Origin of the sequence: Pseudoxanthomonas spadix BD-a59 (genome assembly GCF_000233915.3) — a bacterium.
Lineage (GTDB): Bacteria > Pseudomonadota > Gammaproteobacteria > Xanthomonadales > Xanthomonadaceae > Pseudoxanthomonas_A > Pseudoxanthomonas_A spadix.
Genome location: NC_016147.2, coordinates 2611957 through 2668149 on the forward strand (window position 1 = coordinate 2611957; position 56193 = coordinate 2668149).

The window sequence follows — 56193 nt, forward strand, 5'->3', positions numbered from 1 at the left end:
CCGATGGTTGCCGGGCCAGGACCCCTGCAGATGACGCGAAACCGGCCACGATCAGCAACAACAACGGGGCAAAACGCATCTTTGCAGGCATTAGGGGGAACCGGGCCGTAAAATGGCGGGCAACAGACAGCCAGCAGCTTAGCGCAAGCCCCGAAAAATGACGTTGTGGGTCCTCGGACTGAACCACCAGACCGCGCCGGTCAGCCTGCGCGAACGGGTGGCCTTTGTCGGCGAAGCGCTGCCGCAGGCGCTTGGCGCCCTGCGTGCCCTGCCGCAGGTGAGCGAAGCGGCGCTGCTGTCCACCTGCAACCGCACCGAGCTGTATGCGGTGGCCGAGGACGCCGCCCCGCTGGTGCAGTGGCTGGCCACCCATGGCGAAGGCCTGGACACCTATCTGTATCGCCACCGCGATGCCGAAGCCGTACGCCACCTGTTCCGCGTGGCGACGGGGCTGGATTCGATGGTGCTGGGCGAACCGCAGATCCTGGGCCAGGTGAAGGATGCCTGGGTGCTGGCGCGCCGGCACCAGGCGCTGGGCAACCGGCTAGACCGGTTGTTCCAGCAGGCCTTCGCCGTGGCCAAGCGTGTCCGCACCGATACCCGCGTAGGCGCCAACCCGGTCTCGGTGGCGTCCACCGCGGTGCGGCTGGCGCAGAATGCGTTCGCCCGGCTGAGTGACTCGACCGTGCTGCTGGTTGGCGCCGGCGAGACCATCGAGCTGGCCGCCCGCCACCTGAGCCAGGCCAAGGTCCGGCGCCTGCTGGTGGCCAACCGCACCCTGAGCCATGCCCAGGCACTGGCCAGCCGCCACGGCGGGGTGGCCCTGCCGTTGACCGAACTGGACCGCCACCTGGCCGAGGCCGATGTGGTGTTCTCGGCCACCGCCGCGCGCGAACCGGTCATCGCCCGTGCCCAGGTCGCCCAGGCCCTCAAGCGCCGCCGGCACAAGCCGATGATGCTGTTCGACCTGGCCGTGCCGCGCGACATCGAGGCCAGCGTGGCCGAGCTGGACGACGCCTACCTGTACACGGTCGACGACCTGGAGCGGGCAGTGGAGGACAACCGCCGCAGCCGGCGCGAAGCGGCCGACGAGGCCGAGGCCCTCATCGACCTGCAGGTCGCCCGTTTCGTGGACGTCCTGCAGGCCGGCAGCCGCCAGGAGCCGCTCAAGCGCCTGCGTGCCTATGGCGATGCCGCCCGCCAGGAGGTGCTGGGCAAGGCCCAGGCCCAGCTGACCAACGGTCGCGACCCGGCCCAGGTGCTGGAATTCCTGGCCCACACCCTGACCAACCGGCTGCTGCATCCGCCCACCTCCGCACTGCGCGAGGCAGCCCTGTCCGGCGACACCGAGCTCACCCGCGCGGCGGACCGGATGTTTCCGGCCAGGGCGCCCTACTCCCATCCCAAGCTGCCCGATGACGCCGACCCTGCGCCGTAAGCTGGAGGCGCTGGCCGAGCGTCGCGAAGAACTCCAACGCCTGCTTGCCGATCCATCGGTGGTGGCCGACAACACCCGCTTCCGCGAGCTGTCGCGCGAATTTTCCCAGCTCGAGCCGGTGGCCAACGCCATGGCCGAGGAAGGCCGCGCCCGCGCCGACCTGGCTGCCGCCCAGGCCATGCGCGAGGACCCGGAGCTGCGCGAACTGGCCGAGGAGGAGGTCACCGCCGCGCAGGCGCGCCTGGCCGAACTGGACCAGGCGCTGTCGCTGCTGCTGATCCCGCGCGATCGGCGCGATGAGGGCAACCTGTTCCTGGAAGTGCGCGCCGGCACCGGCGGCGACGAGGCCGCACTGTTCGCCGGCGACCTGTTCCGCATGTACGCCCGCTACGCCGAGCGCCAGGGCTGGAAGGTCGAGGTCGAATCCGATTCGCCCGGCGAGCACGGCGGCTACAAGGAAGTGGTCGCGCGCGTGGTCGGGCGCGGCGCGTATTCGAAGCTGAAGTTCGAATCGGGCACACACCGGGTGCAGCGCGTGCCGGCGACCGAATCGCAGGGCCGCATCCACACCTCGGCCGCGACCGTGGCAATCATCCCCGAGACCGACGAGGTCGAGGAGATCGTGATCAATCCGGCCGACCTGAAGGTCGACACCTTCCGCTCCTCCGGCGCCGGTGGCCAGCACGTCAACAAGACCGACTCGGCCATCCGCATCACCCACCTGCCGACCGGCACCGTGGTCGAATGCCAGACCGAGCGCAGCCAGCACGCCAACCGCGACAAGGCGATGAAGCGGCTCAAGGCGCAGCTGCTCGATGCCGAGCGCAGCAGGCAGGCCGCGGCCGAGGCGCAGACGCGCAAGCTGCAGGTCGGCAGCGGCGACCGCAGCCAGCGCATCCGCACCTACAACTTCCCGCAGGGCCGCATCACCGACCACCGCGTCGACGGCCTGACCCTGTACGACCTGCCCAACATCCTCGAAGGCGGCATGGACGAGTTGATCGGCCGGCTGATGCACGAGCACCAGGTCGACGAACTGGCGCGCCTGGCCGAGGGTTGATCCACCACGTTTCACCCGGTGCGTTGAAGCCTCACGGCCCAGCGCTTAGGCTGGCCGACATGAGCCATGCCGACACCCTGATTCCCCTGCGCCTGTGCGTGCTGACCGTCTCCGATACCCGCACCCTGGCCAATGACGGTTCCGGTGACTATCTGGTCCAGGCCGCCACCGCCGCCGGCCATCTGATCCACGAACGCCTGCTGGTCCGCGACGACATCTACGCGATGCGCGCGATCGTCTCGCGCTGGATCGCCGATGGCGCGGTGGACGGCATCCTGGTCACCGGCGGCACCGGCTTTACCGGGCGCGACTCCACGCCCGAGGCGCTGCTGCCGCTGCTGGACAAGCAGATGCCCGGCTTCGGCGAGTTGTTCCGCGCGCTCAGCGTCGATGAGATCGGCACCTCGGCCCTGCAGTCGCGCGCCTTCGCCGGGCTGGCCAACCAGACCTTCATCTTTTGCCTGCCCGGTTCGACCTCGGCCTGCCGCACCGGCTGGGACAAGATCATCGCCGCCCAGCTCGACGCCCGCACCGGCCCGTGCAACCTGGCCACCTTGTGGCCACGGCTGAAGGCCTAGCCGCAGCGTGGCGCTGGACACCACCCTGCGCCTGCTGGCGCGCACCAGTGGCCGCAGCGCCGCCGACCTGGCCGCTGCGATTCCGCGCGTCGGTGCAGCCACCGTGCGCGCCTGGATGGCCGGGGAAAAACTCCCCGGCCGCGAACAGCTCATCGCCCTGGCCCGCGCCCTGGGGATCCCCGCCGGCGCGCTGCTGTCCGAACTGGCCACCCAGCTGGACCCGGCCCGCACCCGCGGCGAGTCGGACCTGCTCAGCGCCTATCGCGGCCTGAGCCCGCGCCAGCAGGGGGCGCTGATCGAAGTCGCGCGCGGCATGGCCGCTACCCGCCAGCGACGCCGCCGCCCTGCTTCCAAGGAACCCAGGTGAGCAAGAAACTCAAGCGCAAGGACTATGAAGCCCAGCTGGAACCGCTGCAGCTGCAGCTGCTGTCGATGGCGCGCTGGCTGGCCTGCACCGGCAAGCGCGTGGTGGTGATCTTCGAGGGCCGCGACACCGCCGGCAAGGGCGGCAGCATCGACGCGATCCGCCGCCACATCAACCCACGCCAGTGCAGGGTGCTGGCCCTGCCCAAGCCCAGCGACCACGAAGCCACCCAGTGGTATTTCCAGCGCTACGTGCCGCACCTGCCCGCGGCCGGCGAACTGCTGCTGATGGACCGCAGCTGGTACAACCGCGCCGGGGTGGAGAAGGTCATGGGCTACTGCACGCCCGAACAGTACGCCGCCTTCCTGCAGCAGGCGCCGATCTTCGAGCAGCTGCTGGTGGATGACGGCATCCTGCTGTTCAAGTACTGGCTGACGGTGGACCAGAAGCAGCAGGAAGCGCGTTTCGCCGAGCGCCTGGCCGATCCGCTCAAACGCTGGAAGCTTTCGCCGGTGGACCTGCAGGCGCGCGAGAAATACGCCGAATACACCCAGGCCCGCGAAGTGATGCTGGCCGCCACCCACAGCCACTACGCGCCGTGGACACTGGTGGACTTCAACGACCAAAGGCGCGGCCGCCTGACCCTGATCCGCGACCTGCTCTTGCGTCTGCCCGACACCGCCGTGTCCGAGTCGACGCTGACGCTGAAGAAGCTCGGGCACCCACCCTTGCATGAGGAATTCGGGCTGCTGCGGCCGATCCCTGACGGTTCCGAGGCCGACTGAAGCGCGGGCGCGCGGCCGGCGCTGAACAAGCCGGGGGCACACGCCGCGTCATCCGTGCGTCGCCTAGGCGACGCTGAAGCCCGCTTCCACCGGCGCCAGCCACCGCTCGCGCCTGATCCGCTCGACCCGCGCATTCGGTGGCCCGTGCTGCAACCATTGGGCCAGCGTGTCGATGGCCGCCGCCTCGCCGTGCACGATCACCTCCACCCGGCCGTCCTCGAGATTGCGGGCGATCCCATCCAGCCCCAGCGCCTGCGCCTGTTGCCGCGTGCCGGCGCGAAAAGACACGCCCTGCACCCGGCCGCTGACCAGAAAGCGCGCGGCCGTCTTCATGGCAACCGGCCGTCCCTGGCGCCGTCGACCACCTGTTCGATGTCGTGGGCGGTCACCGGGCCAACGAAGCGCCCGGCGATCCTGCCCTGCCGATCCAGCAGATAGGTCGTCGGCAGCCCGGTGGGAGCCTCGAACGCCTTGGGCGGGTCGTCCACATCCACCTGCGCGATCGGGTAACTCACCGGATGGGCGGCGAGGAAGGCCTTCAGCTCGGCCGGGCTGATGTCGTCGTAGGCCAGGCCGAGCACGCCCAGGTCGGCGCGACGCTGGTCCAGCTGCGACAGCTCGGGCATCTCGGCCAGGCACGGATGGCACCAGGTCGCCCAGAAATTCACCACCAGCCAGCTGCCGCGGTGGGCGACCGCGTCGAAGGTGCCACCGTCCACCGTGGCCAGCTTCAGCGCCACCGGGGCCTTGGCATCGGGTGCAGCCGGCATCGGCACAGGTTCTGACCGGTTCGTCGCCGTGGCCGCCGGGGTCTGCGACATCGCCGCGGCGCCGTCCGAACCCGCGCAGGCCGCCAGCAGGCCCGCGCCGCCCAGCAGCGCGATGCAGCTCAACGCACGCCGGGGCGATGGCATGTTCAAGGCAGGGATTCCGGCAAGGGCGCAAAGACCTCGCCGGCGCGGTGGCGCAGCAGCTCGCGCACCGGCAGGCGCAGGCGGTCCAGCGCCTGCCGCGCGGCTACCCCCAGCGCATCGTCCTGGCAGGGCAGGTGGGCTTCGGCGATGGGAATGCGCAGCTGGCAGGTCTCGTAAAGCTCGGCCAGCGAGGTGTTGCCCAGGTCGCGGGCGAGGATCCACTCGCCGCTGTCGGTACAGCGCAGCAGGTTGATGCGCGAAAGCCTGTCCAGGAATTCCTGGACCAGCGAGTCGGTCAGCATCGGCTCCAGTTCCAGGATCCGGTCGTCACTGAGGCCGCGGCCGTGCGCGCGCGCCTGATGGAAACGGCCCAGCAGCCGCAACAGGCCATAGAGCTCAAAGCCCGGCGGCAATCGCATCGACTCGGGCTGATACCGGAATGCCGACATCGAGGCGGCCAGCGACGCGCCCAGCAGCATCGAAGTCCAGCTCAGGTAGATCCACAGCATCAGGATCGGCGCCACCGCGACCGCGCCATACACCCGCGTGTACGAGCCGAAGCTACCCAGGTACACGCCCATGCCCCACTTGATCGCCTCCAGCCCCACAGTGGCCAGCAGCGCGCCGGAAAACGCATAGCGCCAGTGGATCGAGCGATGCGGCACCACCCGGTAGATCACCGTGATCGCGCACAGCTCGATCAGCACCGGTGCCAGCGACAGCGCCAGCGAGGCGACCTGGCGGACTTCGGCGGTCTTGAACAACGGCAGCGCGAAGACCTTGGCGGTGATCGCCAGCGAGGCCGCCGACAGCAGCGCGCCCAGGGTCAGCACCGCCCAGTACACGATGAAACGCCCGAACCGCGGGCGCGAACTGGGCACGCGCCAGATCCGGTTGAACGCACCTTCCACGCTGTTGAGCGTGATCAGCAGCGAGATCACCAGCGCGATCACCCCAGCGGCGGTCAAATCGCGCGCGCTCCTGGAAAATTCGAGCAGATAGCCCTGTGCCGCGCGCGCGGCGCTGGGCACGAAGTTGGAGAAGATGTAGTCGCTCAGCGAATCGCTCCACTGGTTGAACCCAGGGAACGCCGACAACACCCCGAACACCACCATCGCCAGCGGCACCAGCGCGAACATCGTGGTGTAGGCCAGGGCCGCGGCGGTCTGGAACAGGCGGTCGTCCCAGAAACGCTTGAGCAGGAACTGCGCGAACGCCGCCACCCGCGCGCGGTCGCGCACATGTTCGTGCCAGCGCTGGAAGGTGGTGGCCAGTGACATCGACGCAAGGGTAACCCAAGCGTCACGGGGCGACAGGCCTGCGTCCAGGCCCGATACTGGCGCCCTTGCACCTGCCGGACGATGTTGCCGATGCCCGAAATCCTGGTCCTCTACTACAGCCGCGGCGGTTCGGTGGCCAGGCTGGCGCGACAGATTGCGCGCGGCATCGGCGAAGTGGACGGCATGTCCGCGCGGCTGCGCAGCGTGCCGCCGGTGGCTGCGGTCACCGAGCGCAGCGCACCGCCGGTGCCCGAGGACGGCGCGCCGTATGTGGATACCCGGGACCTGGCCGAGTGCGTCGGCCTGGCGCTCGGCAGCCCGACCCGCTTTGGCAACATGGCCGCGCCGATGAAGTTCTTCATCGATTCGCTCGGCGCCGAATGGGCCAGCGGCACCCTGGCGGGCAAGCCGGCGGCGGTGTTCACGTCCACCGCCACCCAGCACGGCGGCCAGGAAGCCACGCTGCTGTCCATGCACGTGCCATTGCTGCACCACGGCTGCCTGATCGTGGGCATTCCCTATACCGAGCCGCTGCTCAGCACCACCCGCACTGGCGGTACGCCCTACGGCGCCAGCCACGTGGCCGGCGGCCAGGACGATCCGCAGCCCAGCGACGAGGAAGCGGCCCTGGCCCGCGCCCTGGGCCGGCGCCTGGCCGATCTGGCCCGGCGCCTGGTGGCCACGCCATGAGCGCCGCGCGCACGCCCCGACTGCTGCTGGCGATCACCTTGCTGGCGCTGTCGGCGCTGTTTGCCTGGTGGTTTCGCGATGATCGCCATTACCTGGCCACGCTGGTGGTGTTCACCCTGCCGCCGCTGGTGCTGGCCATCGGCGCGCGGCTGGGCTCGCCGCTGGCGGCGTTCTGGTCCGGCGTGCTGGCGCTGGGCTGGTTCAGCCATGGCGTGATGACGGCCTGGTCGCATCCACAGGACCGGCGATATGGCTGGCTCGAGCTGGTCCTGGCCCTGGTGGTGGTGTTCGCTTCCAACTGGGACGGCCTGCGCGCGCGCCTGGGCCGCAAGGCCAGGGCTGGGGATGCGGCCGGCACGCAGGTAACATCGGCGCCCGACGATCCGGCGCCCTGATGGACTTTCCGTGAACACCCAAGCCGCACCCATGGAAGACCTGCTGGTGGTCACCACCGGCGGCACCATCGACAAGATCTACTTCGACGACAAGTCCGACTACCAGGTCGGCGAGCCGCAGATCGGCGGCATCCTCAAGGCGCTGGGCGTGGCGTTTGGCTTCACCGTGATCCCGCTCATCCGCAAGGACTCGCTGCACATCACCGATGCCGACCGCGCGCTGCTGCGCGCGACCATCGCCGCCCAGCCGACCCGGCACGTGCTGATCACCCACGGCACCGACTCGATGGTCCAGACCGCGCAGGCGCTGGCCTCGCTGCAGGACCGCACCATCGTGCTGACCGGTGCGCTCAACCCGGCCGGGTTTCGCGGCTCGGATGCCGAGTTCAACATCGGCTGTGCGGTCGGCGCGGTGCAGACGGCGCCCAACGGCGTGTGGATCGCGATGAATGGCCGTATCTGGGACCCGCGCAAGGTGCGCAAGAACGTGGCCGCCAACCGTTTCGAAGCGGCCTGATCCGGCCTTGGAATCTCACGCAAGGCCCCGCGCGAGCGGGGCGTTTTCATTGCACGACTTCCCAGCCAAAAGCAAACGACCGGCCAGGCGTCCTGCCTGACCGGTCGTGCACCCCGTTCATCCATGAGGCAAGGCGGGCGTTGCGTGCCCGGCGCATCCAGCGCGACCTTGCGCAGGTGCCTGGCTCAGAAGGTGATGCTCCAGCTGTTGATATAGCCGGTGTCGCCGCCGGCGTTGTCGTTGACCCGCAGCGCCCAGGCGCCGTTGAGCGCCTCGCTGGACAGGTTCAGCGTGTAGGTCTTGACGATGTTGTCGGCACTGCCGCCGGCGCGGTTGCTGAGCACGTAGACGCTGCCATCGGGCGCGATCAGATCGACCTTGAGATCGCCGATGTAGGTGTGCACGATGTTGACCGCCACCGGCACGCTGCTGCCTGCGTTGCCGCTGCGGCCGGACACGTTGATGGTGCTGCTGACCGTGGCGTTGTCGCCGATGGTCACGTCGGTGGTGTTGCTGTAGGTCTGGCTGGTGCCGCCACCGGTGCTGTAGCTGCCGGTCAGGCTCAGGCCGGCGAAGGTCGAATACGCCTTCAGGCGCACGTAGTAGGTCCCGGCCACCGGACTGGCGATGGTGCAGGTTTCGGCATTGCCCGACGTGTACGGACGGCAGTCGTAGGAGGTGTCGGTCGGCGCGCTGCCGGCCTTGACATACAGGTCTGCATCGCCGGTGCCGCCGGAGGTGGCGATCACCAGGTTGGAGGCGCCGGCCGGCACCGCGATGGTGAAGTTGAGCGAGGTGCCGGTCGCCGCACCCAGCCCGGTCTTGGGCACCCCGTTGGTCAGCACCGTGCTGTCGCCCCCGCTTGAGGCCACCGTGACCGAGGCGGTCTTGGTATTGGTGGCCCCGGCGTTGTCGGTCACCGTCAGCGAGACGGTGTAGGTGCCGGCGGCGCTGTAGGTCTTGGACGGGTTGGCCGCGGTCGAGGTGGTGCCATCGCCGAAGCTCCAGCTGCGCGAGGCGATCGAACCATCGCTGTCGGTGGAGGTGTCGGTGAAGGCCACCGTCAGCCCGTTGATGCTGGAGCTGAAGTTGGCCACCGGCGCGACATTGGCGCCCCCTCCGCCGCCGGCCGCGTCCACTGCCGCGCGCGCCTGCAGGATGCCGGCGCCGATCGGCTGCGAAGGTGTGGACGGGAAGGCGCGTGCGCTGCTCTTGAGGGTCGACTCGACCTGCGCCGGGGTCAGCGGCGTGGCGGCCACCGACTGCATCAACGCCACCACTGCAGCCACGTGCGGGGTGGCCATCGAGGTGCCGCTGTAGGACGCGTAGCTTTCCGAACCCGGAGTGGTGGTGCCGGAATTGAGCGTGGACAGGATGCCCGAGCCCGGCGCGGCCAGGTCCACCAGCGATCCATAGTTGGAATAGCTGGCGCGCGCGCCGGTGCTGGTGGTGGCGCCGACCGCGACCACGTTGTTGCAGTTGGCCGGGCTGGCGTTGGAGACGTTGGTGTTGTCATTGCCCGCGGCGATCACCAGGGTCGTGCCGCGCGAGACCGCACCGTTGATCGCCGCCTGGGTCGTGCTGCCGCAGGCGCCGCTGCCACCCAGGCTCAGGTTGATCGCCTCGGCCGGATTGGCGTTGGCCGGCACGCCGCTGACCGCGCCCCCGGAGGCCCAGATGATCGCATCGGCGATGTCCGAGTCGTAGCCGCCACACTTGCCCAGCACGCGCACCGGCACGACCTTGGCGCCATAGGCGATGCCGGCCACGCCCTTGCTGTTGTTGGTGACCGCGGCGACGGTGCCGGCCACGTGGGTGCCATGCCAGCTGGAGTCCGAGGCGCCGATGCCGCTGCCGCATTCGTTGGCCGCATATGCATCGCCCGGGTCGGATGCATCGGCATCGCGTCCGTTGCCATCGTTGGACACGAATGTATCGACGATGAAGTCGTAGCCCGGCAGCACGTTGGCGTTGAGGTCCGAGTGCGAGGTGATGCCGGTATCGAGCACGGCCACCACCGTGCCGCTGCCGTTGGTCACATCCCATGCGGTGGTTGCGTACATGCCACCTGCCCCGGTCCCCAGGTCCCACTGCTGGGAGAAATTGGTGTCGTTGGGCGTCAGGTAGGCACGATTGAGCTTGTCGACCTCGACATAGTCCACGTTGGGGTCGGCCGCGATCTGGCGCATCAGGATCTCGGCTTCCACCCGGTCCAGCTTGCGGTCGGCCACCACCACATCCGAGCCGACCGCGGTGCGGCGCAACCGCTGCACGCCCAGCGCGCGTCCCTGCGCGCTGGGCACCACGCGCGCCGCAGAGGCCAGGGACTGGCTCAGCGCCGTGGCGTTGGCGTGCGGCGCGCTGTTGTCCAGGTACTTCACGATGAAACGGTCGAAGCTGTGCTGCTCGGGAGATTGCAGACCGCTCAGGTCCACGCGCCCTGCGGCCATGGCCGGGGCTGCACTCAGCGCGGACAACGCGACCACCGTGGCGGCGGCCAGCGAATGCAGGCGCAAACGACGCTTGGAAACATCGGACATCTCGACTTCACCTCTGGATGGTGTGACCCCGCTTCATGCGGGAAGACCCGGGGATCGCCCACGACATGGCGTCGGGGGACGGTTTGGTTGTTGTGCGGCTGCGATCTCCGGGGGATGCGGTCCGGCGTTGCACCGAACCTGACCAGAACTTAACCGAACGAATCAAAGCCCGGACACGGTCCCATGTCAGTTTGTGACCAAGGACGTCACAAGATTCCAGATTAGTGACGAACATCACCAATGGTGCCGCATTCGGGCTGGTCGCCGCGGCGCACGAGCCCAGCTCACCCATTTTTATCCCGCAGTCCCCCGAGTGCCATCGCCGCAAGGACCCCCCCTGTCAGGTCACCCACACGCGTTTCAGACACTCCGAGGAGCAGACAAGCGCCCTGCAGCAATCCGGGCGAAACAGGAATGCCCGGCCTTGAAGCCGGGCGGGAGCCATCCACGCCACGCGCTGGAAGCCAGCGCCGGCGGCCTCAAGCGTCCAGGCGCACCAGCCAGTCGTGGCGATCAGGCAGACGGCCGTACTGGATGTCGGTCAGCTCCTTGCGCAGGGCCATGGTCACCTCGCCCACAGGCGCGTCCAGGTCGCCGACCGCGAAGCCCTCGCCCTTCAGCTGGCCGATCGGGGTGACCACCGCCGCAGTGCCGCAGGCGAAGGCCTCGGCGATCTGGCCCGAGGCCACCCCGGCCTTCCATTCCTCGATGGCGATCCTGCGTTCCTGCACCTGCATGCCGCGGTCGCGGGCCAGTTGCAGGATGCTCTCGCGGGTGATGCCTTCCAGGATGCTGCCCGACAGCGCCGGGGTCACCAGGGTGCCGTCCTGGTAAACCAGGAACACGTTCATGCCGCCCAGCTCCTCGATGTATTTGCCTTCGACCGGGTCCAGGAACAGCACCTGCGAGCAGCCGTGCTCGGCAGCAATCTGCTGGGGCAGCAGCGAGGCGGCGTAGTTGCCACCGCACTTGGCCGCACCGGTACCGCCCTTGGCTGCGCGCGCATAGTCGGTGGACAGCCAGATCGACACCGGCGCCACGCCCTTGGCAAAGTACGGGCCGGCCGGGCTGGCGATCACGTAGTACGAGGCCTTCTGCGCCGCGCGCACGCCCAGGAAGGCCTCATCGGCAATCATGAACGGGCGCAAGTACAGGCTGGTCTCCGGCGCCGAGGGCACCCAGGGGCCATCCACGGCGATCAGCTGGCGCAGCGATTCGACGAACAGCGCCACCGGCAGCTCCGGCAGCGCCAGGCGCCTGGCCGAACGCTGCAGGCGCGCGCCATTGGCTTGGGGGCGGAAGGTCCAGATCGAGCCATCCTCGTGGCGGTAGGCCTTGATCCCTTCGAAGACCTCCTGGCCGTAGTGCAGGACGGCCGCGGCCGGGTCCAGCTGCAGCGGGCCATAGGGCCGGACCTGGGCGTCGTGCCAGCCATGGTCGCGGTCCCAGGTGATGGCCACCATGTGGTCGGTGAAGCGCGTGCCGAACCCCGGCGCGGAGAGGATCTGTTCGCGTTCGGCGCTGCTGCGGGGATTGCCGGAGGGCTGGACGGTGAAAACCAAGGACGAGGAGGACATGGGCCGCATACCTGCATGAATGACAAAACCCGGCAAGGATAGCGCCCAGCGGCGTGCGGTTCACCCAGTTCGACCGCGGCGTAGCGCGCGCCTGTGCGCACGTGGCGCATCGGCGGGGCCTGCAGCTTTCAGAGCATGCCCGTTTCCAGACGCGCCGCTTCGGACATCATGCGCGGGCTCCATGGCGGATCGAACACCAGCTCGACGTCGGCCTGGGCGATGGTGGGGATCATCTCCAGCTTGCTGCGCACGTCATCGACCAGGATCTCGCCCATGCCGCAGCCCGGCGCGGTCAGTGTCATCTTCACCCCCACCCGGCGCTGGCCGTCGTCGCGGTGGTCCATGTCCACCTCGTACACCAGGCCCAGATCGACGATGTTGAACGGGATCTCCGGATCGAAGCAGGTGCGCAGCTGTTGCCAGACCAGCTCCTCGACCTGTGCATCGCTGGCGTTCTCGTCCAGCGCCAGCGGCTCGGCCGGCTCCTTGCCCAGGGCATCGGCATCCTTGCCCGCGATCCGGAACAGGTTGCCTTCCACGAACACGGTGTAGCTGCCGCCCAGGGCCTGGGTGATGTAGCCGTAAGTGCCGGCCGGCAGGTTCACGCTGACACCGGCGGGCACCATGACGGCGGCGCAATCACGCTCGAACTGGACCGGTTCGCTGCTGCTTGAGTACATGGGCAAGAGATGGGGACGCGCGGAGGCAAGGCAAGCGCGCATTCTACCGGGCCCACCGGCCCGCCGCCGCCCATGCAGCGCCCCACAGCGTTGCAGTGGGCGCTGCGACATGACCTGGGCACCAATGCGCCCGGCCTGGGGCGGTATCCTTGTCCGATTGTCCCCCGTTTGCCGCCGATGCCCGCGACCTCCCCCCGATTCCCCCCCCTCAGCGCGCTGTCCCTGTTCGTCCTGCTGGGCCTGCTGCAGTCCCTGATCTGGATCGGGCTGGCCTTTTATCTGGGCTCGCAGTGCGCGTGGATGGCGCTGGTGCTGGGGGTGACGGCGGCACTGTCGCTGCGCCTGGGCGGCATGGCCCGCGGCACCGCCCGCATGCTGTGGGCCGTGGCGTTCACCGCCATCGGCGTGGCTTGGGCCAACTGGGGGGTCGTGGTGCTGCAGATGGGCGCCACCATGGGTGTGACGCCGCAGGAATCAGCGGTGAAGCTGGGCGCCCACCTGGCTCTGACCCTGCTCGGCCTGGCCACCGCGCCGCTGGACTACGTGCTGCTGGCGCTTGGGTTGGTTGTCGCGGCCATTGCTGCGCGCTGAAGGTCGCAGGTGGCGGGTCAAGACCCGCCCTACCAAGGCCGGCCAACGCTGCTGCGATCGTTCAGTGACCGTTGCCGTCGAACGACGGTTGCGCCATGAACGAAGGTCGCATCGGGCGGGTCGAGACCCGCCCTATGCTGCGTCCAGGGCCTTGAGTTCGCTGACCAGCGCGCCGGCCATCTCGGCCCCGTCGCCGTACAGCATGTGGGTGTTGTCGGCGTAGAACAGGGCGTTTTCAATGCCGGCAAAACCGGTGCCCTTGCCACGCTTGATCACGATGGTGTTCTTGCTGTTCACAACGTCCAGGATCGGCATGCCGTAGATCGGGCTACCCGGGTCGGTCCTGGCGACCGGGTTGACCACATCGTTGGCGCCGATCACCAGCGACACGTCGGTGTTGGCAAACTCAGGATTGATGTCGTCCATGTCGGCGATCAGGTCGTACGGCACGCCCGCTTCGGCCAGCAGCACGTTCATGTGGCCGGGCATGCGCCCGGCGACCGGGTGAATGGCAAACTTCACCTTGACCCCGCGCTCGATCAGGCGCTGGGCCAGCTCCCAGATCTTGTGCTGGGCCTGGGCCACGGCCATGCCGTAGCCGGGCACGATCACCACGCGCTCGGCATAGGCCATCATCGCAGCCGCATCGCCGGCCTCGATCGGCTTCTGCGACCCGCTGATCTGCGCCGCGGTGCCGCCACCGCCGAAGTTGGAGAACAGCACGCCGCTGACCGGGCGGTTCATCGCCTTGGCCATCAGCCGGGTCAGCAGGATGCCGGCCGCGCCGACCATCATGCCGGCGATGATCAGCGCCTGGTTGCCCAGCACGTAGCCTTCGAAGGACACCGCCAGGCCGGTGAAGGCGTTGTACAGCGAGATCACCACCGGCATGTCCGCACCCCCGATCGGCAGGGTCATCAGCACGCCCAGGGCCAGCGCCACGACGAAGAACGCCACGATCGCCACCGGGTCAAGCGACACCGCCGCCCAGATGCCCAGCACGACCAACGCCGCCGCCACAGCCAGGTTGAACAGCTGCTGGCCGGGGAAGGTCACCCGCCTGTCCAGGCGCCCGTCCAGCTTGGCCCAGGCGATCACCGAGCCGGACAGCGACACCGCGCCGATGGCCGAGCCGATCACCGCCAGCGCCAGGGTGATCGCGCCGGGATGGCGCGCGGCCAGGGCGGCGATCGCGGCCTGGCTCCAGTTGCTGGTGTCGCGATTGAGCAGGAACGACAACCGCAGCAGTTCCACCGCGCCAATCGCCGCGGCCGAGCCGCCGCCCATGCCGTTGTACAGGGCCACCATCTGCGGCATGTCGGTGATGGCAACCCGCCTGGCCGACACCCAGGCCGCGCCGACGCCGATCACGATGGCCACCAGAATCAGCGCGATGTTGTCCAGCCCCGGCAGGAAGAAGGTGGCCACGGTCGCCACCAGCATGCCGGTGCCGGCCCAGCCGATGCCGCTGCGCGCGGTCCTGGGCGAGGCCATGCGCTGCAGGCCCAGCAGGAACAGCGTGGCAGCCACCAGGTAGCTGGCGCTGACCAGCCAATCCAGCAGTTGCACGGTGGTCAGGTTCACTTGTGTGCCTCCGGCTTCTTGCTGGACTTGAACATCTCCAGCATCCGCTCGGTCACCACGTAGCCGCCGGCGGCGTTGCCGGCGCCCAGCAGCACCGCGATGAAGCCCAGGGCCTTTTCCACCGTCGTGTCGGCATGGCCAAGCACCACCATCGCACCGATCAGCACGATGCCGTGGATGAAATTGGAACCGGACATCAGTGGCGTATGCAGGATCACCGGCACCCGCGAGATGATGACGTGGCCGGCGATGGCCGCCAGCATGAAGATATACAGCGCAACGAAGCCGTCGTTCATGGACCTGTTTCCCTGTGCAAAGCCGGTGCGGACCCGGGGCGGCATCATAACCGCGGCCTGACTGGCTTGAGACCGGGGTCAACCGTGGCTCCACTGGTGCGTTTGCAGCAGTCTTCCCCTTTGTCATGGCTAAGCTGTGCTGGTGAGTCCGCTCCTGCCTGATCCGCCGCATGACCCCGACACCACTGCCGCCGCCGTGCCCGCGTCGATGGAGGCGTTCCTGGCCGGTGTCTCCACGCGCGCATTCCGCTTCGCCGAAGCTGGCCTGCGCAGCCGCGAAGATGCACTGGATGCGGTCCAGGACGCGATGATCAGGATGCTGGGCTATGCCGGCAAACCGGCCGCGGAGTGGACGCCGCTGTTCTGGCGCATCCTGCGCCGGCGGATCATCGACCTGCAACGGCGCGGCAATTTCCGGCTGCGCTGGATGCTGCAAGCCGGCGAACGCAACCAGGACAGCCTGCTCGACTGGGCCGATACCGCGCCGGGCCCGTCCGGCCGCCACGACCAGCGCGAAGCCTACGGCAAGCTGGTCCAGGCCCTGCGCGGCCTGCCCGCCCGCCAGCGCGAGGCCTTTAGCTTGCGCGTGCTGGAGGAGCTGGACGTGGCCCAGACCGCTCTGGCGATGGGCTGTTCGCAAGGCTCGGTCAAGACCCATCTTTCGCGCGCGCGCGATGCCCTGCAAAAACAGCTGGAGGATTTCCGGTGAGCTCCCCATCCGATTTCGACCGCCACGCCCGCCAGCTGCACGCGGCATCGCTGGCCTCGCTCTCGCCGCAGACCCTGGCGCGGCTGCGCAATGCGCGCCAGGCCTCGGGCCAGGGCGCGCGCCGCAGCCGCAGCTTGACCTGGCTGGGCGCGACGGCCTGCACCATGCTGCTGGCGGTGCTGGCCGCCAGCCAGCTGCTGCCGCCGCGCCAGCACGGCGCGCCGGCAGGCCAGATGCCGACCATCGCCGCGCTGCCGCGCGCCGATGAGGCCGATGCCTTCGTCAGCACCGCCGAGGTGCTGGACCAGAACCCCGACCTTTACCTCTGGCTGGGCTCGGATGCCTGGCTGGCGATGGAATGACCCCCATGCGCGCCTCTTGCCGACTGATCGTGCCGGTGCTGCTCGCCGCCCTGGCCTGGCCCGCGTGGGCGCAGCAGCAGCGTCCGCAAGCACCGCCACAAGTGCCCGACCGGCAAGCGCAGTGGCCGGCGTGGGATCAGCTCAGCCCCGCGCAGCGCGAGCTGCTGGTGGCCCCGTTGCGCGAGCGCTGGAACGCCGATCCCGGCCAGCGTGCACGGATCATGGAGCACGCCCAGCGCTGGCATGAGATGACCCCGCAGCAACGCACGCAGGCCCGCCAGGGCGTGCACCGCTACCAGGGCATGAGCCCGCAACAGCGCCAGCAAGCCCGCGCCTTGTTCGACCACATGCACACGCTGCCGCCGTCGCAGCGCAAGCAGCTGCGCGATGCCTGGAAGAACATGACCCCGCAGCAGCGCCAGGAGTGGGTGCGCACGCACCCGCCGATGAAGGACGACGACCCGGATTGAACCCCGGGCCGCGCTGCCGGATCAGGCGGCGGCGTCGGCCTGCCAGCGGGTCCTGGCCAGCAGTTCGTCTTCCCAGTCGAAGGACAGCGCGCCGTCCTTGAGGAACAGCACGACGAAGTTGTAGACGTTGCGCGCGAACATCTCGCTGGCGTGGACCGCGCCCATGCTGGCCAGATTGAGCGGACCGGCCAGGGTGACGCCGTTGGCCGAGGTGATGGTCTGGCCCGGCTGGGTCAGTTCGCAGTTGCCGCCGGTTTCGGCGGCCAGGTCCACGATCACGCTGCCGGGCTTCATCCCGGCCACCATCGCGGCGGTGATGATCTTCGGTGCCGGCCGGCCCGGTACCGCGGCGGTGCAGACGATGGTGTCCACGCCCTTGAGGTGCTCGGCCAGACGCCGCTGCTGTTCGGCACGCTCATCCTCGGTCAGGGCGCGCGCATAGCCGCCCTCGCCCACCGCGCTCACGCCCAGGTCCAGGAACCTGCCGCCCAGCGATTCGATCTGCTCGCGCGTCTCCGGGCGCACGTCGAAGCCCTCGACCTGCGCGCCCAGGCGCTTGGCCGTGGCCACCGCCTGCAGGCCGGCCACGCCGGCGCCGACGATCAACACCCTGGACGGACGGATGGTACCGGCCGCGGTGGTCAGCATCGGAAAGAACCGCGGGGTCAGTTCGGCGGCGATTAGTACCGCCTTGTAACCGGTCATGGCGGCCTGCGAGCTGAGCACGTCCATCGCCTGCGCCCGGGTCGTGCGCGGCAGGCGTTCCAGTGGAAAGGCCACCACCCCGGCCGCGGTCAGTGCCTGCGCGCGGGCGGCGTCGGCCTGCGGATGCAGGCTGCCGACCAGCACGGTGCCGGCCGGGTACCCGGCCAACGCTGCGGCGGGTGGGCACTGCACGCACAACACCAGGCCACCGGCCACCGGCGTGGCCGGCGCGACGATGCTGGCACCGGCATCCAGATAGGCCTGGTCGGTGAAGCCGGCCGCGGCGCCCGCCCCGGCTTCCACCTGGACGGCGGCACCGGCAGCCATGAGCTTTTTCACGGTTTCCGGAACGGCGGCCACGCGGCGCTCGCCTGCTGCCGTTTCCCGCACCACCCGTACCTCGACCGTCATGCCCGATCCGCCTGCTGCCCAAACAGCGGCGATGCTAGCAAACAGAACCGGCCGCCGGGCCCACCGCGGCCGGCGGCGCCGCACGCGCGATGACGAGAACCCTTCACCCGTCCGACAACGGCGTGGCCGGCGGCCGGTTGATCCCGTCCAGGCGATCGATGACGCCCTGCATGGCGCTGTCGAAGGCGTCCTCGTGCCGATGCCGGCGCAGTCGGCCCAGCCGCACCATGACCGCCAGCTCCTCGGCCGAGGCCACGCAGAAGCGCACGCCGCGCCGGTTGACGAACAGCAGCCGCGAGGAGATCGGGCTCACCCACGACAGCTTGCCGGCCTGGACCTTGTTGTCCTTGTCCACGAAATCCAGCCAGGTGCCGATCGGCAGCGTGCGGAAATGCTCGGCATCGGCGCTGTCGAAATCCAGCGCATCGGTGCCGCCGATCAGTTCCAGGTTCGGCGCCTGCGCGGCGGCGGCCCGGGCGGCCGGTTCGGCCACCGGCGGCAAATCCGGAAGCGCGCGTTCCAGGTCCGGTCGCGAAACCGACACCGCCTGCAGGGTGTCGTGCAGCGCGTCGATCGCCGCACCGGCGGCCTCGCCGCCCATCCCGACGCTGCTGAAGACCTTGATCAGGCCGTGCCGCCATTCCTGCAGCCACGGCTTGCCCACGATCTGCCGCTGCGCCTCGGCCAGCTCCTGCAGCACGCCATCGGCCAGGGCCAGTGCGCTGGCCGCCATCTGGCTGTCCTCGCCTTCGCGCAGCAGCGCCATGGTCAGGTGGTGGGCCCAGGGCTGGCGCAGGAAATCCTCGATGGTCTGCGGCACGCGCCGCCCTTCCAGGCGCCTGGACAGCTCGACCGCGGCGCGTGCGCGGGCCGCCTCCAGCCGCTCCTGGCCGCGCTGCAGCTCGGTGGCGCGGCGTTCGGCGATCTCGATGCGGCGCTTGTGCTGGTTGAGGAAATCCCGGAATTCCTCCTCCAGGGTCAGGAAGATCGCCAGGTTCTCGTTGAACTCGGCCACCAGCCGGTCGACGACTTCCTCGACCTTGGCCATCAGCACGCGCTCGGCCGCACTTTCGCCGGTGTTGCCCTCGCACGCCTCGGCCAGCACGTTGAGCAGGCGCCGCGCCGGATGGGTCTTCTGCACGAACATGCGCCGGTCCAGCAGCGCGACCTTGACGAAGGGCACCACCAGCTTGCCCATCAACTCGCGCGAATGCATTTCAAGATCGCGCTCGTCGAGCATCACATCAAACAACATGCCGACCAGGTCGATGGCGTCCTCGTCCACCGGCGAGAGCCTGGTGGTACCCGGCTCCATGCCCAGCTGGCCGGCGCTGTTGAGCACTTCGCTCTTCAGGCGCTGGGCCAGGGATTCGTCGCTGCTGCCCACCGCGGCGCGCTGCAGGGTGGCGCTGGGCGTGGCCTGCAGCATCGACAGCACCGAGAGCATCTCGCGCTTTGACAGCGAACGCGCATCGCCCTGCCCGCCGCCGCGATCCTGGCCTTCGCCGTAGCCGCCGGCCGGTTCGCCGCGATGGCCGCGCGATTCCTGCAGCAGGTGATGGAGCGCTTCAAGCAGCACGCCCTGGGCGTTGGCGCCCAGCGCAGGATCGTAGCCGGCGCCCGCATAGCCACCGGCATCGGCGTTGCCCTGCCAGGCGTTGCCGCCCAGGCGCTCGGCGAAGCGCGCCATCCAGGCCGGCATGCCGGTCTCGTCGTTGCCGGCCGGCAGACCCATGTCCGGCGCGCGTCGGCTTTCGACCGCTTCCAGACCGGGGATCTGTGCCGGCGGTGCGCTCGGTCGCTGCGGCACCACCCGGCGCGCGGCCGGCAATTCGCCGATCACCCCGGCCTGGACCAGCATCCGATCCAGGCTTTCGTAGATGCGCGCCAGCTGCGGCACCAGCTCGCGCTCACCCAGCTTGATCACCGTCAGGCGCACTTCCAGGGTGAAGTCGCAGCCGGAGAACGCCTCATGCATGGCCACGCCGACGTGCTCGGGACCAATCGGGTTGTGGTCGGCATCCAGGTCGCCCACCGCGGCGATGATGCCCAGCCGGCGGTCAAGGTGGCCCAGCACCTGGCGGCAGTCGCGGCCGACCACGCTGGCCAGGTTGCGCGCGGCCAGGCGCGATTCCAGCTCGGCTTCCGACAACAGGCTCAGGCCGGTGACGTTGGGATCGGTCAGCGCGGTGTCCACCGATAGCGGCGTGCCCTCTTCCAGCGCGCGCCAGGCCTTTTCCAGGTGCTGACGGAAGCGCGCAATCGCCGGCTCACGCTGGCGGCGCAATTCGCGCATGCCGTCAAGAAACGCCGTCTGGGCCGGACCCGCGCGCTCGACACGTTCGAACAGCGCGTCGTCGAACCTGCCCAGCGCATCGCCGAACGCGGTGACCAGCGCAGGCAGCACGGTGCTGCGGGCCTGTTCGAGCAGGCGCAGATTGCGGCCCTGGCCGCGCTGGAGATCGACGAATGAGGACATACCGGCGCGCGCGTCCGTGACTGTTCAAACGGGGAAAGGCGGCCCCTGGGTTCCGCGGATTCATCGTAGTGAATCGCGCGGTCCATGAACCGTGACGAAATTGGCAGTCCCCCTCGCCTGGCCGAAACAACGCGGGTGAACGTTCCGTGCGAGCGCTCATCATAGGGATATCGCGCTGGCTGGCTGGACCACCACGCCAGCTTGAGCCTCGCAACGCCACAGTGGCAGCGCTGCGCACGGCGCCTGCGCGCGTAGCGGCATGATCCCGAGCCTGCGTGCCCAGCGTGACGGCCTCAAATGATGTGCCAAGCAGCTAAACTGCGGGGCATGCCCACCCCCACCTTGCTGCAAGCCCTCGACCAGCGTCGTTCGGTGCCCTCCAGGCAGCTGCGCGAGCCAGGCCCGGACACCTCCACCCTGCTGCAGATGCTGCGCAGCGCCAGCCGGGTGCCGGACCACGGCAGGCTGGTGCCGTTCCGGTTCATCCGCATCCAGGGCGAGGCCCGCGCGGCGATGGGTGAGCTGCTGGCCAGGCGCACCCTGCAGAAGGATCCGTCCGCGTCGGCTTCGGCCGTGGAGAAGGAGCGCGGCCGCTTTGCCAGCGCACCGGTCATCGTCGCCGTGGTCGCGCGCCTGCAGCCAGGCCACAAGGTGCCGCTGGAAGAGCAATGGCTCACTGTTGGCAGCGTGTGCTTCGCCCTGCTCCAGGCTGCGCAGGCCTGCGGCTTCGGTGCGCAGTGGCTGACCGGCTGGGCCGCCACCGACCCGGTGGTGTGCACCGAACTGGGCCTGGGGCCGGACGAACGCATCGCCGGCTTCATCCACATCGGTACCGCGGCGATGCAGATGCCCGAGCGCGAGCGCCCGGATCCGGCCGCGCTGCTGAGCGACTGGGTGGGTGGCGGTGCCTAGGCGCGATGGCAATCGGGAGCGGCGCAGGAGCCAACCCAGCGTGCCTTCAGGGCGTGGCGTGACACCCACCGGCGGCGGTCGGCACAGGCCATGAAGGACCTCTATCTGGTGGATGCCAGCCTGTACGTGTTCCGCGCCTGGCACTCGATGCCCGACCAGTTCCACGACGCCCAGGGCTGGCCGACCAACGCGGTGCACGGCTTTGCCCGGTTCCTGGTGGAGCTGGCCGAGCGCGAGCGTCCCAGCCACATCGTGGTGGCCTTCGACGAGGCGCTGGACAGCTGCTTCCGTCACACGCTCTACCCGGCCTACAAGGGCAACCGCGAGCCGGCGCCAGCCGAGCTGCGGCGCCAGTTCACCCATTGCAAGGCGCTGTGCGCGGCACTGGGCTTCAACGTGCTGGGCCACCGGCATTACGAAGCCGACGACCTGATCGGCAGCGCGCTGCATGCGGCGCGGCCGCTGGGCCTGCGCGGGGTGATCGTCTCGGCCGACAAGGATCTCTCGCAGCTGTTGTGGGAACACGACGAGCAGTGGGATTTCGCCCGCGGCGTGCGCTGGGGCATGACCGGGGTCAAGGGCCGGCACGGCGTGGAGGCGCACCAGATCGCCGACTACCTGGCGCTGTGCGGCGATGCGATCGACAACATCCCCGGCATCACCGGCATCGGCGCCAAGACCGCGGCGATCCTGCTGGCCCATTTCGGCAGCCTGGATGCCCTGCTGGCGCGCTGCGATGAAGTCGCGTTCCTGCGCATGCGCGGGGCGGCGCAGGTGGCCAGGCGCCTGCGCGAACAGCGCGAACACGCGCTGCTGTGGCGCCAGCTGACCACCATCGCCCTGGATGCGCCGCTGGATGGCAGCGTGCCGGGCTTCGCCCGCGCGCCGGCCGATGGCGACATGCTCGATGCATTGGCCGAAGCGGTGCGCCTGGGCCCCACGCTGCGCCGGCGCCTGCGCACCGCGGCCGGGCTGGAACAACCCTGGGCCCCGCCGCAGGACGACGACGCGCCGCATTTCCCTTCCTACCAACCGGCCTGATCCCATGAGCTCCAAGACCGAACCCGTTGAAGTCATGTACGACGGCAAGTACCTGCGCATGATCCGCCGCGGCACCTGGGAATACACCGAGCGCGCCCATGCCGGCGGCCTGGCGGCGATCATCCTGGCAGTCACCCCGCAGGACAACATCGTCTTCGTCGAGCAGTTCCGCGTGCCGCTGCAGGCCAACACCATCGAGATGCCAGCCGGGCTGGTCGGCGACATCCACGCGGACGAATCGATCGAGCTGTCGGCGGTCCGCGAGCTGGAGGAAGAAACCGGCTGGACCGCCGAGCACGCCGAAGTGCTGCTGATCGGGCCGGTGTCCTCTGGCTCGAGCAGCGAGCGGGTGGCCTTCGTGCGGGTCACCGGCCTGACCAAGGTCGGCCAGGGCGGCGGCGATGGCGATGAGGACATCACCGTGCACGAAGTCCCGCGCGCCAAGGCCGCGGCATGGCTGGTGCAAAAGCTGGGCGAGGGCTATCAGCTCGACGCCAAGCTGTGGGCGGGCCTGTGGATGATCGAGCACCACCTGGACGGGACCCCACGTGTCTGAAACACGACGGCTGCTGGGGCCGGACGATCCGGCCCCGTTCACCCTGATCGGCCCTGGCGCGCCTTCGCCGTTCCTGCTGATCGCCGACCACGCCGGCCAGGCCGTGCCCGCCGCACTGGACCGGCTGGGCCTGACCCAGGCCGAGCTGGACCGCCACATCGGCTGGGACATCGGCGTTGCCGGCACCACGCGCAAGCTGGCCGCGCTGCTGGATGCCACCGCCGTGCTGCAGACCTATTCGCGCCTGGTGATCGACTGCAACCGGCCCTTGACCGCGCCCAGCTCGATCGCCGCGGTCAGCGACGGCACCGAGATCGCGGCGAACGTGGCCGCAAGCGCCGCCCAGCGCGCGCAGCGCGTGGCGGAGATCTTCGCCCCGTACCACGAGGCGATCGGCGCCCAGCTCGATGCGCGCGCCGCGCGCGGCCAACCCACGCTGCTGATCGCCCTGCACAGCTTCACCCCGGCGTTCGCCGGAACCGCGCGGCCCTGGCACGCCGGGGTGCTGTACCAGCACGACAACCGTCTGGCGATGGCGCTCAAGCCGCTGCTGGAGGCCGATGGCCTGACCGTGGGCGACAACGAACCCTACTCGGTCAGTGACGCCACCGACTACGCGATCCCGGTTCACGGCGAGGCCCGCGGCCTGCCTCACCTGGAGCTGGAAATCCGCCAGGACCTGATCGCCGACGACGCCGGCCAGAGCGCCTGGGCGCAGCGCCTGGCCACCCTGTTCACGCAACTGGCGCCGCACTTCACGCAGCGCTAGGTTTGCCGGGTGGTATACCGGTGGCACCTTCCCGCACCGTGGCGAGACCATGTTGATCCGCCTGGGTTACGAGATCGCCTTCCGGCTGCCGCAGCCCACGCCGATGCTGGTGACCCTGAACATCCACGATTCGCGCCGCACCGACATCGTCATCGGCCAGGAACTGCGCGCCCTGCCGGGGGTGCCGATGCGCCAGTACCGCGACAGCTTCGGCAACACCTGCACGCGCCTGACCGCCCCCACGGGCGTGTTCACCCTGTACACCGATGCCGTGGTGGAGGACAGCGGGGTGCAGGACCTGACCATGCCACTGGCGCGCGAGGTGCCGGTGGATCAGCTGCCGGACCAGGCCCTGGTGTTCCTGCTGGGCAGCCGCTATTGCGAGACCGACCAGCTGGTGGGCATGGCCTGGGACCTGTTCGGCAGCGCGCCAAACGGCTGGAACCGGGTCCAGGCGATCTGCGACTACGTGCATTCGCAGATCGAGTTCGGCTACCACCACGCCAACCCGACCAAGGGCGCGGTCCAGGCCCTGCGCGAAGGCCGCGGGGTGTGCCGCGACTTCGCCCATTCGGCCATCGCCCTGTGCCGCTGCATGAACATCCCGGCGCGCTACTGCACCGGCTACCTGGGCGACATCGGGGTACCGCCAGTGAATGCGCCGATGGACTTCTCGGCCTGGTTCGAAGCCTACCTGGACGGCCAGTGGTACACCTTCGATGCGCGCCACAATGTCCCGCGCATCGGCCGGGTCCTGATCGCCCGCGGCCGCGATGCGGCCGACGCGGCGATCAGCAACAGCTTCGGCGCCCACACCCTGGAGAAGTTCCTGGTGTGGACCGACCAGACCGACGACCCGACCCTCTCACCGCGGCCGCAGGCCACGCCCGCCGGGTCGCTGTCGCCGCTGGCCTGAGGCAGGCCATGCCGAGCTGGCGCGCCGGCCTGGATCGCTGCGCTCAGGCGAACGCGTCGGTGGCGCGGACCAGCGCATCGATGTTTTCAAGCTCGAACGCCGAATGCCCCGAGGTCGGGCTGATCTGCAGCCGCGCCTTCGGCCAGGCCTTGTGCAGGTCCCAGGCGTTGGCAACCGGGCACACCACATCGTAGCGACCGTGCACGATCACGCCGGGGATGTCGGCGATCCTGGGTGCATCGCGCAGCAGCTGGTCCTCCACTTCGAAGAAGCCGCCATTGACGAAGTAGTGGTTTTCGATGCGGGCGAAGGCCAGCGCAAATTCCGCATCCTCGTGACCGCTGACGAAGTTCTCGTCCACCCGCAGGAAGCTGGTCGCCCCTTCCCACACCGACCACGCGCGCGCCGCGGCCAGCCGGGTCTGCGCATCATTGCTGGTCAGGCGGCGGTGGAAGGCCGAGATCAGGTCCGCCCGCTCCACCTGCGGGATTGCATGGATGTAATGCTCCCACGCGTCGGGGAACAGGCGGCTGGCGCCTTCCTGGTAGAACCATTCCAGCTCCCAACGACGCAGCATGAAGATGCCGCGCAGGACCAGCTCGGTGACACGGCGCGGATGGGTCTGGGCGTAGGCCAAGGCCAGGGTCGAGCCCCAGCTGCCGCCGAAGACCTGCCAAGCATGGATGCCCAGATGCGCGCGCAACGTTTCGATATCGGCCACCAGGTGCCAGGTGGTGTTGTCGACCAGGTCGGCGTGTGGACGCGAGCGCCCCGAGCCACGCTGGTCGAACAGCACGATCCGGTATTTGGCCGGATCATGGAAGCAGCGCATCTTCGGGCTGCAGCCCGCGCCCGGTCCGCCATGCAGCATCACCACCGGCTTGCCGTCCGGGTTGCCGCACTGCTCGTAATACAGCACGTGGCGGTCATCGACCCGCAGGTGGCCGGCGTCGAAGGGTTCGATGGCGGGATACAGGGTGCGCATGAAAGCTGACGGTGAGGGACGAGCGGCCAGTCTAACCCGGCCCCTCACCGACCTCAGGCGATGCGTGCCAGCGTCACCCGATCGCGCTGTTCGATGTCCTGCGCAGTGTGGACCGCATCGAAGCCGGCCTGCATCAGCAGTGCACGTACCGCCTGGCCCTGCTCCAAGCCGTGCTCCAGCAGCAGCCAGCCGCCTGGCAGCAGATGCGCCGGGGCCTGTGCAATGATTCGGCGGATGTCATCCAGGCCATCGCCGCCGGCCACCAATGCCGTGGCCGGCTCGAAGCGCAGATCGCCCTGCGCCAGATGCACATCGCCGGCGGCGATGTAGGGCGGATTGCTGGCGATGAGGTCGAAGCGCCGGCCTTGCAGCGGCGCCAACCAGTCACCGCAGACAAAGTCCACGTTCTCCAGCGCGTGCGCCCTGGCGTTGGCCCGGGCAACGGCCAGCGCCTGGGCGCTGGCATCGGTGGCCAGCACCTGCGCCTGCGGGCGTTCGCTGGCGATGGCCAGGGCGATCGCGCCAGTGCCGGTGCCCAGGTCGGCCACCTGCAGCGCACGCCCAGGCGGCAGCCGCTCCAGCGCCAGTTCGACCAGGCGCTCGGTGTCGGCCCGCGGGATCAGCGTGGCCGGCGTGACCTGCAGATCCAGCGTCCAGAAGCCGCGCCGGCCGGTGATGTAGGCCAGCGGTTCGCCGCGCCGGCGCCGCTCCAGCAGCGCCGCGAACCCGGCCTGCACGGCGGCCTCGGCCGGATCGGCGCCGTGGGCGAACAGCCAGGCGCGCTGGCGCCCCAACGCATGCAGCAGCAGGTGCTCGGCCTCCAGGCGCGCTTCCGGCGTGGACAGCTGCGCTGCGCCCTGGCGCAGCAGCGCATCCAGACGCGGGGGTGGCTGCGTTTCCATCGGTCCATGGTAGCGGTTGCGCGGCCGCGCCCGGCCCGGCGTGATCAAGACTGGGCCTTGGCAATGGCCCGTGATGTTCTCGCAACAGGCGCTGCATTAGCATTGCGCCAAGCCGGCCATTGATAGCCTGTCGCTATACACTCCATTTCTTTAATCGATTTGAGTAATCAGCGATGGCTGCTTAGGCTGGTCGCCAACGCTCCACCCATCCACCAAGAGGAAGAACCGATGTCCGTGATCAACACCGAAATCCTGCCGTTCAAGGCCACTGCCTACAAGAATGGCGAGTTCATCGAGGTCTCCGATGCCGACCTGAAGGGCAAGTGGTCCGTGGTCGCCTTCTACCCGGCCGACTTCACCTTCGTCTGCCCGACCGAACTTGAGGACCTGGCCGACCATTACGCCGAATTCCAGAAGCTTGGCGTGGAGGTCTATTCGGTCTCCACCGACACCCACTTTTCGCACAAGGCCTGGCACGACACCTCCGCGGCGATCGGCAAGATCAAGTACGCCATGATCGGTGATCCGACCCATCAGATCTCGAAGAACTTCGACGTCCTGCGGCCGGCCGGGCTGGCCGACCGTGGCACCTTCATCATCGACCCGCAGGGCGTGATCCAGGGTGTGGAAATCACCGCCGAGGGCATTGGCCGCGATGCGTCCGAGACGCTGCGCAAGGTCAAGGCCGCGCTGTACGTGGCCTCCCATCCGGGTGAGGTGTGCCCGGCCAAGTGGAAGGAAGGTGCCAAGACCCTGGCGCCCTCGCTGGACCTGGTCGGCAAGATCTAATCCACTGCCCGACCGCCTTCCCCGCCGCGTGCGGGGAAGGCAGCGGCGGCAAACCGGAATCCGCTTCGTTCGCGCACGCCCAAGTGGCTTGCGGTTTGCTTCTCGCATCGTTCTGCCCATCGGGCAGGCCTGTCTGTTCCCGAAATCAGGAGACGCCACATGTTGGACGACACCCTCAAGACCCAGCTCAAGACCTATCTGCAGCGCGTGACCCGACCAGTGGAAATCGTGGCCTCGGTGGACGATTCGGCCACCTCCAGGGAAATGCTGGAACTGCTGGAGGACATCTTGCAGCTGTCCGACCAGGTCTCACTGGTCCAGCAGCGCAATGCCGATCCGCACACGCCTTCGTTCGCACTGAATTCGCCGGGCCAGGACATCCACCTGCGCTTTGCCGGCCTGCCGATGGGCCACGAGTTCACCTCGCTGGTGCTGGCCCTGCTGCAGGTCGGCGGTTATCCGTCCAAGGCCGCGCCGGACACGATCGAGCAGATCCAGGGCCTGGACGGCGACTACCGGTTCGAGACCTATTTCTCGCAGAGCTGCCAGAACTGCCCGGACGTGGTCCAGGCCCTGAACCTGATGGCGGTCCTGAATCCACGCATCCAGCACGTGGCCATCGACGGGGCGGTGTTCCCGGAAGAGGTCGAGCAGCGCCAGGTGATGTCGGTGCCCACCGTCTACCTCAACGGCGAGGTCTTCGGTCAGGGCCGCATGACCCTGGAAGAGATCGTCGGGCGGCTGGACGCTGGTGCGGCCAGGCGCGAGGCCAAGAAGCTCTCGGCCAAGGATCCTTTCGAGGTGCTGGTGGTCGGCGGCGGCCCGGCTGGCGCGGCCGCGGCGATCTACGCCGCGCGCAAGGGCATCCGCACCGGGGTGGTGGCCGAGCGCTTCGGCGGCCAGGTCCTGGACACCATGGCGATCGAGAACTTCATCTCGGTCCAGGAGACCGAAGGGCCGAAGATGGCCGCGGCACTGGAAGCCCACGTGCGCCAGTACGAGGTGGACATCATGAACCTGCAGCGCGCCGAAAAGCTGGTGCCGGCCGGTGACGACGGCCTGATCTCGATCGAGCTGGCCAACGGCGCCACGCTCAAGGGCAAGACCGTGATCCTGTCCACTGGCGCGCGCTGGCGGCAGATGAACGTGCCCGGCGAGGACCAGTACCGGAACAAGGGCGTGGCCTACTGCCCGCATTGCGACGGTCCGCTGTTCAAGGGCAAGCGCGTGGCGGTGATCGGCGGCGGCAATTCGGGCGTGGAAGCGGCCATCGATCTTGCCGGCGTGGTCAGGCACGTCACCCTGATCGAGTTCGATCACAAGCTGCGCGCCGACGAGGTCCTGCAACGCAAGCTGCGCAGCCTGCCCAACGTGACCATCCTCCTGTCGGCGTTGAGCACGCAGGTGCATGGCGACGGCAGCAAGGTCACCGGCCTGTCCTATACCGACCGCACCAACGACACCGGCCACACCATCGAGCTGGAAGGCATCTTCGTGCAGATCGGCCTGCTGCCCAACACCGAATGGCTCAAGGGCACGGTTGAACTGTCCCCACGTGGGGAGATCGTGATCGACGAGCGCGGTCAGACTTCGGTCCCGGGTGTGTTCGCTGCCGGCGATGCCACCACGGTGCCCTACAAGCAGATCGTGATCGCCATGGGCGAAGGCGCCAAGGCTGCGCTGAGCGCCTTCGACCACCTGATCCGCCACAGTGCGCCGGCCCAGGCGCCGGTGGCCGAGGCGCAAGCGGCCTGATCCATCGCCGGCCTCTTCCACGATGTCGATCCACGCCCGTCGGTGTCCCCGGCGGGCGTTTTTTCCGGACGCCGACCTTTGTCGATTGATGCGCCGGCGCAAGGGGCGTTGAATGCATCGAGGGCCCCGATGACCCACAACCTGCAGGCGGATCCGCGCACGTGAACCTGCGTGACCTCAAATACCTGGTCGCTCTGGCCGATCACATGCACTTCGGCCGGGCCGCGGCGGCCAGCTTCGTCAGCCAGCCCACCCTGTCCACCCAGATCAAGAAGCTCGAGGACGAGCTGGGCGTGCCGCTGGTCGAACGTGCCCCGCGCAAGGTGATGCTGACCCCGGCCGGGCGCGAGGCAGCCGAACGGGCGCGCCGGATCGTGGCCGAGGTCGAACAGCTGAAGGAAGCCGCCCGTCGCAGCCAGGACCCGGAAGCCGGCACGGTCAAGCTGGGCATCTTCCCCACCCTGGGCCCGTACCTGTTGCCGCATGTGGTACCGGCGATCCGCACGCGCTTCCCGCGACTGGAACTGCTGCTGGTGGAGGAAAAGAGCGATGTACTGCTGCAGCGCCTGCGCGAAGGCAAGCTGGACGCCAGCCTGCTGGCACTGCCGGTGGACGAGGAGCAGATGCATGTGGAATTCCTGTTCGAGGAACCCTTCGTGTTGGCCGCGCCCGAGCACCATCCGCTGGCCAAGCGCACCGGCCTGACCCTGGCCGAATTGAACGACCAGAAGCTGCTGCTGCTGGAAGACGGCCACTGCCTGCGCGAACAGGCGCTGGAGGTCTGCCGCCTGTCCGGCGCCAACGAAAAATCCGAATTCCGCGCCACCAGCCTGGAAACCCTGCGCCAGATGGTCGCCGCCGAGGTCGGCATGACCCTGCTGCCGCTGCTGGCGGTCCAGCCGCCGGTGGCGCGCTCGGAGAACATTCACCTGCTGGGCTTCAGCGACTCCCATCCCAGCCGGCGCATCGCCATGGTCTGGCGCAAAAGCTCGGCCATGGACGCGTTCTTGATCCAGCTGGCGCAGGTGTTCGCCGAGCTGCCCGCCGACCTGCTCGACCCCGCCACGCTTGGCCTGCCAGTGCCTGTCCGCAAGAAGGCTTCCACCGCCTGGCAACGGCGCGCGTGAGAGGCTTTCGGCCTAGGAGCCTGTCGGACTTTGGCCGGCCAGGCTGCCTCGACCGCCAAAGCCCGACAGACTCCTAGCCGACACGCACAACGAAACGGATCAAATGCCATGACCTCCCCAAGCAAACTCCAGCAACTGCGCGAGCTGTCCGTGATCGTGGCCGACACCGGCGATGTCGAGGCGATCAAGCGGCTCAAGCCAGTCGACTGCACCACCAATCCCACCCTGGTAAAGAAGGCGCTGGACCTGCCGGTCTACGCCGACCTGATCGATGAGCAGACCGCCTGGGCCAGGGCCCAGGGCAAGGTGAACGAGGAACGGTTGGCCGAAGTCGTCGACCGCCTGACCATCGGCGTGGGCACCAGGCTGGCCGGCCTGATCCAGGGCCGCGTGTCCACCGAAGTCGATGCCGACCTGGCCCATGACACCGCCGCCACCGTGGCCAAGGCCAGGAAGTTCATCGCCATGTACGCCGAACAGGGCGTGCCCAGGGAGCGCATCCTGATCAAGGTCGCCGCGACCTGGGAAGGTGTGGAAGCCTGCCGCCAGCTGCAGGCCGAAGGCATCGACTGCAACTGCACGCTGATCTTCAACCCGACCCAGGCCCTGGCCTGTGCCGAGGCCGGCGCGTTTTTGATCTCGCCGTTCGTGGGTCGCATCCTCGACTGGTACAAGGCCCACGGCCAAGCCCCGGCCAGCATCGACCAGGACCAGGGCGTGAAGTTCGTGCGCGGCGTCTACGACACCTTCAAGCGCCGCGGCATCAAGACCGTGGTGATGGGCGCCTCGTTCCGCTCCACCGCGCAGATCGAAGCGCTGGCCGGATGTGACCGCCTGACCATCTCGCCGGACCTGCTCGACCAGCTCGATGCCGACCATGGCCCGCTGCCGCGCAAGTTGTTTCCGGCCCAGGCGCAGGTCGGCAGCCACCCGCCGGTGGACGCGGCCCGGTTCAAGGCCGACGTCCAAGCCGACCCAATGGCCAGAGAAAAACTGGCCGACGGCATCCGCGTCTTCGCCGAGGATCTCAAGTCCCTGCGCAAGACCATCGCCGATCGGCTGGCCTGAAATTCTCGCGACCAATAAAAGCCTCTTGACGGCAACGACGCTGCACCGCCGGCCACTGTTCGCCGATCCCCGCGCTGCGCAGGCGGCGTGCCGGTCCTTCATCTCACGCCGATGCCTGGGCGATGCCCGTCTGCTCGCCTGGGTGCTGATGCCCGATCACGCGCATTGGTTGCTGGCACTGGGCCAGGACAAGCCGTTGGCCAAGGTGGTGGAATGGCTCAAGTCCTTCAGCGCACGCGAGGCGAATCTGGCGACCGGGCGCACGGGTCCGGTCTGGGCACGGGCTTACCACGATCATGCCTTGCGGCGGGCGCAGGACCTGCAGCAGATCGCCCGGTACATCGTGGCCAATCCGCTGCGCGCAGGGCTTGTCCAGCGCGTTGGCGATTATCCGTACTGGAACGCGGTCTGGCTGTAGGAGCGCATCGCAGGGGCGCGATGATCGGGCGCGCCGAGATGCCAAGGGAGAGCATCGCGCCCCTTCGGGGCGCTCCTACGGGAAAGCCCATCGCGGCCATGGCCCTACGGCCACATCCCTGGGATTTTGCCCCCTATCCCCCGCTCGCGGGGGGGCGAGAAGGCACGGCTTGCGCGCCACTGGCGCGCGTGCCTTGGAGCGCCCGCGCCGCTGGCGCGGGCCGGGGTGCGAAGCAGGGGGTCGGGGTGAGGGGGATAGGGGTGACGGCCATGCCGACGACGACACATCAACGTTCCGGAGCCGGCTGCGGTTTACTGGCCTTAAAGCAAAAGCCCCCCTCACCCCAGCCCTCTCCCCCGCACGCGAGGGAGAGGGGGCACGAACGCGTCGAGCAGACAGTTGCTCCTACACACGGGCCTAGCCCTCCCACTGCCCCAGCGCTGCCAGGCTGTTGGCGCGGGCGCGCTCGAACACGATCGACTGGGCCTTGGCGAAATTGCGGTCCGGGTCCTTGGCCCAGTGCGCCAGCGCGGCCTGCTGCATGGCCCGGCCGTAGGAGAAGCTCAGCGGCCAGGGCAGGTTGCCCAGGCGGTTCATGGCATCCAGGTGGGCGGTGGCATCCTCGTCGGACTGGCCGCCGGACAGGAACACGATGCCCGGCAGGATCGCCGGCACGGCGGTCTTGAGGCACATCACGGTGGATTCGGCCACTTCTTCCACATCGACCTGGTCGGCGCAGCGGCTGCCCGGCAGGACCATCGAGGCCTTGAGGATGGTGCCTTCCAGCAGGACGTTCTGCTCGTACAGGGCGCCGAACACCGAGCGCAGGGTCGCCTCGGTCACCTCGTAGCAGGTCTGGATGTCGTGGTCGCCCTCCATCAGCACCTCCGGCTCGATGATCGGCACGATGCCCTGCTCCTGGCACAGCGCGGCGTAGCGGGCCAGCGCGTGGGCGTTGACCTCGATGCAGGTGCCGGAGGGGATGTCCTCGCCGATGTTGATCACCGCGCGCCACTTGGCAAAGCGCGCGCCCAGCTTGTAGTAGGCCTGCAGCCGCGTGCGCAGGCCGTCCAGGCCCTCGGTCACCAGCTCGCCGGGGCAGCCGGCCAGCGGCTGGGTGCCAAGATCAACCTTGATGCCCGGGATCATGCCGTGGTCGGTCATGTACTTGGGGAACGGCACCGCGTCCCGGGTCTTCTGGCCGATGGTCTCCTCGTGGAGGATCGCGCCGGAGATGTGGTTGGCCAGCCGGGGCGTGGTGATCAGCAGCTCGCGGTAGCGGCGACGATGTTCTTCGGTGTTGTCGAGGCCCACCCCGGCAAAACGCTTGCCGATGGTGGCGATGGATTCGTCGATGGCGATGATGCCCTTGCCGGGGGCGACCAGGGCCTGCGCGGTTTCGGCGAGCTGTTCGATGCTCATGTGGACTCGGGGGGCGGACGGCGGAACCGGGAATTATAGCCGGCGCCGCCCTGCCCCTTGCCGGTCATGCCGCAAGCGCGCGGCGGCCTTGCGCCGCCGGTGCGCGCCGGCGGCCGGGCCGTTACAGCTCGCCCAGGCCGCTGGCGCGGCCGTCCTGACCCACTTCCAGCAGGCGCAGGGTGTTGGTGGCGCCGTGCTGTTCCATGTGCTCGCCGCTGGTGAACACCACCCGGTCGCCCGGCTTGAGCATTTCGGCCTGGACCAGCATCTGGATGCTGGCGCGGGCCGCTTCGCGCGCGGCCATGCCGCGGCTGTCGAAGGCCACCGGAGTCACCCCGCGCATCATCGCCATGCGCCGGCGGGCGCCGTCATCGCGCGAGAACGCGTACACCGGCACCGAGGAGCGGAAGCGCGAGAGAAAGCCGGCAGTGCCGCCCGATTCGGTCAGCGCCACCACCCCGCCCAGGCTGATGTGCTCGGACAGGAACATGGTCGCCATGGCGATGGCATGGTCGGCGCGCTGCAGGTTGCGCTGGGCGGCTTCGAAATCGGTCTCCATGCCGAACGAGCGCTCGGCGCCGACGCAGATGCGGGCCATCGCCTCGACCGCGCGCACCGGGTAATGGCCGGCCGCGGTTTCGCCGGACAGCATCACCGCATCGGTGCCGTCGATCACCGCGTTGGCCACGTCCATGACCTCGGCGCGGGTGGGCAGCGGGCTGTCGACCATCGACTGCAGCATCTGGGTGGCAGTGATGACGATCCTGTTCTGCTCGATGGACTCGCGAATGATCTGCTTCTGAAGGCCGGGCAGTTCGGCATCGCCCACTTCCACCCCCAGGTCGCCGCGGGCGACCATGACCACGTCGCTGGCGGCGACGATTTCCTTGAGGTTGGCGATGGCCTCGGAGCGCTCGATCTTGGACACCAGGTAGGCCTGGCATCCGTGCTTGCGGGCGCTGGCGCGGGCCTCCTCCATGTCCGCCGCATTGCGGCAGAACGAGACGGCGATGAAGTCCACGCCGATGCTGGCGGCCACTTCGATCAACGCATGGTCGTACGGGGTGAGCGCGCCCAGCGACAGGCCGCCGCCCTGTTTGTTCAGGCCCTTGCGGTCGCTCAGGGTGGCGTCGTTGAGGACCTCGGTGATGATGCGCTGGCCCTGGACCTGGGCCACGCGCAGCTGCAGCATGCCATCGTCCAGCAGCAACGTGTCGCCCGGCGCCACGTCCCCCGGCAGGCCCAGGTAGCTGACCGCGACCTGGTGCGCGTCGCCCGGCGGCGCATCGTCCTCGGCGACCAGGTCGAAGCGCGCGCCGGCCTTGAGCTGCACCTTGCCGGCGGCGAAGCGCTCGATGCGGATCTTCGGGCCGGGCAGGTCGGCCAGGATGCCCACTTCGGCCCCGAGTCTGGCGGCGGCCGCACGCACGGCCAGGGCGCGCTGGCGCTGGCCATCGGGCGAACCATGCGAAAAGTTGAGCCGGACCACGTTCACGCCGGCGCGGATCAGCGCCTCCAGGACACCCGGCGGATCGGTCGCCGGGCCCAACGTGGCAATGATCTTGGTACGGCGCTGATGGGTGCTGGTCATGGACTCCTCCGAAGCTGCAAACGCTACCACAGGCATGGTGGTGGTCCGCTTGTGCGATGCCACCCAGCCTGGGGCTGGGGCGCGCCTGCGGCGGAAGAATCCACCCAACCTGTTGATTCATAACAAATCCATTCAGTGCCGTGGGTCGGACACTGCGCCGGAAACTGGTATTTTACTGGTATCTCCATGCGCAGACGGCCGCGCGGGACATCAGGCCAGGATGGCCCGCAGTGCCTCGGGTGAGGCGACCACTTCACCGGCACCGGCGGTGACCAGTTCGGCGCGGTCGCCGAAGCCCCACAGCACGCCGATGCTGCGCATGTGGTGGTGGACGGCACCTTCGATGTCCATGCGCCGGTCGCCGATCATCACGCAGTGGCCGGCCTGCGCCGACAGGCGCCGCAGCGCCTCGGTGATCAGGTCGGGCTTGAACCGGCGGCTGCCATCGTCGCTGGCGCCGACGATCTGTTCGAAACACGCCCCGAAGGGCAGGCCGGCCAGGATCTGCCGGGCCGAGCGCTCGTTCTTGGAGGTCACCACCGCCAGCCGGCGGCCGCCGGCATGCAGATCGGTCACCAGCTCGGCAATGCCCGGGTACACGGTCAACTCGGTCCAGCCAATGGTGTCATAGCGCTGGCGGTACAGCGCCAGCGCCTGGGCCAGGCGGTCTTCTTCAGGAAACACGGACTGGAAGCTCTCGCGCATCGGCGGCCCGATCCAGGCCCGCAATGCGGCGGCATCGGGCAGCGGCTGGGCCATCGCCGCAAACACGTGCCCGATGCTGTTGACGATGCCCGGCTCCGAATCGATCAGGGTGCCGTCCAGATCAAAGAACAACGTGGCCTGGTTCACGAAGCGCGCGCTTCCAGGGCGGCCACGGCTGGCAGGGTCTTGCCTTCCAGGAATTCCAGGAACGCGCCGCCGCCGGTGGAGATGTAGCTCAGCTTGTCGGCGATCCCGTACTTGTCCACCGCCGCCAGGGTGTCGCCGCCGCCGGCGATGGAGAACGCCGGCGAGGCGGCGATCGCCCGCGCCAGGGTCTCGGTGCCCTTGCTGAAGGCCTCAAACTCGAACACCCCGACCGGCCCGTTCCAGACCACGGTGCCGGCCTTGGCGATGCGCGCGGCGTAGGCCGCCGCCGTGTCCGGGCCGATGTCCAGGATCAGGTCATCTGCGTCCACCGCATCGACCTTCTTCACCGCGGCCGGCGCATCGGGCAGGAACTGCTTGGCCACCACCACATCGGTGGGCAGCGGGATCTCGGCACCGCGCGCCCTGGCATCGGCCACGATCCTGCGCGCGGTGTCCAGCAGGTCCGGCTCGCACAGCGACTTGCCCACGCGGTGGCCAGCGGCGGCGATGAAGGTGTTGGCGATGCCGCCGCCGACGATGAGCTGGTCGACCTTGCCCACCAGGCTCGAGAGCAGCTCTAGCTTGGTCGAGACCTTGCTGCCGGCGACGATGGCCAGCAGTGGCCGCGCCGGCGCGGCCAAGGCCTTGTGCAGGGCGTCCAGCTCGGCCATCAGCAGCGGGCCGCCGGCGGCGACCGGGGCAAACCTGATCACGCCGTGGGTGGAGGCCTGGGCGCGGTGCGCGGTGCCGAAGGCATCCATGACGAACACATCGCACAGCGCGGCGTATTTCCTGGCAAGTGTCTCGTCATCCTTGCCCTCGCCCACGTTCATGCGGCAGTTCTCCAGCAGCGCGATCTGGCCCGGCTCGACCTGCACGCCGTCGACCCAGTCGCGCACCAGCGGCACCGGCACGTGCAGCAGTTCGGACAGGCGCTTGGCCACCGGCTGCAGGGAATGCTCCTCGCTCCAGACGCCTTCCTCCGGGCGCCCCAGGTGCGAGATCACCATCACCGCCGCGCCCTGCTCCAGGGCCATCTTCAGGGTCGGCAAGGAGGCGATGATGCGCTGCTCGGAGGTGATCCGGCCGTTGTCGATCGGCACGTTCAGATCCTGGCGGATCAGCACGCGCTTGCCGGAGAGGTCCAGATCGGTCATGCGGATGATGGTCATGGGGCTTCAGCTCGTGGGGTCAGGGGAAGGAACAACGGCCCGGGCCATGGGGCACAGGGCGCAAGGCCGGAAAAGACGCTCGCCCCTGCATGCCGCCGATGGCAGCACACCGCCACGCAAGGCGGGTTGAAAGGCGGCCGGAGCGGGGAGATGCCGTCCCGCCTGATGGGAACCGGCTGGCTGCGACGCAGGTGCGGCATGCGGCGTTGCTTCGATCAGGACGGGCGCCCATTGTCCGGGCTGGCCGCCGATGCCGCAAACCGCGGCCAGGCGAGGGGCAATCAGGGGGCCTGGGTCGCGCGCCTGTCGCGCAGCAGGCTGAAGGCGAAGCCGCCGACCGCAAGCGCCCCGCAGACGAGCAGGGCCCACAGCAGCAGCTGCTTCCAGTCGCGCGCGGCCGGCTGCAGCGCGTGCTCGCCGGCCAGGACCTGCGCATCGGTGCCCAGGGTGGCGGTGGCCGGTTGCCATTGCGCGCCGCGCTGCTGGCGCAATGCGGCGATCATCGCGGGCAGCGGCGCTTGCTGGCGATGCGCACGCGCGCTGCCCACGGCCAGCGCGTACGGCGGCGCGCCCTGGGCCAGGAACACCAGCACCTCGGGCCGGTAGCCCAGCTGCAACTGCGGCGGCGCGAGGCCTTCGACGCTGCCGGCGCTGCCGGCGCTGGCCAGCAGGCGCCAGTAGCGGTCGCGGCTGGTCTGCGCCAGCGCCTGCGGCGGCGAGCGCTGCGGCTCGGCGCCGACCTGGTAGGCCAGCCAGGGGCCGGCGCGATGGATCCAGGGCGCATCGGCCGCGTCGCGGCTTTGCACGCTCCAGGTGACGGCCTGGTTGCCGCTGGCCACCACGTCGACCTGCGCGACCGGAAAGCGGCCGGGAGACACGAACTGGAATCCGCCATCGACCGCCTTGCCGTCCAGCCGCAGCGTCTGCCACGCCGGCGGCGCGGCCGGCACGGCAATTTCGGCCTCGACCGACTGCAGCGCCGGCAGCGCACCGGCGCGCGGCAGCAGCCGCAGGTAGCGCGCCCCGGCGGTCAGGGCGATGCGACGCCGGGCCAGGCGCTGGCGGCCGTTGTCCAGTTCGACCACGGTGACCTGCGGATCGATGACGAACCAGCCACGCAGGTCGTCGCTGCCCTCCAGCCGCAGTTCGGCCTGCAGCTGCGGCGGGTCCTGCCACTGCAGCCACAACGCCTGCAGCGGCGCTTCCAGCGCGCTGGCATCGAGCAGCCAGCCGCCTTGCCGGTGGCCTGCATTGGCATCGGCGGGCAGCCGGGTTTCCACGCGCGTCACCGCACCTTGCGCATCGCGCTCGGCGATCAGCTGCAGGTCACCGGAGGCGTCGGGCGGCATCGGCGGCAACTGGAAGAGCGGCAACGCCTGGCGCCGCGGCGGCCCGGCCAGCGGCGCATCAGGACCGAGCAGACTGGCAGGCAAGGGCTGGCCATCGGCATCGAGCGGCTGGACATCGCCCAGCGTTGGCGACTGCGCGCCGCGATAGACCGCCTCGCTCAGCGTCACCCGATACGCGCCGGCCTCCGCCGTGGACAGCTGCAGCGGCCATTGCTGCACGTAATCCTCGCGCGGTCCGGCCGCATGTGCGGCGATCGGCACCAGCAACAACAGGGCCAGGCACTTCATGCGTCCACCTCCAGGTCCGCGGCAACGGCGCGCGGCGGCGCCGGCGCGAAATATCCCACCACCGTGCACAGCAAGCCGTAGGCGATGAACGAGCCGATGCCCAGCAGGTTGCCCAGGTGCTGGCGATCGATCAGCATCAGCTTGGCCAGCACCAGGCCCATCAGCAGCGCACCGCCGAGCCACAGCCCACGCTGGCCACGCCGCGATCCCATCACCCAGCCGATCACGCCCAGCACGCTCCAGACCACGGTCAGGCTGGTCTGGGCGATGCCGGTGGACCACAACCCTGCGTCCCACGGCACCTGCGCCCAGTGATGCACGGTATGCAGGGTGGAGCTGGTCGCCAGCACCAGCCCGGCACCGGCCATCAGCATGCCGCGACGCGGCGCCCAGGCAGCAGGCACGGCGCCGCGCCACAGCCAGTGCGCGAGCAGCACGATCACCGCCAGCTGGGCCAGTTCCGCCGGATTGAACAAGGGCAGCCACGGCAGCGGTGCAGCGCCGAGCCGGGCGAACAAGCTCGCCACCCAGCCCACCGTCAGCACGGCGAAGACCGTGCCCTGCAGCGCCAACCGGCCAGGATCCAGCGCCGCGCCGCGCGGCCAGGCCAGCCAATGCCAGCGCTGCAGCGACAGCGCGGCCAGAAACAGCCACGGCCAGGCCAGCAGCGCCCAGCCCCAGCCTTCGGCCAGGTGCAATTCGCCGGCCAGCCACCGGCCTGCCAGCGACAGCAGCCACGGCCACACCAGCCACCAGATCAATTGCGCTGCCTGCGCAGCGCGCCCTTCGGCGCCGCGCAGGCAGCACCGGGCGCGCACGCCCAGCACCGCGAAGACCGCCCATGCCGCGGCGCCTGCGCCAGCGAAGGGCTGCGCATGCGCAGCCACCTGCCACAGCGTCACCGGCATGGCCAGGGCGAAGCCACCCGTCGTGGTCCAGGCCAGCGCGGCATCGGGATGGCGCCGCTGCACTTCGGCGGCAAGCCAGGCGGTCAGCGCCAGCCCCGCCAGCACCAGGTCCGGCTGATGTGGCGCGGAGGCGAAACGCAGGATCTCGTGCAGCCCCGCGCCGCTCCACCAGCCCAGCGCCCACAGGTAAGACAGCAGCGCCAGCACACGCCGTTGCACCCGCAGCGCCCAGGCGCTGGCAAAGCCGCCCAGCGCGATCAGCAGCGCGCTCATGCAGGTCGGATTGGCCAGCACCGTTGCATCGCGCGAAGTGGCCTCCAGGCCGATCACGAACGCCACCGCCGCGGCCAGCTGCAGCAGCACGCCGCTGACCACCGGCAGCCGGCGCTGCTGGCGCAGGCCCAGCCAGACCAGGCCGGCGCCTTCCAGCGCGAACACGCTGGCCGTGGCGCGTGCCGACAACGCCAGCGGCACCGCCAGGGTGGCAAAGCCCACCGCCAGCAGCGCATGGCCGTACCCCAGCAAAGCGGTGCGCGCATCGCGCAACAGCCAGGCGGCCAGGCCGGCATAGAGCGCCGCAAGCGCCAGTGCGCACAGCGCCAGCGGCAGGCCGTCGCCCTGCAGCAACCCGGCCTGCAGGCAGAAGGCCACCAGTGGCGTGCCGAACAACAGGCTGCCATCGACCACCCTGGCCCGATCGTCGCCGCGCCGCGCATGCAGCACCGGGATCAGCAGGTAGAAGGCGAAGAACAGCAGCAGGAACGGCTCGGTGCTGGCGAACTTGTCCGGCCGGTAATCCAGCACGCCCCAGACCGTGCCGATGCCGAAGGTGAAGACAAATCCAAGCAGGTTCAGCACCCGCCACGACCGCACCCAGGCGATGGCGAACACGCCGGCATTGAGCAGCGCGTAGTAGGAAAACAGCGCCACGTGGTTGCCGCTGCCGGTGGACAGCCAGATCGGCGCCAGGAATCCGGCCAGCGTGGCCAGCACCGCCAGCGTGCGCGATTCCTGCAGCACCGCCAGCACGCACATGCCGGCCACCAGCACCACGCTGAGCGCAAACGCCGCAGCGGCCGGGATCAATCCCGACACCTTGAATGCCGCGAACACGGTCAGCAGCAGCACCCCGATCGCGCCGCCCTGCAGGGCCAGCGCAAAGCCGCGACGCCGCGCGCGCTGGCGCCAGCCGAACACCAGCCCGCCCAGCGCCGCCGCCGCGATGCCCGCGTAACGCAACTCGATCGGCAGGCGCAACCAGCCCTGGTCGCCCGCGTATTTCAACAATGCCGCCACCCCGGCCAGCAGCACCAGCATGCCGACCTTGACCGGCACGTTGCCTTCGGTGAACCAGCGCCTGGCCGCAGCCAGCAGGGTGATGATCGGGTCCGGACGCGGAGGCGCGGGCGCGGGCTGGAACGCAGGCCTCGGCGGCGATTCGGGCAGTGGCGGAGGCGTGGACGGCCCCGGCGATGGCGGCGCGGCGGTTTCAGGCGCGCGCGGCGGTGGCGCGGCATCTTCAGGCGTACGCGGCGGCGTGGCGGCGGCCGCCCTGGGTGCCTGCGCAACCGGCGCCGGTGCCGGGCCGGCATCGGCCTGCGGCCGCACGCTGTCGCGCTCGGTCGCCCACGGCGTGGCGCCGCGCGCCGGGCGCCAGACCGAGGCCAGATCCTGCTCCAGCTGCTCGATCCGCCTGCGCAGTCCCCGGATCGACACCAGTGCCACCACCAGCAGCACCGGCACCGCCAGCACGACCAGCCCCAACAGCACGATCAATGCCTGCAAATGCCCACTCCCTGCCAGCGTCACCGGCCGCCCCGCCGCCGTGCACGCATGCTACCGGAGTGGCGCCTGCACCAGTCGCGGTGCCTGGCGCCAGCCCAAGCCGGGCATCGCGACACGGTGCGGCCGGCGCCTCGACCAGCCTGCAGTGCAGTGCATGCCCCGGGTTGCCTCAGCCGGGCCCGTGGGTCGATGCGGGTCGGCGCCTTGAAGAATCGGTGCGCTCGTCTTTGGCGTTCATCCACGCCGGCGGCGCCCTGTTCCCTGGTCCTGCGTGCACGCCGCCGCCTTGCGCTGCACGCCACGAACAAGGGCGCCTGCGCGGCGCCCTGTTTCAAGCCGATCCGGCGGCTTACTTCGCCGCCACCACGCGCACCATTTCCAGGCACTTGTTGGAATAGCCCCACTCGTTGTCGTACCAGGACACCAGCTTGACGAAGGTCGCATCCAGGGCGATGCCGGCGTCGGCGTCGAACACCGAGGTGCGGGTCTCGCCGCGGAAGTCGGTGGCCACCACCTTGTCCTCGGTGTAGCCCAGCACGCCCTTGAGCGCGCCTTCGCTCTGGGCCTTCATCTCGGCGCAGATCTCGGCGTAGGTGGCCGGCTTTTCCAGCTCGCAGGTCAGGTCGACGACCGACACGTCCGAAGTCGGCACCCGAAAGCTCATGCCGGTGAGCTTCTTGTTGAGTTCCGGGATCACCACGCCCACGGCCTTGGCCGCGCCGGTGGAGGAGGGAATGATGTTCTCCAGGATGCCGCGCCCGCCGCGCCAGTCCTTGTGGGACGGGCCATCGACGGTCTTCTGGGTGGCGGTGGCCGCGTGCACGGTGGTCATCAGGCCACGCTTGATGCCCCACTTGTCGTGGACGACCTTGGCCAGCGGGGCCAGGCAGTTGGTGGTGCACGAGGCGTTGGAGATGATCGCCTCGCCCTTGTAGGTCTTGTGGTTGACGCCGAACACGAACATCGGCGTGTCGTCCTTGGACGGGGCCGACAGGATCACCTTGCTGGCGCCGGCGTCCAGGTGCTTCTGCGCGCCTTCCTTGGTCAGGAAGATGCCGGTGGATTCGATCACCACTTCGGCGCCGACCTCGCCCCACTTCAATGCAGCCGGGTCGCGCTCGGCGGTCAGGCGGATCTTGTTGCCATTGACGATCAGGGTGCTGCCGTCCACTTCGATGCTGCCCTTGAAGCCGCCGTGCACCGAGTCGTACTGGAGCATGTAGGCCAGGTAGTCCGGCTCCAGCAGATCGTTGATGGCGACGATCTCGATGTCGCCGTCGAAATTCTGCACCGCCGAACGCAAGACGTTGCGGCCGATGCGCCCGAACCCGTTGATGCCGACCTTGATTGCCATGTTCACAAGCTCCTGCAGCCCCGCGGGGCGGCCAGTGGAAAGGGGCCTGGATTCTAGCAGGGGGCCCGGCCGGGGCCCGGTGAGTGACCGGTGACTGGAGCGCGCGGTGCGCGGTATGCCGCCGCGGGGGCGCATTGATCCGGATCAAGGCGGCTGCGTCGAAGAGGCGAAAGACTGCGCCCATTCCATCGATACCGAGAACCCTCATGCGCAAGACATCTGCTCTCCTGCTGTGCACCCTGGCTGCGGCGCTTTCCGCCGCTGCCCCGGCGATGGCCCAGTCCAAGGGCGACTGGACCCTGGGTCTGGGCGTGGGCGTGGTCGATCCCAAGTCCGACGCCGGCGACCTCAATGGCGCCGCGCTGGGCTTGGGCAAGCTGCCGACCGAAGTGGACAGCGACACCAAGCCGACCGTCACCTTCGAATACTTCGTGGCCGACAACATCGGTGTGGAAGTGCTGGCCGCGCTGCCGTTCAAGCACGAGATCAGCATCAAGGGCGTTGGCAAGGTCGGTGAAACCAAGCAGCTGCCGCCGGTGGTCTCGCTGCAGTACCACTTCGTCAACGACACCAAGGCCACCCCGTTCATCGGCCTGGGCGTGAACTACACCACGTTCTTCAGCACCGACGCCAAGGGCGCGCTGGCCGGCACCAACCTGGACCTGGATGATTCCTGGGGCGTGGCCGCGCACGTCGGCCTGGACTATGCGATCAACGACACCAGTGCGGTGCGGGTGGACCTGCGCTGGGCCGACATCGACACCGATGTCAAGGTCAACGGCGCCGAGCTGGGCAGTGCCGAGATCGATCCGCTGGTGTACGGCCTGGCCTACGTCCTCAAGTTCTGACCGGGCGCGCGGCAACGCGCGTGACCGCTGATGCGGCTCGCGTCAGCCGGCAATCGGTGACGCGGCCGCGTGCGGCGAAGTGACCACCCGCGGCTTGCTAGAATCGCGGCGATGAACAGAACCGCCGTTTTGGCATCGCTGGCTGCGCTGGCGCTGCTTTTGCACATTCCCCAGGCGCTGGCCTGGGGCCTGACCGGCCACAGGCTGGTGGCCGAACTGGCCGAACCCGATCTGACCCCCGCCACGCGCGTGCAGCTGGACAGGCTGCTGGCCAGCGAACCCGGCGCCACCCTGCCCGGGATCGCCACCTGGGCCGACGAGCTGCGCAAGCAGGATGCCGAGCTGGGCAAGCGCAGCGCCAGGTGGCACTACGTCAACCTGGGCGAATCGGATTGCCACTACGACCCGCCGCGCGACTGCCGCAACGGCGACTGCAACGTGGGAGCGATCAAGACCCAGACGGCGATCCTGGCCGACCGTTCGCTGCCTGATGCCCAGCGCCTGCAGGCATTGAAGTTCGTCGTGCATCTGGTCGGCGACGCCCACCAGCCGCTGCATGCCGGTTACGCCGGCGACAAGGGCGGCAACGACCGGCAGGTCAACGTGGACGGCAAGGGCAGCAACCTGCATGCGCTGTGGGACAGCGGCCTGCTGCGCCGCACCGGCCTGGACGAGGATGCGCTGCTGGCGCAGATCCGCGCGCTGCCGGCGCCGGCAGAGGCCGAACAGCCCATGCCCGTGCCGCCGCCTGCGGCCGCGTGGGCGCAGGCGGCATGTCGTATCGCGTTGGCGCCGGGGCTGTATCCGCCTGGCGCGAAGATCGACCAGGCTTATTTCGACACCTGGACCCCGGTTGCGCAACGCCAGTTGCGCCTGGCCGGCGCACGCCTGGCCCAGGTCCTGAACGCAGCGCTGGACAATTCCTGAGTCGGGCGGACGCTGCGGCACGCAAGGATCGCGCCCCTGGGATTTGAAGCGATCACAGGCCCGCGGTGGCGCGCGCCCAGCGCACGATGTCGGCCTGCTGCATTGCGCCGGATTGGCGCCCCAGCTCACGCCCGTGCAGGAACACGGCCATGGTCGGAATGCTGCGGATGCCGAAGCGCGCGCCCAGTGCCGGGTGGGCCTCGGTATCGACCTTGGCCAGGCGCAGCTGCGGCTCCAGCTGGGCGGCGGCGGCCTCGAAATGAGGCGCCATCATCTTGCACGGCCCGCACCACGGCGCCCAGAAATCCACCAGCAACGGCAGGTCGCTGTCGCGGGCATGGGTGTCGAAATGGGCAGCGTCCAGGGCCAGCGGATGCGCAGTGAACAGGGCCTGGTGACAGCGGCCACAGGCCGGGCCCTGGCCCAGGCGCTGTTCCGGCACGCGGTTGCGTGCATGGCAATGCGGGCAGGCGATCAGCAGCGGCTCGCTCATGCACCGGCCTCGATGCTCTTGTCGCCACGCAGCACATGGCCGGCGGCGTCGGTGACGCTGACCTGGACATCGATGCCTTCGCGCACGCTCTGGGTGACCAGGCAATACTCCTCGAAGGTGTCCAGGACCCGCTCCAGGTTCTGGTAGGCGGCGTTGGCCTCGGGCAACTGCAGGGCCACCTCCACCCGGGGCACGCGCCAGCGACCTTCGGCATTGCGCACCGGGATGGCGGTGATCGAAGCGCGCAGCTTGCCGGGCGTGTTCCTGTGCTTGCGCAGGGCAAACAGCAGGCTGGCCGCCAGGCAGTTGGCGATGCCGGCCAGCAGCAACCGCAAGGGATTGGGACCGGCATCGTGGCCCAGCGGCGCGGCCTCGTCGGTGAGCACGTCGGGCACGTCCAGCCCCTGGAAGCGGATGCGGAAGGAGAAGTCCTGTTCCTGCTCGAGCAGGACGGTGATCGGGTCTTGGATGGCCATGGAAATCTCGTGGGTGGGTGATGCTGCCAGCGTACGCCTGCCCTTCGTTGCCTGCGCGTGCAGCCAGGGGCGATCCGGTGGGCAGGCCGCCCCGACGCCGGCGCTCGGCTAAGCTACCCGCGAACGCTTGTCCGGAGCCGTCATGCACCCTTGCCTGCTGGCTGCTGCCGTGCCGTGCGCAATGCCGACAGGCCGCCACGACCGAAAGCAGCACCTTCGCCGACTTCAGGAAGTCCTTCCAATGACAGGTTTCGTTTCGCGCCTGCTGCGCATCGGGGCGTTGCTGCTGGCGGCTGCGGCCGTTTTCGCCGCGCAGGCGGCCGAGCCTGCGCCGGTCACCGTGTTCGCCGCCGCCAGCCTCAAGGAATCGATGGACCAGATCGCCGCGCTGTACCACAAGACCACCGGCACGCCGGTGGTCGTCTCCTACGCGGCCAGTTCCACCCTGGCCAAGCAGATCGAACACGGCGCGCCGGCCGATGTCTTCATGTCCGCCGACCTGGAGTGGATGGATGCGCTGCAGGCGCGCGCCCTGATCGACCGGGCCAGCCGCCGCAACCTGCTTGGCAACACGCTGGTGCTGATCGCGCCCGCGGCCAGCACGGCCAGGGTCACGCTCAGCCAGCCCGACACGCTGGCCAGGGCCCTGGGCGAGGGGCGCCTGGCGGTGGGCCAGGTCAACGCGGTGCCGGCCGGCAAATATGCCAAGGCTGCGCTGCAGTCGCTGAAGCTGTGGGAGCCGGTGCAGGACCGGCTGGCCGAATCGGACAGCGTGCGTTCGGCACTGCTGCTGGTCTCGCGCGGCGAGGCGCCGCTGGGCATCGTCTATGGCTCCGACGCGGCGGCCGACCCCGGCGTGCGCGTGGTCGATACATTCCCCGAGTGGAGCCATCGGCCGATCGTCTATCCGGTGGCCACGGTCCGCACCGGCACTTCGCCCGCGCGCGCGGCCTTCGTGCAGTGGCTGGGCAGCGCGCCGGCCAGGGCGATCTTCGAAAAGCGCGGCTTTGCCGTGCTCGAGTAACGCATGCTGCATTTCTCGCCTGACGAGCTCACCGCCATCGGCCTGAGCGTGAAAGTGGCCGCGGTGGCCGCCATCGCCAGCCTGCTGCCGGCCATCGCGGTGGCCTGGCTGCTGGCGCGCCGGCGCTTTTTCGGGCGCACCCTGCTCGATGCCCTCGTCCACCTGCCGCTGGTGCTGCCGCCGGTGGTGATCGGCTATGCACTGCTGGTGACGATGGGCACCCGCGGGGTGGTCGGCGCCTGGCTGCTGGAGCAGTGGGGCATCCGCCTTGCCTTTCGCTGGAGCGGCGCGGCGCTGGCCTGCGCGGTGATGGGCTTTCCGCTGATGGTGCGCGCGATCCGCCTGTCGATCGAGCAGGTCGACCGCCGCCTGGAACACGCCGCCGCCACCCTGGGCGCGCCGCCGTGGAAGGTGTTCCTGACCATCACCCTGCCGCTGGCCTGGCCGGGCCTGGTCGCCGGCGCGGTGCTGGCCTTCGCCAAGGCGCTGGGCGAATTCGGCGCCACCATCACCTTCGTCTCCAACATCCCCGGCCAGACCCAGACCATGTCCGCGGCGATCTACAGCCTGCTGCAGGTGCCCGGCGGCGAGCACGGCATCTGGCGCCTGGCCGCCGTCTCGCTGGGCATCTCGCTGGGCGCGCTGGTGTTGTCCGAATGGCTGGTGCGCCGCCAGCGCGGGCGCGAGGCCGAGGTGCTGTGATGCTGGCGCTGGACGTGCAGTTGCAGCGCGGCCGCTTCACCCGCCAGGTGCGGATCGAAAGCCAGGCCCGGGTGCTGGCGCTGACCGGCCCGTCCGGGGCCGGCAAGACCAGCGTGCTCAATGCAATCGCCGGCCTGCTGCGGCCGCAATCCGGGCGCATCGCCATCGATGGCCAGGTGCTGTTCGACAGCGCCCGGCGCATCGACCTGCCGCCGCACCGGCGCCGCATCGGCTACGTGTTCCAGGAAGCGCGCCTGTTCCCGCACCTGGACGTGCGCGGCAACCTGGTCTATGGCCGCCACGGGCGCGGCGGCCAGGCGCAGTTCGGCTTCGATGCGGTGGTGGCGCTGCTGGGCATCGCGCCGCTGTTGCAGCGCCGGCCGCGCAATCTCTCCGGCGGTGAAGCCCAGCGCGTGGCGATCGGCCGCGCGCTGCTCTCGCAACCGGCGCTGTTGCTGCTGGACGAACCGCTGTCGGCGCTGGATGCCGGGCGCCGCGGCGAGCTGATCCCCTACCTGCGCCGGGTCTGCACCGAAACCGGCCTGCCGATGCTCTACGTCAGCCACCAGCCCGACGAAGTGCAGCAGCTGGCCGATGCGGTGCACGTGCTGGACTGACAGGCTGGCGGCGATGTCATGGCCATGGACCGGCACACATGACCCCCAAATCCCGTCATCGCGGCTGGCCCGGGCGACCGCAGGGCAATCGCCGCCCTTGCCCCCATCGCGCCGCGCGCCTGGGCCTCATTCTGCCAGCAGCCTTGCCAGCGCCTGGTAGGCGCGGCGCACGGTGTCCTGGCCGTGCACGGCCTCGAGCCGGCGCACGATGAAGTGCCCGCGCGCCATGCTCTGGAAGTGGTCCATGAACACCGAGTTGACCGTCGCCCCGCCCAGCGCGCCCAGCACCGGCATCCACTGCGCGGCGGCCTTTTCGCTGACCTGGATCGAATAGCGCTCGGCGATCGCCTTGACCAGGCCGACCAGCACCGGCGCGCCTTCCTTGTGCAGGCCGTGGCGCGCCAGATGGGTGGTCGCGTCGGACACCATCCGGCTCATGGCCTCGCGCGCGGCGTAGTAGCCCACTTCGGCCGCGTCGTCGCTGGCGGCGTTGCCGCCCAGGGCCAGCACCCGCACGCATTCCAGGCGCACCGCCGGATCGCTCAGATCCGCGCCTTCGCTGCGGGCGATGTCGGCGATGGAGCGCAGCATGATCGTGGTGGTCAGCGGCAGTTCCAGCGCCAGCGCGGTCAGGCCGAACGCGCCGCCGAGCGCACCGGTGGCCGCGGTGGCGCCCAGGTGCCACCAGTCCGAGGACTTGCGCACGCCCTCGGGCCTGGTGCGCGAGTCCAGGGTGGTCAGCGCGACCCGCAACGCCGCACCGATGGCCTTGCGCGCGGCAAAGCCGATCACCGCGTTGGCCCGGCGCGGCAGGAACCGGATCAGCTTCTCCACCGGCGTGCCGGCCAGGCTGGCCAGGCGTGCGCCGAAGCTGGGATGTTCCAGCCGCTGCACCGCCTGGCGCAGCAGTTCCAGGTCCTGCGGGCCGAGCGTGTGCACGCTGCCGGCGCGAATCAGTTCGCCGGCCAGCGGCGGCGGGGTGGCGCGGCGGTCGCCGGTGGCCATGGGTCAGCCTCCCCCGGTGCGCGCATGCACCACCCGGGCGGCGAACGCGTCCAGTCCCGGCGCACTGCGATCCAGCCCACGCGCGCGCTGCAGGGCCTCGTTGGCTGCGCCCAGCTCGCCGGCGCCCAGGCGTTCGTTGCCGATATCGATCCAGCGCATCGCCAGCTGCCGGCGCGCAGTGCGCAGGTCGGAGTCGCCCGGCGCCAGCGCCTGCCAGGCATCCAGGCAGGCCTGCGCGGCACGCACCCGGTTGGCCGACAGTTCCTCACTCACGCAGCGCTGCACCTGCGGCACCAGGCGCTGGGCGGCGCGGCGCACCGTCGGCTCGTCCGGCGCCAGGGCCTGGGCCGCGCGCAGTTTGTCGAAGGCGCTTTCGCCGGGCGGTTCGATCCATTGGCCGCGCGCCTGGGCGCGCTGGGCATCGGCCAGCAGCGCCTGGATGCGGCGCTGGCGCTGCGCGGAGGCCGGCGCCGCCGCCTCCAGCCGCGCCTGGCTGCGGTGCGCACGCGCGATGGCGCCGCTGGCCTCGCTGACCGCACGGGACTGCGGCGCCAGCGCGCGCGCCTGCGCAAGGTCGGCGCTGGCCGCGTCGAAATCGAAATCCCCGGCCGCGCGTCGGGCGCGCTGCGCGTACTGCGTGGCGACGTTCTGCAGGCCCAGGGTCGCGGCCGCATCGCCCGGCGCGGCGGCCAGCACGGCTTGGTAGCTGGCCACGGCGCGCTCCAGGCGACCGCGGCGCAGCTCGGCGTCGGCCAGCCTGCGCTGGCGATCCAGCGCGCGCGCCAGTTCGGCCGTGGCGTCGGGCAGGTCGTAGTGGCCGGGGTCCAGTTCGCGCACCCGCCCGATGCGCCGGGCGCCGTCGGCCAGCTGCCCGGCCTGCAGTGCCCGGCGGGCCTGCGCCAGCTGGTCGGAGAGCAGGTCCTCGCGGGCTTCCAGGGCGATGGTGTTGTCCGGCTGCAATGCCAGCACACGCTGGAACAGTGGCAGCGCCGCGTCGGGATCGCCATCGAGACGACCGGCATCGCGTGCGGCCACGGCCCGGGCGATCAGGGCGCCGACCCCGGCGGCAGTGGCCTGGCGCTTGCGCAGGTCGGCGGCGACCGCATCGGACTGCGCCCGTGGCACCTGCAGCTGGCGCGCCAGCAGCAGCGCCTGGCGCGCGGCATCGAGATCGTTGGCGTTCAGCGCGGCCCGGGCCTGGGCGATGGCGGCCGCGCCGACCCGGGCCAGGCCCTGGCGGGCCTCGCTGCGGTCGTTGTCCAGGGCCAGGGCGGCTTCGAACCGCTGCCGCGCACCGCTGCCATCGGCCGCGGTGAGCTTGCCCTGGGCGATCGCTTCCTCGCCCTGGTCCAGCAGTGCCTGGACCCGGGTGCCCTGCCACATCCGGTCGGCGATCGGCTTGCGCAGCATGATGGCGGTCGCCAGGCCGGCCACCGCCACCAGGCCCAGCAGCCACGGCCAGCGTGGCGGTGTGGCGCGCGCAGGCACGGCACGCGCGCGCTGTTGATCCTCGCCTGGCCCGCTGTGCCAGTCGATGTGCGGTTCGATCCTGCCGTCGGGCAGCTGGTCGGGCCTGGGATTCACGCGCCGCAGTATCCGCCAGCGCAGGTGACAAGCCGGTGCGGTGGCTGAACGCGTGGAGGCGGCGCGCGGGGCTAGCCGCCTGTCGGACTTTGGCCCGACAGACTCCTAGCCGGCGCGACGCGCGTCCTGCACGCCGGGCAATGCGTCCAGCTTGCCCAGCAGGGTGGACAGCTGGCCGTAGTCGGAGACCTTCAGCCGCAGCCGCAGGCGCACCCGGCCGGCGCGGCCGCTGTCGCTGTGGATGTCCAGCACGTGCGCGTCTTCCTGGGCGATCAGGGTCATGATGTCCTTGAGCAGCCACCTGCGGTCGATGGCCTCGATCAGTGCATCGACCTCGTAACCACCCCCGGCCACGCCCCATTCCACCGGCAGCACGCGCTGCGGATGCTGGGCGGCCAGCCGCTGCAGCGCGGCGCAGTCGCGCCGGTGCACGGTGACCCCGCGGCCGCGGGTGAGATAGCCGGCGATCGGCTCGCCGGCCACCGGCTGGCAGCATCTGCCCAGCTGGACCAGCAGGTTGCCCACGCCCTGCACGGTGAAGTGCGACTTTTCCGCACCCGGCGCGCGCTGCACCGGGCGGCGGATCGGGTTCTGCAGCGGCAGCGGCGCATCGCCGGACTGGGCACGCTGGTCTTCCTGCAGGACGCGGGCGACCTGGCTGGGGCCGATGTCGCCGAGTGCAACCTGGATGTACAGCTCCTCGGCCGACTCGGCCCGGAACTTCTTCAGCGCCGGCCCCAGGTCCAGCTGGTGCAGGTGCAGACGCTTGAGTTCGCGTTCCAGCAGCTCCTTGCCGGCGGCGATGTTGCCGACCCGGTCGAGCTTGTGGAAATACGCACGCACCTTGTCGCGCGAGCGCGCACTGGCCAGAAAGCCGTTGGATGCCTGCAGCCAGTCGCGCCTGGGCGCGCCGGTCCTGGCGGTCAGGATCTCCACCCGGTCGCCGCTGCGCAGCACGTGGCTCAGTGGCACGATCCGGCCGTTGACCTTGGCCCCGCGGGTGCGGTGCCCGACCATGGTGTGCACGTGGTAGGCAAAATCCAGCACCGTGCCGCCACGCGGCAGGTCGATCACCTCGCCCTTGGGCGTGAGCGTGTAGATCCGGTCCTCGGCCAGTTCTGCGGAAAATTCGCCGCTGAGGCTTTCGCCCTCGGCGGTGTTCTCAAGCAGCTGGCGCATCCAGGCGACCTTGCGATCGAAGGCGGCATCGCCGCCGCCTTCCTTGTAGCGCCAGTGCGCGGCCACGCCCAGTTCGGCCTGGGCATGCATCTCGTAGGTGCGGATCTGCACCTCCAGCGCGCGCCCTTGCGGGCCGACCACGGCGGTGTGCAGCGAGCGGTAGCCATTGGCCTTGGGCCGGGCGATGTAGTCGTCGAACTCGGAGGGGATCGGCGTCCACAGCGCATGGACCACGCCCAGCGCGGCATAGCACTGGGCCACGTCGCTGACCGTGATGCGCACCGCACGCAGGTCGAACAATTCATCCAGCGCGACCTGCTTGCGCTGCATCTTTTTCCAGATGCTGTAGATGTGCTTGGGCCGGCCACTGACCTCGGCGGCGATGTGGTGCTCGGCCAGGGTGGCGCGCAAGGTGGCCTTGACCTTCTCGATGTAGCGCTCGCGGCCGGCGCGGTTGTCGTCCAGCTGGGCGGCGATGGCGCGGTAGGTGTCCGGCTGCAGATAGCGGAACGCCAGGTCCTCCAGCTCCCACTTCAGCTGCCAAATGCCCAGCCGGTTGGCCAGGGGCGCGTGGATGTCGCGGGTCAGCAGGGCCAGGGCGCGGCGCTGGTCTTCCGGCAACGCGCTGGCCGCGCGCATGCGGGCCAGCTGGCGGGCCAGCAGGATCGGCACCACGCGCAGGTCATGGACGATGGCCAGCAGCAGCCGGCGCAGGCCTTCGGTGTTGCGGCTGCTGCCCTGCTCGGCATGCAGGGCCCACACCTGCGCGGCCGCGTTCTGCCCGTCCAGCAGGGCGGCGATGCCCGGGTGCCTGGCCAACGCCGGCGCGGCCGCGGCCTGCAGGGCAGGCAGGCCGAATAGCAGCACGGCGGCGTTGGTTTCGCCATCGGCGGCCAGGCCGGCCAGGATCTCCAGCGTTTCGGCCACCACCGGCAGCGGATCGGGCGCGCCATCCAGCGCGCAGGGCGCGGCTGCGGCCGGCTCGAGCGCCACATACAGGTCCTCGGGCAGTCCGGCCTGGTGTGCACGCTCGAGCAGGGTGGCGGGTGAATCCGGGGAGGTCATGGACACGATGGGCCGATCGGTGCGGCCGGGCTGCGACTACACTAACGGCCCGTGCACCCTGGGAACAACCACATGATCCACCTTCGTGCCGCATTGCTCGTCGTGGCCCTGGCCATGCCGCTGTCGGCGCTGGCGCAGGGCACCGCCGCGCCGGTCAAGCTTGAGCAGCAGATGAGCGCGGGCGAGTTCAAGGCCGCCGGCTTGGACAAGCTCAGCGCCGCTGAACTGGCCGCCTTGAACGCATGGCTCAACCGCGCCGTGGGCGTGGAAACGGCCAAGGTCGCCGCCCAGGTGCGCGAACAGGCACGCGAGGAAGGCCGCAAGGAAGTGGTGGAGAAGAACCGCGGGTTCCTGGACTTTGGTTCTTCCGAACCGATCGTGTCCAGCATCCAGGGCACCTTCCGCGGCTTCGGCAAGGGCAGGCGTTACACCCTGGCCAATGGCCAGGTGTGGGAGCAGACCGACGATGCCACCCTGGCCGGGGTCAACCGGACCGAGCCGAAGGTCAGCATCAAGCCGGGCATGGTGGGCGAAAGCTGGTACCTGCGCATCGACGGGTTCAACACCTCGGCCAAGGTCAAGCGGGTCAAGTAGCCGGCCACGCGCAGCTCAGCGGCGCAGGGTCGCCAGCCGCTGGGCCAGCTTCTTCGGACTCACCCCCGGGCGCGCACCCAGCTCCTGGGCGAACAGCGACACGCGCAGTTCCTCGATATCCCAGCGCAGCGCCTGCCAATCCTCTGAGTGCCCCTGGCCCAGCGCCTTGGCCTCCTCCAGCGCCTGCACGAACGGCGCCAGTTCCAGCATGCGTTGCTGGTCGCGGGTGGGATCGCGCTTGGCCCGTTCGGCGCGCAGCTTCATCGCCTTGAGGTAGCGCGGAAACTGGGCCAGGGCCTGGGCTGGCGTTTCACGCAGGAAGCCCGGATGCACCAGCGCGGCCAGCTGCGCGTGCAGGTCGTCCAGGTTGGCGCGCGCCCAGCCCATCAGCGGCGCTTCCAGCTCCGGCTTGAGTTCGGCGACCGCGCCAACAATGGCCTCGGCCAGCTTGAGCCGCTCCATCGCCTCGCCAAACAGGGCCTTGCCGGCCGCCTCACGACGCTGGGCGAAGCGGCCCGGGTCGCGGATCTCGCCAAGGCCTTCGGCCAGCACCGCATTCAATGCGGCATCGACGATGTCCCCGCGCAGGCGGTCCTGCCGCCTGAAGGCCTTGGCCTCCAGGCCAGCATCAAACTCGTGCAGCGCCGCGTACAGCAGGCCGGTCCTGGGCGAGACCGGCAGCTGCTTGCGCGCCTGCTTGACCTTGTCGGCCAGGGCGATCTCCAGCAGCCGGCGCACGCCGGTGGGATGGGCGCAGGCGGCCTGGGCGGGATCGGCGAAGATCCGCAGCGCCGCGCTGTCGCCTTCGTCCACCAGCGCCGGATAGGCGGGCACGCCGGCTTCGCCCGGGACCTGCAACGGGATCGGATCGTGCGGGAAGCTGTGCAGGCCTTCGCTGGTCAGTGCGCGCCCGGCACGGGCGGCGAAGGCATGACCGGCGCGCGTGCCGAAGCGTTCGCGCAGGTCATCCAGATTGCGCGAAGATGCCAGCACCTTGCCGTCCTCGGCGCGCAGGCGCAGGTGCATGCGCAGGTGCGGTTCCAGCGCGGCCTCGTCGAAATCCAGCGCACTCACCGCCACCCCGGTGGCCTTGGTCAGGAACCGCGCCAGCTCGCCGCGCAGGTCATCGGCCGAAGGCGTGGAAAACGCCTCGTAGAACGCACGCCCGAAATCCGGCGCCGGCACGAAGTTGCGACGCTGCGCCTTGGGCAGCGTGCGAATCAGGGCGGCGGCCTTGTCGGCGACAAAGCCCGGAGCCAGCCACGACAGCCGCGCCGGATCCAGCGCGTTGAGCAGGTGCAGCGGGATGTCCAGGGTCACCCCGTCATCTTCGGCACCGGGCTCGAACTTGTAGTGCAGCGGCAGGCGCGCATCGCCCAGCGCGAAATACTTCGGATAGCGGTCGGCCTGGCTGCCTTCGCCGGGCAACAGGTCGGCCAGCGACCAGCGCAGGGCCTGGCGCTTGTCTTCGGCCAGGGTCTTCCACCACCCATCCAGGCCGGCGGCCGAGTGGATCTGCGCGGGGATGCGGTCCAGGTACCAGCGTGCCTGCCAATCCTCGTCGGCGACGATGCCGGCGCGGCGCAGCTTGGCCTCTTCCTCGTGCGCGCGGGCCAGCACCTTGCCGTTGTCGGCCACGAACGCGGCGCGGGTGTTGATCTCGCCCGGCACCAGGCCCTGGCGCACGAACAGCTCATGCGCCTCACCGGGTGCGATGCGGCCGTAATGCACCGGTTTCCTCGCCGCCAGCACCAGGCCGAACAGGCTGATCTGCTCGTAGGCCAGCACCTGGCCCTGCGCGCGCGACCAGTGCGGATCGAAATGCTTGCGCGCCAGCAGCTGCGGCACCTCGGCGATGACCCAATCCGGCTCGATCGCGGCATTGGTCAGGCCCCACACGCGCTGGGTCTCCAGCAGGGTGGCGGCCAGCACCCAGGCCGGCGGCTTGCTGGCCAGCACCGAACCGGGAAACAGCTGAAAGCGACGCTGGCGCGCGGCCAGGAAGTCGCCCTTCTCGGTGCGATGGCCCACCTGCGTAGGCAGGCCGGCGATCAGCGCCCGATGCAGCGACTGGTAGGCGGCGCTGCGTTGGCGTGAAGCAAAACCGGGGTCAGAGTCGACTTTCCCCACGCCTACACCGGGCCCGGCGGCGCTGCACGGGAAAGTCGACTCTGACCCCGGTTTTGCTTTTACTTCGCGCGCCAGGCGCGCGGCACGGTGCAGTTCGCCGCGCGTGGGCCGCGCGGACGGCTTGCCTTGGTGGCCGACCGGCGCCGCCGGCGAGCCGGCCAGCAGCGGCTCCATCGACGCTGGCGCCGGCTCTTCGGCCCAGCCCAGCTCCTCGCACAGCAGGCGCAACTGGCGATGCAGCTCGCGCCACTCGCGCATGCGCAGGAAGCTCAGGAAATGCCGCTGGCACCAGTCGCGTAGCCTGGATTGGGTTAGCTCCTCGTGCGCCACTCGGTAGCCGTCCCACAGCCGCAGGATGCCGACGAATTCCGAACGCGCATCGGCGAACCTGGCGTGCGCGTTGTCGGCCGCCGCACGCGCTTCCGGCGGGCGCTCGCGCGGATCCTGGACCCCCAGGAACGCGGCGATCACCAGCATCGGCCGCAAACAGCCGTGCGCCTGCGCGGCCACCAGCATCCGCGCCAGCTTCACATCCACCGGCAGCCGCGCCATCCTGCGGCCCACTTCGGTCAGCTGGCGCAGGCCATGGCGGTCGGCCTCGGTGACCGCGCCCAGTTCGACCAGCTGCTGCCAGCCGTCGGCCACCGCGCGCTCGTCGGGGGCTTCCAGAAAGGGGAAGTCTTCGATCCGCCCCAGCCCCAGCTGCAGCATCCGCAGGATCACCCCGGCCAGCGACGAACGCCGGATTTCCGGATCGGTATAGCGCGGGCGCGCCTGGAAATCGGCCTGCGAAAACAGCCGGATGCAGACACCTGCGGCCACGCGCCCGCAGCGGCCCATGCGCTGGTTGGCGCTGGCCTGGCTGATCGGCTCGATGTGCAGGCGGTCCAGCTTCTGCCGCGGGCTGTAGCGCTTGACCCGGGCCAGGCCCGGGTCGATCACGTAGCGGATCCGCGGCACGGTCAGCGAGGTCTCGGCGACATTGGTGGCCAGCACGATCCGGCGCTGCGAACCGGGATTGAACACCGCGTCCTGGTCGCTGGCCGAGAGCCGCGCGTACAGCGGCAGCACCTCGGTGTGGCGATACTTGCGCCGCTCCAGCGCCTGGTGCGCATCGCGGATCTCGCGTTCGCCGGGCAGGAAGATCAGCACGTCGCCGCGCGGG

General features: G+C 69.7%; 54 protein-coding genes (2 of these 54 cut by a window edge). 28 read left to right on the forward strand and 26 right to left on the reverse strand.

What is annotated here, in order from left to right:
* Positions 1-91, reverse strand: the beginning of a protein-coding gene (locus DSC_RS11850; RefSeq protein ID WP_043290607.1) for a tetratricopeptide repeat protein. It extends 1592 nt beyond the left edge of the window; the window shows 91 of its 1683 coding nt (coding positions 1-91); its start codon is at positions 89-91; its stop codon lies beyond the left edge, outside the window.
* A gap of 66 nt (positions 92-157) precedes the next feature.
* On the opposite strand from DSC_RS11850, the gene hemA reads away from it, so the two are divergent.
* The 5 genes from hemA to ppk2 are packed head-to-tail and all read left to right on the forward strand — an operon-like array spanning position 158 to position 4225.
* Positions 158-1438, forward strand: coding sequence for a glutamyl-tRNA reductase (gene hemA, locus DSC_RS11855; RefSeq protein ID WP_014161404.1), 1281 nt, complete (start codon positions 158-160; stop codon positions 1436-1438).
* Positions 1416-2498 (forward strand): peptide chain release factor 1, encoded by a 1083-nt coding sequence (gene prfA, locus DSC_RS11860; RefSeq protein WP_014161405.1) that lies wholly within the window; start codon positions 1416-1418, stop codon positions 2496-2498. The genes hemA and prfA overlap by 23 nt, the downstream gene beginning before the upstream one ends.
* Positions 2499-2557: 59 nt before the next feature.
* The gene (moaB, locus tag DSC_RS11865) at positions 2558-3076 is read left to right on the forward strand and encodes a molybdenum cofactor biosynthesis protein B (RefSeq protein WP_014161406.1); all 519 of its coding nucleotides are present in this window, start codon (positions 2558-2560) and stop codon (positions 3074-3076) included.
* A 7-nt stretch (positions 3077-3083) separates the two neighbouring features.
* Positions 3084-3443: a helix-turn-helix domain-containing protein gene (locus tag DSC_RS11870; RefSeq protein WP_014161407.1), complete on the forward strand. Its 360-nt coding sequence runs from the start codon at positions 3084-3086 to the stop codon at positions 3441-3443.
* A complete protein-coding gene (gene ppk2 / locus DSC_RS11875) occupies positions 3440-4225 on the forward strand; it encodes a polyphosphate kinase 2 (protein ID WP_014161408.1) in 786 nt (261 codons plus the stop codon). The genes DSC_RS11870 and ppk2 overlap by 4 nt, the downstream gene beginning before the upstream one ends.
* Positions 4226-4288: 63 nt before the next feature.
* On the opposite strand, the gene DSC_RS11880 is transcribed toward ppk2, so the two are convergent.
* The 3 genes from DSC_RS11880 to DSC_RS11890 are packed head-to-tail and all read right to left on the reverse strand — an operon-like array spanning position 4289 to position 6419.
* The gene (locus DSC_RS11880) at positions 4289-4558 is read right to left on the reverse strand and encodes an acylphosphatase (protein WP_014161409.1); all 270 of its coding nucleotides are present in this window, start codon (positions 4556-4558) and stop codon (positions 4289-4291) included.
* Positions 4555-5139, reverse strand: coding sequence for a TlpA family protein disulfide reductase (locus tag DSC_RS11885; protein ID WP_238527743.1), 585 nt, complete (start codon positions 5137-5139; stop codon positions 4555-4557). The genes DSC_RS11880 and DSC_RS11885 overlap by 4 nt, the downstream gene beginning before the upstream one ends.
* Before the next feature lie 2 nt (positions 5140-5141).
* Entirely contained in the window at positions 5142-6419 is a 1278-nt protein-coding gene (locus DSC_RS11890; protein WP_014161411.1) for a YihY family inner membrane protein, read from the reverse strand.
* A gap of 90 nt (positions 6420-6509) precedes the next feature.
* Between DSC_RS11890 and wrbA the strand changes: the two genes are divergently transcribed.
* Genes wrbA through DSC_RS11905 form a run of 3 tightly spaced genes read left to right on the forward strand, consistent with a single transcriptional unit; the run spans position 6510 to position 8021 of the window.
* Positions 6510-7109 (forward strand): NAD(P)H:quinone oxidoreductase, encoded by a 600-nt coding sequence (wrbA, locus tag DSC_RS11895; protein ID WP_014161412.1) that lies wholly within the window; start codon positions 6510-6512, stop codon positions 7107-7109.
* The gene (locus DSC_RS11900) at positions 7106-7504 is read left to right on the forward strand and encodes a DUF2069 domain-containing protein (protein ID WP_014161413.1); all 399 of its coding nucleotides are present in this window, start codon (positions 7106-7108) and stop codon (positions 7502-7504) included. Before wrbA ends, DSC_RS11900 begins: the two co-directional genes overlap by 4 nt.
* 31 nt (positions 7505-7535) lie before the next feature.
* Positions 7536-8021 carry an asparaginase domain-containing protein gene (locus DSC_RS11905; RefSeq protein WP_014161414.1) on the forward strand — a complete coding sequence of 162 codons (486 nt, stop codon included), beginning with the start codon at positions 7536-7538 and terminating at the stop codon, positions 8019-8021.
* Positions 8022-8206: 185 nt separating this feature from the next.
* On the opposite strand, the gene DSC_RS11910 is transcribed toward DSC_RS11905, so the two are convergent.
* The 3 genes from DSC_RS11910 to sufT all read right to left on the reverse strand — a co-directional run bounded on the left by DSC_RS11910 (position 8207) and on the right by sufT (position 12818).
* Positions 8207-10561 carry a S8 family serine peptidase gene (locus tag DSC_RS11910; RefSeq protein ID WP_014161415.1) on the reverse strand — a complete coding sequence of 785 codons (2355 nt, stop codon included), beginning with the start codon at positions 10559-10561 and terminating at the stop codon, positions 8207-8209.
* A gap of 479 nt (positions 10562-11040) precedes the next feature.
* Positions 11041-12138, reverse strand: coding sequence for a branched-chain amino acid aminotransferase (locus DSC_RS11915; RefSeq protein WP_014161416.1), 1098 nt, complete (start codon positions 12136-12138; stop codon positions 11041-11043).
* Between the two features lie 128 nt (positions 12139-12266).
* On the reverse strand, positions 12267-12818 hold the full coding sequence (sufT, locus tag DSC_RS11920) for a putative Fe-S cluster assembly protein SufT (protein WP_014161417.1): 552 nt from the start codon (positions 12816-12818) through the stop codon (positions 12267-12269).
* Between the two features lie 177 nt (positions 12819-12995).
* Here sufT and DSC_RS11925 point away from each other — a divergent pair, with 177 nt between their 5' ends.
* The gene (locus tag DSC_RS11925) at positions 12996-13409 is read left to right on the forward strand and encodes a hypothetical protein (protein WP_014161418.1); all 414 of its coding nucleotides are present in this window, start codon (positions 12996-12998) and stop codon (positions 13407-13409) included.
* Between the two features lie 132 nt (positions 13410-13541).
* Here DSC_RS11925 and DSC_RS11930 read toward each other — a convergent pair whose 3' ends face one another.
* On the reverse strand, positions 13542-14993 hold the full coding sequence (locus DSC_RS11930) for an NAD(P)(+) transhydrogenase (Re/Si-specific) subunit beta (protein ID WP_014161419.1): 1452 nt from the start codon (positions 14991-14993) through the stop codon (positions 13542-13544).
* The gene (locus tag DSC_RS11935) at positions 14990-15289 is read right to left on the reverse strand and encodes an NAD(P) transhydrogenase subunit alpha part 2 (protein WP_014161420.1); all 300 of its coding nucleotides are present in this window, start codon (positions 15287-15289) and stop codon (positions 14990-14992) included. The genes DSC_RS11930 and DSC_RS11935 overlap by 4 nt, the downstream gene beginning before the upstream one ends.
* A gap of 136 nt (positions 15290-15425) precedes the next feature.
* On the opposite strand from DSC_RS11935, the gene DSC_RS11940 reads away from it, so the two are divergent.
* From DSC_RS11940 to DSC_RS11950, 3 genes are read left to right on the forward strand one after another with little or no spacing between them, the layout of a single operon-like run.
* Entirely contained in the window at positions 15426-15998 is a 573-nt protein-coding gene (locus DSC_RS11940) for an RNA polymerase sigma factor (RefSeq protein ID WP_014161421.1), read from the forward strand.
* Positions 15995-16360 (forward strand): hypothetical protein, encoded by a 366-nt coding sequence (locus DSC_RS11945; RefSeq protein WP_014161422.1) that lies wholly within the window; start codon positions 15995-15997, stop codon positions 16358-16360. The genes DSC_RS11940 and DSC_RS11945 overlap by 4 nt, the downstream gene beginning before the upstream one ends.
* 5 nt (positions 16361-16365) lie before the next feature.
* Complete coding sequence (locus tag DSC_RS11950; RefSeq protein ID WP_014161423.1) at positions 16366-16830, forward strand: DUF3106 domain-containing protein; 465 nt, start codon at positions 16366-16368, stop codon at positions 16828-16830.
* Between the two features lie 21 nt (positions 16831-16851).
* On the opposite strand, the gene DSC_RS11955 is transcribed toward DSC_RS11950, so the two are convergent.
* Positions 16852-17946: an NAD(P) transhydrogenase subunit alpha gene (locus tag DSC_RS11955; RefSeq protein WP_014161424.1), complete on the reverse strand. Its 1095-nt coding sequence runs from the start codon at positions 17944-17946 to the stop codon at positions 16852-16854.
* Between the two features lie 103 nt (positions 17947-18049).
* The gene (locus DSC_RS11960) at positions 18050-20425 is read right to left on the reverse strand and encodes a DUF1631 domain-containing protein (protein ID WP_014161425.1); all 2376 of its coding nucleotides are present in this window, start codon (positions 20423-20425) and stop codon (positions 18050-18052) included.
* 327 nt (positions 20426-20752) lie between these two features.
* On the opposite strand from DSC_RS11960, the gene DSC_RS11965 reads away from it, so the two are divergent.
* From DSC_RS11965 to DSC_RS11985, 5 genes are all read left to right on the forward strand, one after another.
* On the forward strand, positions 20753-21337 hold the full coding sequence (locus DSC_RS11965) for a nitroreductase family protein (protein WP_014161426.1): 585 nt from the start codon (positions 20753-20755) through the stop codon (positions 21335-21337).
* A 90-nt stretch (positions 21338-21427) separates the two neighbouring features.
* Positions 21428-22378 (forward strand): 5'-3' exonuclease, encoded by a 951-nt coding sequence (locus DSC_RS11970; protein WP_014161427.1) that lies wholly within the window; start codon positions 21428-21430, stop codon positions 22376-22378.
* 4 nt (positions 22379-22382) lie between these two features.
* The gene (locus DSC_RS11975) at positions 22383-22934 is read left to right on the forward strand and encodes an NUDIX hydrolase (RefSeq protein ID WP_014161428.1); all 552 of its coding nucleotides are present in this window, start codon (positions 22383-22385) and stop codon (positions 22932-22934) included.
* Positions 22927-23703: an N-formylglutamate amidohydrolase gene (locus DSC_RS11980; RefSeq protein WP_014161429.1), complete on the forward strand. Its 777-nt coding sequence runs from the start codon at positions 22927-22929 to the stop codon at positions 23701-23703. The genes DSC_RS11975 and DSC_RS11980 overlap by 8 nt, the downstream gene beginning before the upstream one ends.
* 49 nt (positions 23704-23752) lie before the next feature.
* The gene (locus DSC_RS11985; protein ID WP_014161430.1) at positions 23753-24619 is read left to right on the forward strand and encodes a transglutaminase-like domain-containing protein; all 867 of its coding nucleotides are present in this window, start codon (positions 23753-23755) and stop codon (positions 24617-24619) included.
* Between the two features lie 43 nt (positions 24620-24662).
* On the opposite strand, the gene pip is transcribed toward DSC_RS11985, so the two are convergent.
* Both pip and prmC read right to left on the reverse strand, forming a co-directional pair.
* On the reverse strand, positions 24663-25604 hold the full coding sequence (gene pip / locus DSC_RS11990; RefSeq protein ID WP_014161431.1) for a prolyl aminopeptidase: 942 nt from the start codon (positions 25602-25604) through the stop codon (positions 24663-24665).
* 53 nt (positions 25605-25657) lie between these two features.
* Positions 25658-26506, reverse strand: coding sequence for a peptide chain release factor N(5)-glutamine methyltransferase (gene prmC, locus DSC_RS11995; protein WP_043291314.1), 849 nt, complete (start codon positions 26504-26506; stop codon positions 25658-25660).
* 228 nt (positions 26507-26734) lie between these two features.
* Between prmC and ahpC the strand changes: the two genes are divergently transcribed.
* From ahpC to DSC_RS12020, 5 genes are all read left to right on the forward strand, one after another.
* Positions 26735-27295, forward strand: coding sequence for an alkyl hydroperoxide reductase subunit C (gene ahpC / locus DSC_RS12000; protein WP_014161433.1), 561 nt, complete (start codon positions 26735-26737; stop codon positions 27293-27295).
* Between the two features lie 159 nt (positions 27296-27454).
* Positions 27455-29050, forward strand: a complete 1596-nt coding sequence (gene ahpF, locus DSC_RS12005) for an alkyl hydroperoxide reductase subunit F (protein ID WP_014161434.1) — start codon at positions 27455-27457, stop codon at positions 29048-29050.
* A 161-nt stretch (positions 29051-29211) separates the two neighbouring features.
* Positions 29212-30177, forward strand: coding sequence for a LysR substrate-binding domain-containing protein (locus DSC_RS12010; RefSeq protein ID WP_014161435.1), 966 nt, complete (start codon positions 29212-29214; stop codon positions 30175-30177).
* Positions 30178-30285: 108 nt separating this feature from the next.
* Positions 30286-31245, forward strand: a complete 960-nt coding sequence (locus DSC_RS12015) for a transaldolase (RefSeq protein WP_014161436.1) — start codon at positions 30286-30288, stop codon at positions 31243-31245.
* A gap of 25 nt (positions 31246-31270) precedes the next feature.
* Positions 31271-31663 (forward strand): REP-associated tyrosine transposase, encoded by a 393-nt coding sequence (locus DSC_RS12020; protein ID WP_014161437.1) that lies wholly within the window; start codon positions 31271-31273, stop codon positions 31661-31663.
* Positions 31664-32080: 417 nt separating this feature from the next.
* Here DSC_RS12020 and DSC_RS12025 read toward each other — a convergent pair whose 3' ends face one another.
* From DSC_RS12025 to gap, 7 genes are all read right to left on the reverse strand, one after another.
* Positions 32081-33085, reverse strand: coding sequence for a class I fructose-bisphosphate aldolase (locus tag DSC_RS12025; protein ID WP_014161438.1), 1005 nt, complete (start codon positions 33083-33085; stop codon positions 32081-32083).
* Between the two features lie 121 nt (positions 33086-33206).
* On the reverse strand, positions 33207-34676 hold the full coding sequence (pyk, locus tag DSC_RS12030) for a pyruvate kinase (RefSeq protein ID WP_014161439.1): 1470 nt from the start codon (positions 34674-34676) through the stop codon (positions 33207-33209).
* Between the two features lie 210 nt (positions 34677-34886).
* Positions 34887-35528 carry an HAD hydrolase-like protein gene (locus DSC_RS12035; protein ID WP_014161440.1) on the reverse strand — a complete coding sequence of 214 codons (642 nt, stop codon included), beginning with the start codon at positions 35526-35528 and terminating at the stop codon, positions 34887-34889.
* Positions 35525-36700, reverse strand: a complete 1176-nt coding sequence (locus DSC_RS12040; RefSeq protein WP_014161441.1) for a phosphoglycerate kinase — start codon at positions 36698-36700, stop codon at positions 35525-35527. The genes DSC_RS12035 and DSC_RS12040 overlap by 4 nt, the downstream gene beginning before the upstream one ends.
* A gap of 281 nt (positions 36701-36981) precedes the next feature.
* A complete protein-coding gene (locus DSC_RS12045; protein WP_014161442.1) occupies positions 36982-38337 on the reverse strand; it encodes a DUF3999 domain-containing protein in 1356 nt (451 codons plus the stop codon).
* Positions 38334-41030 carry a DUF2339 domain-containing protein gene (locus tag DSC_RS12050; RefSeq protein WP_014161443.1) on the reverse strand — a complete coding sequence of 899 codons (2697 nt, stop codon included), beginning with the start codon at positions 41028-41030 and terminating at the stop codon, positions 38334-38336. Before DSC_RS12050 ends, DSC_RS12045 begins: the two co-directional genes overlap by 4 nt.
* 349 nt (positions 41031-41379) lie before the next feature.
* Positions 41380-42384, reverse strand: coding sequence for a type I glyceraldehyde-3-phosphate dehydrogenase (gap, locus tag DSC_RS12055; RefSeq protein ID WP_014161444.1), 1005 nt, complete (start codon positions 42382-42384; stop codon positions 41380-41382).
* 206 nt (positions 42385-42590) lie between these two features.
* On the opposite strand from gap, the gene DSC_RS12060 reads away from it, so the two are divergent.
* Together DSC_RS12060 and DSC_RS12065 are read left to right on the forward strand one after the other, a co-directional pair.
* Positions 42591-43232 carry an OmpW/AlkL family protein gene (locus tag DSC_RS12060; RefSeq protein WP_014161445.1) on the forward strand — a complete coding sequence of 214 codons (642 nt, stop codon included), beginning with the start codon at positions 42591-42593 and terminating at the stop codon, positions 43230-43232.
* Positions 43233-43343: 111 nt separating this feature from the next.
* Positions 43344-44159, forward strand: a complete 816-nt coding sequence (locus DSC_RS12065) for a S1/P1 nuclease (RefSeq protein ID WP_043290616.1) — start codon at positions 43344-43346, stop codon at positions 44157-44159.
* Positions 44160-44211: 52 nt separating this feature from the next.
* Here the strand turns inward: DSC_RS12065 and trxC are convergent, their stop codons facing one another.
* Both trxC and DSC_RS12075 read right to left on the reverse strand, forming a co-directional pair.
* Complete coding sequence (gene trxC / locus DSC_RS12070) at positions 44212-44652, reverse strand: thioredoxin TrxC (protein WP_014161447.1); 441 nt, start codon at positions 44650-44652, stop codon at positions 44212-44214.
* Positions 44649-45128, reverse strand: a complete 480-nt coding sequence (locus DSC_RS12075) for an OsmC family protein (RefSeq protein ID WP_014161448.1) — start codon at positions 45126-45128, stop codon at positions 44649-44651. Before DSC_RS12075 ends, trxC begins: the two co-directional genes overlap by 4 nt.
* 241 nt (positions 45129-45369) lie before the next feature.
* On the opposite strand from DSC_RS12075, the gene modA reads away from it, so the two are divergent.
* Genes modA through modC form a run of 3 tightly spaced genes read left to right on the forward strand, consistent with a single transcriptional unit; the run spans position 45370 to position 47471 of the window.
* The gene (modA, locus tag DSC_RS12080; RefSeq protein ID WP_014161449.1) at positions 45370-46152 is read left to right on the forward strand and encodes a molybdate ABC transporter substrate-binding protein; all 783 of its coding nucleotides are present in this window, start codon (positions 45370-45372) and stop codon (positions 46150-46152) included.
* A 3-nt stretch (positions 46153-46155) separates the two neighbouring features.
* Positions 46156-46854, forward strand: coding sequence for a molybdate ABC transporter permease subunit (modB, locus tag DSC_RS12085; protein WP_014161450.1), 699 nt, complete (start codon positions 46156-46158; stop codon positions 46852-46854).
* Positions 46854-47471, forward strand: a complete 618-nt coding sequence (gene modC, locus DSC_RS12090) for a molybdenum ABC transporter ATP-binding protein (protein ID WP_014161451.1) — start codon at positions 46854-46856, stop codon at positions 47469-47471. Before modB ends, modC begins: the two co-directional genes overlap by 1 nt.
* Positions 47472-47597: 126 nt before the next feature.
* Here the strand turns inward: modC and DSC_RS12095 are convergent, their stop codons facing one another.
* The 3 genes from DSC_RS12095 to DSC_RS12105 form a co-directional block, all read right to left on the reverse strand.
* On the reverse strand, positions 47598-48476 hold the full coding sequence (locus DSC_RS12095) for an EcsC family protein (protein WP_014161452.1): 879 nt from the start codon (positions 48474-48476) through the stop codon (positions 47598-47600).
* Positions 48477-48479: 3 nt separating this feature from the next.
* Complete coding sequence (locus DSC_RS12100) at positions 48480-49886, reverse strand: hypothetical protein (protein WP_043291325.1); 1407 nt, start codon at positions 49884-49886, stop codon at positions 48480-48482.
* Between the two features lie 279 nt (positions 49887-50165).
* On the reverse strand, positions 50166-52304 hold the full coding sequence (locus DSC_RS12105) for a RelA/SpoT family protein (RefSeq protein WP_014161454.1): 2139 nt from the start codon (positions 52302-52304) through the stop codon (positions 50166-50168).
* A gap of 72 nt (positions 52305-52376) precedes the next feature.
* Between DSC_RS12105 and DSC_RS12110 the strand changes: the two genes are divergently transcribed.
* Positions 52377-52898 (forward strand): hypothetical protein, encoded by a 522-nt coding sequence (locus DSC_RS12110; protein ID WP_043290621.1) that lies wholly within the window; start codon positions 52377-52379, stop codon positions 52896-52898.
* Positions 52899-52913: 15 nt separating this feature from the next.
* Here DSC_RS12110 and hrpA read toward each other — a convergent pair whose 3' ends face one another.
* Positions 52914-56193: the 3' portion of an ATP-dependent RNA helicase HrpA gene (gene hrpA / locus DSC_RS12115; protein ID WP_014161456.1), read on the reverse strand. It continues 947 nt past the right edge of the window; only the last 3280 of its 4227 coding nucleotides appear in the window; its start codon lies beyond the right edge, outside the window; its stop codon occupies positions 52914-52916.

What these genes read in the sequence shown, in the direction of transcription:
- hemA (WP_014161404.1), top strand. Translation starts at nt 158, where the DNA reads ATGACGTTGTGGGTCCTCGGACTGAACCACCAGACCGCGCCGGTCAGC.
- prfA (WP_014161405.1), top strand. Translation starts at nt 1,416, where the DNA reads ATGACGCCGACCCTGCGCCGTAAGCTGGAGGCGCTGGCCGAGCGTCGC.
- moaB (WP_014161406.1), top strand. Translation starts at nt 2,558, where the DNA reads ATGAGCCATGCCGACACCCTGATTCCCCTGCGCCTGTGCGTGCTGACC.
- DSC_RS11880 (WP_014161409.1), bottom strand. Translation starts at nt 4,558, where the DNA reads ATGAAGACGGCCGCGCGCTTTCTGGTCAGCGGCCGGGTGCAGGGCGTG.
- DSC_RS11885 (WP_238527743.1), bottom strand. Translation starts at nt 5,139, where the DNA reads ATGCCATCGCCCCGGCGTGCGTTGAGCTGCATCGCGCTGCTGGGCGGC.
- DSC_RS11890 (WP_014161411.1), bottom strand. Translation starts at nt 6,419, where the DNA reads ATGTCACTGGCCACCACCTTCCAGCGCTGGCACGAACATGTGCGCGAC.
- wrbA (WP_014161412.1), top strand. Translation starts at nt 6,510, where the DNA reads ATGCCCGAAATCCTGGTCCTCTACTACAGCCGCGGCGGTTCGGTGGCC.
- DSC_RS11900 (WP_014161413.1), top strand. Translation starts at nt 7,106, where the DNA reads ATGAGCGCCGCGCGCACGCCCCGACTGCTGCTGGCGATCACCTTGCTG.
- DSC_RS11905 (WP_014161414.1), top strand. Translation starts at nt 7,536, where the DNA reads ATGGAAGACCTGCTGGTGGTCACCACCGGCGGCACCATCGACAAGATC.
- DSC_RS11910 (WP_014161415.1), bottom strand. Translation starts at nt 10,561, where the DNA reads ATGTCCGATGTTTCCAAGCGTCGTTTGCGCCTGCATTCGCTGGCCGCC.
- DSC_RS11915 (WP_014161416.1), bottom strand. Translation starts at nt 12,138, where the DNA reads ATGTCCTCCTCGTCCTTGGTTTTCACCGTCCAGCCCTCCGGCAATCCC.
- sufT (WP_014161417.1), bottom strand. Translation starts at nt 12,818, where the DNA reads ATGTACTCAAGCAGCAGCGAACCGGTCCAGTTCGAGCGTGATTGCGCC.
- DSC_RS11925 (WP_014161418.1), top strand. Translation starts at nt 12,996, where the DNA reads ATGCCCGCGACCTCCCCCCGATTCCCCCCCCTCAGCGCGCTGTCCCTG.
- DSC_RS11935 (WP_014161420.1), bottom strand. Translation starts at nt 15,289, where the DNA reads ATGAACGACGGCTTCGTTGCGCTGTATATCTTCATGCTGGCGGCCATC.
- DSC_RS11950 (WP_014161423.1), top strand. Translation starts at nt 16,366, where the DNA reads ATGCGCGCCTCTTGCCGACTGATCGTGCCGGTGCTGCTCGCCGCCCTG.
- DSC_RS11955 (WP_014161424.1), bottom strand. Translation starts at nt 17,946, where the DNA reads ATGACGGTCGAGGTACGGGTGGTGCGGGAAACGGCAGCAGGCGAGCGC.
- DSC_RS11960 (WP_014161425.1), bottom strand. Translation starts at nt 20,425, where the DNA reads ATGTCCTCATTCGTCGATCTCCAGCGCGGCCAGGGCCGCAATCTGCGC.
- DSC_RS11965 (WP_014161426.1), top strand. Translation starts at nt 20,753, where the DNA reads ATGCCCACCCCCACCTTGCTGCAAGCCCTCGACCAGCGTCGTTCGGTG.
- DSC_RS11970 (WP_014161427.1), top strand. Translation starts at nt 21,428, where the DNA reads ATGAAGGACCTCTATCTGGTGGATGCCAGCCTGTACGTGTTCCGCGCC.
- DSC_RS11975 (WP_014161428.1), top strand. Translation starts at nt 22,383, where the DNA reads ATGAGCTCCAAGACCGAACCCGTTGAAGTCATGTACGACGGCAAGTAC.
- DSC_RS11985 (WP_014161430.1), top strand. Translation starts at nt 23,753, where the DNA reads ATGTTGATCCGCCTGGGTTACGAGATCGCCTTCCGGCTGCCGCAGCCC.
- pip (WP_014161431.1), bottom strand. Translation starts at nt 25,604, where the DNA reads ATGCGCACCCTGTATCCCGCCATCGAACCCTTCGACGCCGGCCACCTG.
- prmC (WP_043291314.1), bottom strand. Translation starts at nt 26,506, where the DNA reads ATGGAAACGCAGCCACCCCCGCGTCTGGATGCGCTGCTGCGCCAGGGC.
- ahpC (WP_014161433.1), top strand. Translation starts at nt 26,735, where the DNA reads ATGTCCGTGATCAACACCGAAATCCTGCCGTTCAAGGCCACTGCCTAC.
- ahpF (WP_014161434.1), top strand. Translation starts at nt 27,455, where the DNA reads ATGTTGGACGACACCCTCAAGACCCAGCTCAAGACCTATCTGCAGCGC.
- DSC_RS12015 (WP_014161436.1), top strand. Translation starts at nt 30,286, where the DNA reads ATGACCTCCCCAAGCAAACTCCAGCAACTGCGCGAGCTGTCCGTGATC.
- DSC_RS12025 (WP_014161438.1), bottom strand. Translation starts at nt 33,085, where the DNA reads ATGAGCATCGAACAGCTCGCCGAAACCGCGCAGGCCCTGGTCGCCCCC.
- pyk (WP_014161439.1), bottom strand. Translation starts at nt 34,676, where the DNA reads ATGACCAGCACCCATCAGCGCCGTACCAAGATCATTGCCACGTTGGGC.
- DSC_RS12040 (WP_014161441.1), bottom strand. Translation starts at nt 36,700, where the DNA reads ATGACCATCATCCGCATGACCGATCTGGACCTCTCCGGCAAGCGCGTG.
- DSC_RS12045 (WP_014161442.1), bottom strand. Translation starts at nt 38,337, where the DNA reads ATGAAGTGCCTGGCCCTGTTGTTGCTGGTGCCGATCGCCGCACATGCG.
- gap (WP_014161444.1), bottom strand. Translation starts at nt 42,384, where the DNA reads ATGGCAATCAAGGTCGGCATCAACGGGTTCGGGCGCATCGGCCGCAAC.
- DSC_RS12060 (WP_014161445.1), top strand. Translation starts at nt 42,591, where the DNA reads ATGCGCAAGACATCTGCTCTCCTGCTGTGCACCCTGGCTGCGGCGCTT.
- DSC_RS12065 (WP_043290616.1), top strand. Translation starts at nt 43,344, where the DNA reads ATGAACAGAACCGCCGTTTTGGCATCGCTGGCTGCGCTGGCGCTGCTT.
- trxC (WP_014161447.1), bottom strand. Translation starts at nt 44,652, where the DNA reads ATGAGCGAGCCGCTGCTGATCGCCTGCCCGCATTGCCATGCACGCAAC.
- DSC_RS12075 (WP_014161448.1), bottom strand. Translation starts at nt 45,128, where the DNA reads ATGGCCATCCAAGACCCGATCACCGTCCTGCTCGAGCAGGAACAGGAC.
- modA (WP_014161449.1), top strand. Translation starts at nt 45,370, where the DNA reads ATGACAGGTTTCGTTTCGCGCCTGCTGCGCATCGGGGCGTTGCTGCTG.
- modB (WP_014161450.1), top strand. Translation starts at nt 46,156, where the DNA reads ATGCTGCATTTCTCGCCTGACGAGCTCACCGCCATCGGCCTGAGCGTG.
- modC (WP_014161451.1), top strand. Translation starts at nt 46,854, where the DNA reads ATGCTGGCGCTGGACGTGCAGTTGCAGCGCGGCCGCTTCACCCGCCAG.
- DSC_RS12095 (WP_014161452.1), bottom strand. Translation starts at nt 48,476, where the DNA reads ATGGCCACCGGCGACCGCCGCGCCACCCCGCCGCCGCTGGCCGGCGAA.
- DSC_RS12100 (WP_043291325.1), bottom strand. Translation starts at nt 49,886, where the DNA reads ATGCTGCGCAAGCCGATCGCCGACCGGATGTGGCAGGGCACCCGGGTC.
- DSC_RS12105 (WP_014161454.1), bottom strand. Translation starts at nt 52,304, where the DNA reads ATGACCTCCCCGGATTCACCCGCCACCCTGCTCGAGCGTGCACACCAG.
- DSC_RS12110 (WP_043290621.1), top strand. Translation starts at nt 52,377, where the DNA reads ATGATCCACCTTCGTGCCGCATTGCTCGTCGTGGCCCTGGCCATGCCG.